At 45.5% G+C, this 57,671-nt stretch carries 45 protein-coding genes and 2 pseudogenes (1 of these 47 running past the window's edge); 16 read left to right on the forward strand and 31 right to left on the reverse strand.

Annotated features, from left to right (window positions below; genetic code table 11):
- Positions 1–302: 302 nt before the first annotated feature.
- From PN466_RS16920 to PN466_RS16950, 7 genes are all read right to left on the reverse strand, one after another.
- A complete protein-coding gene (locus tag PN466_RS16920) occupies positions 303–1,451 on the reverse strand; it encodes a hypothetical protein (RefSeq protein ID WP_271941356.1) in 1,149 nt (382 codons plus the stop codon).
- Between the two features lie 101 nt (positions 1,452–1,552).
- Entirely contained in the window at positions 1,553–2,449 is an 897-nt protein-coding gene (rarD, locus tag PN466_RS16925; protein ID WP_271941359.1) for an EamA family transporter RarD, read from the reverse strand.
- Positions 2,450–4,687 carry a Na-K-Cl cotransporter gene (locus tag PN466_RS16930; RefSeq protein WP_271941361.1) on the reverse strand — a complete coding sequence of 746 codons (2,238 nt, stop codon included), beginning with the start codon at positions 4,685–4,687 and terminating at the stop codon, positions 2,450–2,452. It abuts the gene before it with no gap.
- Between the two features lie 93 nt (positions 4,688–4,780).
- Positions 4,781–5,956 (reverse strand): homocysteine biosynthesis protein, encoded by a 1,176-nt coding sequence (locus PN466_RS16935; protein ID WP_271941364.1) that lies wholly within the window; start codon positions 5,954–5,956, stop codon positions 4,781–4,783.
- 3 nt (positions 5,957–5,959) lie between these two features.
- Positions 5,960–6,127, reverse strand: a complete 168-nt coding sequence (locus PN466_RS16940) for a hypothetical protein (protein WP_271941367.1) — start codon at positions 6,125–6,127, stop codon at positions 5,960–5,962.
- Positions 6,128–6,192: 65 nt separating this feature from the next.
- Positions 6,193–6,327 carry a hypothetical protein gene (locus PN466_RS16945; RefSeq protein WP_271941369.1) on the reverse strand — a complete coding sequence of 45 codons (135 nt, stop codon included), beginning with the start codon at positions 6,325–6,327 and terminating at the stop codon, positions 6,193–6,195.
- A gap of 40 nt (positions 6,328–6,367) precedes the next feature.
- Entirely contained in the window at positions 6,368–12,520 is a 6,153-nt protein-coding gene (locus PN466_RS16950) for a CHAT domain-containing protein (protein WP_271941370.1), read from the reverse strand.
- Between the two features lie 251 nt (positions 12,521–12,771).
- On the opposite strand from PN466_RS16950, the gene PN466_RS16955 reads away from it, so the two are divergent.
- Genes PN466_RS16955 through argH form a run of 3 tightly spaced genes read left to right on the forward strand, consistent with a single transcriptional unit; the run spans position 12,772 to position 15,858 of the window.
- Positions 12,772–14,214, forward strand: coding sequence for a PP2C family protein-serine/threonine phosphatase (locus tag PN466_RS16955; RefSeq protein ID WP_271941373.1), 1,443 nt, complete (start codon positions 12,772–12,774; stop codon positions 14,212–14,214).
- Positions 14,215–14,240: 26 nt separating this feature from the next.
- Positions 14,241–14,441, forward strand: coding sequence for a hypothetical protein (locus PN466_RS16960; protein ID WP_271941376.1), 201 nt, complete (start codon positions 14,241–14,243; stop codon positions 14,439–14,441).
- Positions 14,442–14,466: 25 nt separating this feature from the next.
- Positions 14,467–15,858, forward strand: a complete 1,392-nt coding sequence (gene argH / locus PN466_RS16965; RefSeq protein WP_271941379.1) for an argininosuccinate lyase — start codon at positions 14,467–14,469, stop codon at positions 15,856–15,858.
- 103 nt (positions 15,859–15,961) lie between these two features.
- Here argH and PN466_RS16970 read toward each other — a convergent pair whose 3' ends face one another.
- Complete coding sequence (locus PN466_RS16970; protein ID WP_271941479.1) at positions 15,962–16,147, reverse strand: hypothetical protein; 186 nt, start codon at positions 16,145–16,147, stop codon at positions 15,962–15,964.
- A gap of 234 nt (positions 16,148–16,381) precedes the next feature.
- On the opposite strand from PN466_RS16970, the gene PN466_RS16975 reads away from it, so the two are divergent.
- Together PN466_RS16975 and PN466_RS16980 are read left to right on the forward strand one after the other, a co-directional pair.
- Entirely contained in the window at positions 16,382–16,837 is a 456-nt protein-coding gene (locus PN466_RS16975; protein ID WP_271941382.1) for an NUDIX hydrolase, read from the forward strand.
- A gap of 150 nt (positions 16,838–16,987) precedes the next feature.
- Positions 16,988–18,235, forward strand: coding sequence for a metallophosphoesterase family protein (locus tag PN466_RS16980; protein WP_271941386.1), 1,248 nt, complete (start codon positions 16,988–16,990; stop codon positions 18,233–18,235).
- Positions 18,236–18,264: 29 nt separating this feature from the next.
- Here the strand turns inward: PN466_RS16980 and PN466_RS16985 are convergent, their stop codons facing one another.
- The 11 genes and pseudogenes from PN466_RS16985 to PN466_RS17030 all read right to left on the reverse strand — a co-directional run bounded on the left by PN466_RS16985 (position 18,265) and on the right by PN466_RS17030 (position 27,231).
- The gene (locus PN466_RS16985; protein ID WP_271941388.1) at positions 18,265–20,019 is read right to left on the reverse strand and encodes an ATP-binding protein; all 1,755 of its coding nucleotides are present in this window, start codon (positions 20,017–20,019) and stop codon (positions 18,265–18,267) included.
- A 48-nt stretch (positions 20,020–20,067) separates the two neighbouring features.
- On the reverse strand, positions 20,068–20,973 hold the full coding sequence (locus tag PN466_RS16990) for a PhnD/SsuA/transferrin family substrate-binding protein (protein WP_271941391.1): 906 nt from the start codon (positions 20,971–20,973) through the stop codon (positions 20,068–20,070).
- 87 nt (positions 20,974–21,060) lie between these two features.
- On the reverse strand, positions 21,061–21,741 hold the full coding sequence (gene bioD, locus PN466_RS16995; RefSeq protein ID WP_271941394.1) for a dethiobiotin synthase: 681 nt from the start codon (positions 21,739–21,741) through the stop codon (positions 21,061–21,063).
- Between the two features lie 8 nt (positions 21,742–21,749).
- Positions 21,750–21,946, reverse strand: a pseudogene (locus PN466_RS26410) (hypothetical protein).
- Between the two features lie 42 nt (positions 21,947–21,988).
- A complete protein-coding gene (locus PN466_RS17000) occupies positions 21,989–23,515 on the reverse strand; it encodes a site-2 protease family protein (protein WP_271941482.1) in 1,527 nt (508 codons plus the stop codon).
- 143 nt (positions 23,516–23,658) lie between these two features.
- A complete protein-coding gene (locus PN466_RS17005; protein WP_271941397.1) occupies positions 23,659–24,081 on the reverse strand; it encodes a hypothetical protein in 423 nt (140 codons plus the stop codon).
- Between the two features lie 9 nt (positions 24,082–24,090).
- On the reverse strand, positions 24,091–24,399 hold the full coding sequence (locus tag PN466_RS17010) for a hypothetical protein (RefSeq protein ID WP_271941399.1): 309 nt from the start codon (positions 24,397–24,399) through the stop codon (positions 24,091–24,093).
- Positions 24,400–24,485: 86 nt separating this feature from the next.
- On the reverse strand, positions 24,486–25,154 hold the full coding sequence (rnc, locus tag PN466_RS17015) for a ribonuclease III (protein WP_278003125.1): 669 nt from the start codon (positions 25,152–25,154) through the stop codon (positions 24,486–24,488).
- A gap of 196 nt (positions 25,155–25,350) precedes the next feature.
- Positions 25,351–25,587 (reverse strand): HNH endonuclease, encoded by a 237-nt coding sequence (locus tag PN466_RS17020; protein WP_271941404.1) that lies wholly within the window; start codon positions 25,585–25,587, stop codon positions 25,351–25,353.
- A gap of 326 nt (positions 25,588–25,913) precedes the next feature.
- Positions 25,914–26,825, reverse strand: a complete 912-nt coding sequence (gene murQ / locus PN466_RS17025; protein WP_271941406.1) for an N-acetylmuramic acid 6-phosphate etherase — start codon at positions 26,823–26,825, stop codon at positions 25,914–25,916.
- A 4-nt stretch (positions 26,826–26,829) separates the two neighbouring features.
- Positions 26,830–27,231, reverse strand: a complete 402-nt coding sequence (locus PN466_RS17030) for a DUF3110 domain-containing protein (RefSeq protein WP_271941408.1) — start codon at positions 27,229–27,231, stop codon at positions 26,830–26,832.
- Between the two features lie 203 nt (positions 27,232–27,434).
- On the opposite strand from PN466_RS17030, the gene PN466_RS17035 reads away from it, so the two are divergent.
- Positions 27,435–33,674 (forward strand): translocation/assembly module TamB domain-containing protein, encoded by a 6,240-nt coding sequence (locus PN466_RS17035; protein WP_271941411.1) that lies wholly within the window; start codon positions 27,435–27,437, stop codon positions 33,672–33,674.
- Positions 33,675–33,732: 58 nt separating this feature from the next.
- A complete protein-coding gene (locus PN466_RS17040; RefSeq protein WP_271941414.1) occupies positions 33,733–34,605 on the forward strand; it encodes a Uma2 family endonuclease in 873 nt (290 codons plus the stop codon).
- A gap of 90 nt (positions 34,606–34,695) precedes the next feature.
- Here the strand turns inward: PN466_RS17040 and PN466_RS17045 are convergent, their stop codons facing one another.
- Positions 34,696–35,514 carry an SDR family NAD(P)-dependent oxidoreductase gene (locus PN466_RS17045; RefSeq protein WP_271941417.1) on the reverse strand — a complete coding sequence of 273 codons (819 nt, stop codon included), beginning with the start codon at positions 35,512–35,514 and terminating at the stop codon, positions 34,696–34,698.
- A gap of 293 nt (positions 35,515–35,807) precedes the next feature.
- Between PN466_RS17045 and PN466_RS17050 the strand changes: the two genes are divergently transcribed.
- A complete protein-coding gene (locus PN466_RS17050) occupies positions 35,808–36,383 on the forward strand; it encodes an EF-hand domain-containing protein (protein WP_271941420.1) in 576 nt (191 codons plus the stop codon).
- A gap of 181 nt (positions 36,384–36,564) precedes the next feature.
- Here PN466_RS17050 and PN466_RS17055 read toward each other — a convergent pair whose 3' ends face one another.
- Positions 36,565–37,272, reverse strand: a complete 708-nt coding sequence (locus PN466_RS17055) for a 4'-phosphopantetheinyl transferase family protein (RefSeq protein WP_271941422.1) — start codon at positions 37,270–37,272, stop codon at positions 36,565–36,567.
- A gap of 321 nt (positions 37,273–37,593) precedes the next feature.
- On the opposite strand from PN466_RS17055, the gene PN466_RS17060 reads away from it, so the two are divergent.
- Positions 37,594–38,268, forward strand: a complete 675-nt coding sequence (locus PN466_RS17060) for a TIGR04283 family arsenosugar biosynthesis glycosyltransferase (protein ID WP_271941423.1) — start codon at positions 37,594–37,596, stop codon at positions 38,266–38,268.
- Here PN466_RS17060 and PN466_RS17065 read toward each other — a convergent pair.
- A complete protein-coding gene (locus tag PN466_RS17065; RefSeq protein ID WP_271941426.1) occupies positions 38,265–38,783 on the reverse strand; it encodes a methylmalonic aciduria and homocystinuria type D protein in 519 nt (172 codons plus the stop codon). The two genes, PN466_RS17060 and PN466_RS17065, sit on opposite strands and share 4 nt — an antisense overlap.
- Before the next feature lie 276 nt (positions 38,784–39,059).
- On the reverse strand, positions 39,060–40,433 hold the full coding sequence (locus PN466_RS17070; protein ID WP_271941429.1) for a dolichyl-phosphate-mannose--protein mannosyltransferase: 1,374 nt from the start codon (positions 40,431–40,433) through the stop codon (positions 39,060–39,062).
- Positions 40,434–40,640: 207 nt separating this feature from the next.
- On the opposite strand from PN466_RS17070, the gene PN466_RS17075 reads away from it, so the two are divergent.
- From PN466_RS17075 to PN466_RS17095, 5 genes and pseudogenes are all read left to right on the forward strand, one after another.
- Complete coding sequence (locus PN466_RS17075; protein ID WP_271941432.1) at positions 40,641–40,886, forward strand: hypothetical protein; 246 nt, start codon at positions 40,641–40,643, stop codon at positions 40,884–40,886.
- Positions 40,887–41,174: 288 nt separating this feature from the next.
- Positions 41,175–43,832 (forward strand): DUF3536 domain-containing protein, encoded by a 2,658-nt coding sequence (locus tag PN466_RS17080; protein WP_390890025.1) that lies wholly within the window; start codon positions 41,175–41,177, stop codon positions 43,830–43,832.
- 38 nt (positions 43,833–43,870) lie between these two features.
- A complete protein-coding gene (locus tag PN466_RS17085) occupies positions 43,871–44,893 on the forward strand; it encodes a hypothetical protein (RefSeq protein WP_271941434.1) in 1,023 nt (340 codons plus the stop codon).
- 9 nt (positions 44,894–44,902) lie between these two features.
- Positions 44,903–45,490 (forward strand): annotated as a pseudogene (locus tag PN466_RS17090) (Uma2 family endonuclease).
- 127 nt (positions 45,491–45,617) lie between these two features.
- Complete coding sequence (locus PN466_RS17095; protein WP_271941435.1) at positions 45,618–46,496, forward strand: IS982 family transposase; 879 nt, start codon at positions 45,618–45,620, stop codon at positions 46,494–46,496.
- A 229-nt stretch (positions 46,497–46,725) separates the two neighbouring features.
- Here PN466_RS17095 and ftsY read toward each other — a convergent pair whose 3' ends face one another.
- The 7 genes from ftsY to hpsJ-B form a co-directional block, all read right to left on the reverse strand.
- The gene (gene ftsY / locus PN466_RS17100; protein WP_271941436.1) at positions 46,726–48,276 is read right to left on the reverse strand and encodes a signal recognition particle-docking protein FtsY; all 1,551 of its coding nucleotides are present in this window, start codon (positions 48,274–48,276) and stop codon (positions 46,726–46,728) included.
- A gap of 198 nt (positions 48,277–48,474) precedes the next feature.
- Positions 48,475–49,875 carry an oxygen-independent coproporphyrinogen III oxidase gene (hemN, locus tag PN466_RS17105; protein WP_271941439.1) on the reverse strand — a complete coding sequence of 467 codons (1,401 nt, stop codon included), beginning with the start codon at positions 49,873–49,875 and terminating at the stop codon, positions 48,475–48,477.
- An 83-nt stretch (positions 49,876–49,958) separates the two neighbouring features.
- A complete protein-coding gene (locus PN466_RS17110) occupies positions 49,959–50,714 on the reverse strand; it encodes a biliverdin-producing heme oxygenase (protein WP_271941442.1) in 756 nt (251 codons plus the stop codon).
- 304 nt (positions 50,715–51,018) lie between these two features.
- Positions 51,019–51,639, reverse strand: a complete 621-nt coding sequence (gene nusB / locus PN466_RS17115; RefSeq protein WP_271941445.1) for a transcription antitermination factor NusB — start codon at positions 51,637–51,639, stop codon at positions 51,019–51,021.
- A gap of 33 nt (positions 51,640–51,672) precedes the next feature.
- Positions 51,673–52,437, reverse strand: coding sequence for a DUF502 domain-containing protein (locus tag PN466_RS17120; RefSeq protein ID WP_271941448.1), 765 nt, complete (start codon positions 52,435–52,437; stop codon positions 51,673–51,675).
- Positions 52,438–52,787: 350 nt separating this feature from the next.
- A complete protein-coding gene (locus tag PN466_RS17125) occupies positions 52,788–53,687 on the reverse strand; it encodes a glycosyltransferase family 2 protein (RefSeq protein WP_271941487.1) in 900 nt (299 codons plus the stop codon).
- A 292-nt stretch (positions 53,688–53,979) separates the two neighbouring features.
- Positions 53,980–54,777, reverse strand: coding sequence for a hormogonium polysaccharide biosynthesis protein HpsJ (gene hpsJ-B, locus PN466_RS17130; RefSeq protein WP_271941451.1), 798 nt, complete (start codon positions 54,775–54,777; stop codon positions 53,980–53,982).
- A gap of 275 nt (positions 54,778–55,052) precedes the next feature.
- Here hpsJ-B and PN466_RS17135 point away from each other — a divergent pair, with 275 nt between their 5' ends.
- Positions 55,053–55,706 carry a tetratricopeptide repeat protein gene (locus PN466_RS17135; protein WP_271941453.1) on the forward strand — a complete coding sequence of 218 codons (654 nt, stop codon included), beginning with the start codon at positions 55,053–55,055 and terminating at the stop codon, positions 55,704–55,706.
- 79 nt (positions 55,707–55,785) lie between these two features.
- Here PN466_RS17135 and PN466_RS17140 read toward each other — a convergent pair whose 3' ends face one another.
- Positions 55,786–57,372: a cation:proton antiporter gene (locus PN466_RS17140; protein ID WP_271941457.1), complete on the reverse strand. Its 1,587-nt coding sequence runs from the start codon at positions 57,370–57,372 to the stop codon at positions 55,786–55,788.
- A gap of 236 nt (positions 57,373–57,608) precedes the next feature.
- On the opposite strand from PN466_RS17140, the gene PN466_RS17145 reads away from it, so the two are divergent.
- Positions 57,609–57,671, forward strand: partial view of a PIN domain-containing protein gene (locus PN466_RS17145; RefSeq protein ID WP_271941460.1) — the 5' portion only. Its footprint extends 306 nt past the window's final position; the window shows 63 of its 369 coding nt (coding positions 1–63); it begins with the start codon at positions 57,609–57,611; the stop codon falls past the right edge of the window.

Below are 57,671 nucleotides of genomic sequence, written 5' to 3' on the forward strand. Positions count from 1 at the left end.
CTGGGCCCTCTTTTGCTTGATGGTAGGCTACGCCCAGGGACTCTCTACTCTGGTGGGGGACTATCTTAAGGAGTCGGGGCATTGCTTTGCTTGGACACTCTTCATTTATATCGTAACTTATTCATCGGACTTGATATCACCGATTGAGAGTTATGCTAACAACTACCAAATTCCCCTAAGTCTTACGGGGCAAGTATTCTCGTTTATCAACAGATTCTTGATACTGAAAACCTTGCTCCGTAAGACTTTCAGTATAAGTGAACTTCAAATTAGCATAATATGTCCTGAAGAACCCAGAAGTGCTATAACTGATGTAACACTAATCTCTGAATAATTTGCGTTACTTCCGTTGCCATCCGAGCATCCAATTCTACAGCTTCACGATCGCCATCTCCTAAATCCTTCCCGGCGCGTAACGTCATCGTCAAAGACTTCAATTGACCTCGGTATTCAAATTGTACAAAACAGCTATACGTCAGTTCCGTACGATCGCGGTAAGAACTGCGCCCAAATCCCATTTTAGAGAGAATCACTGGATTCTGAATCTGTATGCCTAATTTGGCGATCGCCACATCCACATAACGGGCACAATCTCGTCCTAAACAAGGCACTAATAGGGCAAGCTGAGAATCCCCCAATCCAGGGATACGAGCGGATGAAGATAAATGATGATGCCAACCCACCATCGATAAAATTCGGGTGAGAACATAAGCTGGGATTGAATTTTCTCCAGGTTGAGTTGCACGAGATTTCACTTCATCCGCAGCCGAGAGCAAGACTTCCCCATTGCGAGTAATTTTTGGCTGGGCAGTAAAGGGTTCTTCTCCATATAATCCTTGAAAATCCAAACCCTCTTGTCCACTGAGTTCTTTCACCCAAGTTTCCAGATCGGCATAGGTTTGGAAACACTTAAATGCCGCTGCGATCGCATTAGAACTGCCGCAGGTTTCAGCATAGTTCACTAGATCGTTAATCGCACCCACCAAGGGATACACCGTCTCTGAATCTCCAATTTGTGCCCCTTCCAACTCTCCTGTTATCTGAGTTAGGGCATTAATCACCTGCAAAAACTTGGTTGCACTCCAAAACTCCACTTTCTCTAGCGCATTCCTCCCCAACCATTGGGCTTTAAATGCACCACCTGCCGATCCACCAATACAAATGCAAGCATTCTTAATATCCGGGTGCAGAAAATCTAAGCGTCTCTCATTAATTTTAGGTCTTTCCTTAAGTGGAGAATAATTTTTACACCCAGCATAGTATAAACTAGGGCATTGTTTCAGGCGATCGCCATAGCTTGAAACATCGCTCCGATAGGGAGAGCGCTCGATGGTGCGATCGAGAAATGCCATTTTCCAACTGTTATATCCCGCTTCCTCCTGAAAAAATTCAGCGTAGAGGCGATCGGGAGAAACCGATAGAGGTAGAGAGTTACGAGTCAAAAATGGCATAAACACACCCAAAATCTAGTCAAAACAGATCTGACTTTCATCATACCTGAAATTTCCTCCGGTTCGATCGATTCCACCTTCAGGATTATTTTTTTGAAAATTCAACACTTTTGATTTGGATTGAGGGATATCAGAGAATTACTTGAATAAATGGCCAGAGCGATCCAAATCAAACTAAAAGAGATCAAGTGAGTTCGAGTAAAGGGTTCTTGATAGAGAAACACCGCTAAAATTAATTGAATCGTTGGTTCGATATATTGCAGAAATCCCAAGGTTGAGAGGTTTATTCGTTTCACTGCTAGGTTAAACCAGAGTAAAGGTAAAGGAGCCACTAACCCACAACTAAATAATAGGAAGGTCAGGGGTAAACTGAGTCCAAAGTTACCCGAGCCGGTTTTTGCCCAATGCATGACTAGAGCGAGAGCAATGGGAGCTATCAGTAGGCTTTCAACAGCTAATCCAGGTATGGGTTGGATCGTAGAAAGTTTACGGACGAGACCGTATAATCCGAAGGAAAGGGCTAGACCAATGGCAATCCATGGGATTTGGCCTTGTTCCCAAATCAGATATCCCACGCCTATCATCACTAGGATAACGGCAATCCATTGGCCAATATTAAGCTTCTCTCGCAAAAACACAAAGCCAAGGAAAATACTGAACAGAGGATTAATGAAATAGCCTAAACTCGCTTCTAAAACACGATCGCTATTGACCCCATAGATATAAATGCCCCCATTGAGGGAGGTTAAGCCCGCTGTAGCCAGTAGAATAGCTAATGTTTTCGGCGATCGCCACAACCGCTTCACCTCAGTGAGTTGTTGCTGCATGGCTGACACGACCAATAGCAGCAGAGAAGACCAAATCATCCGATGACAGATGATTTCCATCTCTGGCAGCGCCTCAAAGAGCTTCCAATATAGGGGAATAAGCCCCCAAGTGCCATAGGCTAAAACAGCATAGAAAATGCCGATATTCAACTTGATTAAGACCCTTTGCATTTAAGTTTCAGTCAACACCTCTTCAAAATCGAAATCGGGAGCTGCTAACACATACACTAATGTGGGTAGATTCGCCGTTTTATCATGCAAGGTTTCATAATATTGGGGGTATTGGTGGGCTGGAATTAAATCCGGTTTAGCCAGTCCCAAGAAAATTAAATCGGCATTTTGGGAACTTTCGTGCAGAATATCTTCAAATAAACGTCCTTGGGAAACAATCACTTCGGCGATCGCCCCCAAACGCAATTGACCGATAAATTGTTCCAAATTTAACCGTGCTGATTCCGCCGCCGCTTCATCGGTAACGATAATTTTGACAAAAATTTGTGCCTGATGCCAATCGATATCAGTGCGCAGCAGATAAGCCAATAACAGCATTAACCCCCCATTGGCTTGCATTCCTCGCCACCAAATATCAATCCTGCGGTGCTTCCCAAACCCTCGCTCTGGGTTTTCCCGAAACACCAGGATACTCCGTTTGGCTTGGTGTAATTGGGCAATCATCTCACAATATTGATCTCGTCGTTGAGGGGATTCACTATCCCCCAACAACACCGTATTCGGAACCAAAGGCCCTAACCCATAGCTTTCCACCAAGCGTACCGCCCCTTCAAAAGGATCGGGGGCTGTAATCACTCGTACCAATGCTTGCACGCCTCGTTTTTCCACATATTCGCGGATCATCACTTGCAATTCTGCCTGCTGAGACAGATCCCGCGAACCTTCTGGAAGCACACTAGAAATGGTAATTAATCCTCGGTTATGGGTGAGAGCATCAGCAATCTCAATCAGAGGCCAGCGCTTGCGCGGAATACCCGATAGCACCAATAAATGGGGCCGCCAATTTTTCGGGTCTTCAGCATGATCGAGTTGGAGCAGTCCCTCCCGGAGAATAGCCATCCAAATCCCTCGCCGAGTATCTCCCCAAGTGGCTTCAAGTTCCTGTCGTTGCAACCAAATGAAAATCGCCAGAACGATAATGGCGGCAACCACAGTAGCCATGGCATCAATTAAGAACATGACCGCTAAACAGCCGATCGCCCCTAAAATGGACAGATACCAGGGCACTTTAAAGGCAGGGCGATAGGAGGGACTTTGTAAAAAGCCTTCTATACCTGCGGCAACATTGAGAACCATATAAGTGGTAAGGAAAAACATGGTCAGAATGGGAGCAATCAGATCCAGTTCTCCCAAAGAGACCAAGGCAACTGCCACACCTAACGTAACAATTGTCCCGATACGCGGTTCATCCTCTCGACCGCTTCCGCTTCCCAAAAAGCTCAACCAGTCTGGAAGAACTCCATCTCTGGCTAAGGCTTGTAATACCCTAGGGGCCCCTAAAATACTTCCCAAGGCACTTGATAGGGTGGCTCCCCAAACCCCCAATAAGATCGCCGGCCCCCACCAGGACATCTGTTGCATAATCAGAGGCTCGGCAATCAAACTGCCCGCATCCGATCGCATGGCCAGAATTACCGGCAAAATCATATAGATCACATATCCCGTGCCTACCGCTGCTAGAGTGCCATCAGGGATCGAGCGTATTGGGTTTTTCAAGTCTCCTGACATGCTCACCCCAGACATGATTCCAGTAACTGCAGGAAAGAAGACGGCAAACTCTGCCCAAAAGGATGTGCTATTTTCTGGGGGCGATCCCACCCATCCCATCGGGGTAACATCAGGAAGAGCTGAACCCCAGGCAAAAGAAGTGAGTGATAATAGGATTGCCCCCATAATAAAATACTGAGCTTTAATGGCAACACTGGCGGAAGTGAGGGCGACAATTCCTACCAAAATTGTCGTGATAATGCCCACATAGAGCTGGTTAAGAGCGGGAAAGGTTGCGGCGACACTTTCGGCAAAACCGATGGTATAGAGGGCTATAGAAAGGCTTTGAGCAAAATATAAGGGAATACCGACAGCTCCTCCGGTTTCAATGCCCAAGGAGCGACTAATCATATAGTATGCACCGCCTGTGCGAACAACGCGATCGGTGGCAATGGCAGAGATCGATAGGGCTGTGAGGAAGGTAATAGCAGTAGAGAGGGTAACGATCGCCAATGTGGGAATCAGTCCCACACTACCCACTACCCGTCCAAACCGCAAATACATGATCACCCCTAGGATGGTTAAGATCGAAGGGGTATAGACTCCACCAAAGGTTCCTAAGCCCGTTTTTACTGGCTCGTCTGATGCAGATATTTGGGATACTTCAGCACTTGAGCTGTTTTTTTTCATAAAGGGAATAGGGAATAGGGAATAGGAAATAGGGAACAGCCAATCTCTGCGTCTCCCCATCCCCCCATCTTACCGATCTCCGCGTCCTGGCCATTAATTCGTCGATTCTAAAATCCGGTCTTGGGGGAGGAAGGAGCGATCGCGAGAAATGGCTGCTACCGGTTCAGTGAGGGTAAACTCACCACTATCAATCCAGTTTTTCAGGGCGATCGCCACTTGGCGAGCTCGGTAGAGGCTGGCTAAGGGAGCGGTACGCACGGGGGTTCCTTCGATGGTAATTTTACCACTTTTGAGTTGGGCATAACTAACCAAGCCAAACGTGGGGCGGTTGCGTCGGGGAATGGAAAAATCAACAATGGGAGCCACCAGATCTTTATCCTGCACAGCACAGCATTGTACGACTTCTTCATTCAGAACAGGTAGGGGAACGCCTACCCCTAACATCAAGGAAGGGCCATAGTTTTTAAAGTAACAGCCTCTCACCCATTCTCGGCTCATTTGTTTCGCATCTCCAACGAGGGCAAGGGTGGCAGCCGGGCCGATGGGGGTACGATTAGGAAGACGCTTTTGTAGGGGAAAGTGTTGGGTTCCCTCCCAGGTAATATAACCGATCGCCCCGCCGATAAAAATCCGTGTCCCAATGCCAATCCAGCTTAAGTCAGGGTCATTGAACAGGGGAGAAAGGGCCCCAGCATTGGCGTATACCGCGTTACCGAGGCGGGGCAGCAGGGGCCCTAGGTAGGTATAGAGGGGGCGATCGCCACCATTGACTCCAACAATAAAGTTCTGGTATAAATTGCGAGGATTATAGAGATAAAACTGGTTAATGCTCTCTTTACTAATATTGGTCTCAAAGGATTCTCTGGGGTAGCAATCTGTACTTTGACCCAGGGCCCGTAGATGTAAGGATTTGCCCGCAATCAAGTCTTCAATTGCCTGGCCTCCCCCCCGATCTTTGAGGGTTTCGCCTTCTCGTGTTTCTGCGATCTGCGTGGCTCCTAAATAAAGATCTACGGCTCCAAACCCAGAGTAGGCAGGGACTCCATCAATCCAGCATTGACGGATTTTGATCGGTGGATCGGTTTGCCCGAGGTTGAGCATTGCTCCGGAAGATTCCATGGGTTCAAAGGTTCCCGTGGCGATCACATCGACCTGTTTGGCGACTTCAGAAACCGTGCTTTCAGCAACTCTAGCTTTCAGTTCTTCTACGGTAACCACCACGGCTTCTTGGCGGCGAATTTTATGATTGATTTCAGCAACGGTACGCATGGGTTAAGAGATATCCAGAGTAACGATCGAGGGTGGATACTGGGTCGATAGGGGAGGTGCAGGAACCATTCCCCCTCGAAAATCAAGCAGTTGTACTAGAATCAGATAGGCGATCGCCAAAAGTAACGAAATGGCTCCGGTCAAAATAGCCACAAATTTAGAGCGGTTCATGGTGAGAGAGTAAGGTTTATAGAGTTGGAGTGGGTTTCTGCTAGATGGACAGGGAAGTCCAATATCTAGGAAACCCAAGAATTATAGCGCTTCGTACGGGTAATGGGTAATGGGGATGGGGCGATCGCTATTTTAACTTTACTGCTATCTGGCTCATGACGATCGCTCATTGCAAAGGTCGCGCCAAAGGCAAATATCATGTTTTAGTTTTCTCATAGCAATAGCAGCAACTCTCTCCAATTACCAGGGCGTACCAATCATGGTGAACGCAGCCCAATAATAAGGATGGGAAAAAGATACACTTCCCTGAGCCAAATCCTTCGGCAAGGTAATCCCCCCTTGTCCTCTTGTTCCCCGCAACTGTCGCCCATCCAAACTCACTTCACCTTGCAACATCGCCAACTGCACTCGACGCAGCGCCTCAGCACGAGTCGGTGCAGATTCTAGCTGGTCATAAAACTTACTCATTAGAGCCAACGTCCCCAAATCACTACTATACCAAAGACTGGCCAAAGCCGACTTCGCTCCAGACATCACGGCCAGCCCTGCAAACCCCAACTCCGCGTCCTGACTTCCTAAGGCCGTTCGACAAGCGCTCAATGTCAACAATTCCACACGAGGATCGCCCCAGTCTAAGTCTCTCATATCCGGTAGTTGTATCTGCGACTCCCATAGCTGAATAAATGAATTATCTGAAGCGCCATCTTGGAAATCCGCATGAGTTGCCAAATGAACAATCGGAAATTGTCCCGTCTGATGTTCTGCCTTTAAATTCTCCAACGTAAACTCTTGATTGAGAAAAGCATCTTCTCCTCCAATCTCCTGCAACTCTACGGGAACTGCGGGTAAAGGAGGCATCTCAGAAAACTCCGAAGCCCCCATTGCCAAAACCTCTGCCCCCTGCAAATTCCGATACTCTGGCAGCGTCAAACTAAAACTAGGCACCAAACCCAAGCTATACTTCTCGATTAAAAAATCTTCCCCATCATGCAAAACCGCCATAGGTAGAGACCTGAGTCCTGCATCTGGAATCATCACCAGCGTATCAATTCCTTGCTCTTCTAACGTCGATTCGAGTGGCTCAATCAGCAATTCATGTAACTTCTGTGCTGGACTTAAATAACTTGTTGTTCGCAACTTAAACTGATTGGTCACTTCCTGACGCAACTCATTGACGAGCGCCATCACCTGTTCCCGTTTTACCTCCGGAAAATCGACGTGAATGGGGTTCTCGTTGGCTGTAACTAAAATCAACTGTAATGCATCTTCCGGATGGGGCAGACAAGCAGGGGATTGCTCGACACCTTCTGCCTCCACAGCCGTGGGAACTGGACAAACCAGTGCCGCATTCTCGCGCAACTGCCGACGACCAAATGCCACATAAATCAACCCCGTTTTCACTGAGATCTCTTGACGGGCTTCCTCTAACCCATTCTGAATTTCCCGCAACTGCAAAATCCGGGTATTATCCTCTAAGCCCAAATATATTTCATATTCACGGGTAAATTGATCTTCTAAAGCAGCGATCGCCCGATCTAAGCTGACTTGATCGGCAGAAATGGCGATCGCCTGCCCCCTATTCTCCCGTCCCAGTAACACCGCATTGACTGAATTCCCCACACCATTATCACTATTCTCTGAACTTCCCTCCTCAAAGCCTACTACTGGCAACTGGGGTATAGAAGGAGTCTGAGCGCTACCCCCACTCCCATCATTACCATTGCCACTACCATTGCCACTACCATTGCCACTCTCTCCACTGTCTCCATCAGAAGTAGAGGGAGCAGGCGTAGGAAACTCTGAAATAGAAGGACGCTCTGTCGGAATCAAAGGATTAGGAACCGTTGGAGGGGATACAGGAGAGATCGGTACACTTGGCTCAACAGTTGGCTCTCCAACGGGATTATTAATTGGCTCAACTGTTGTTGGAGGGGTAACCGTTGTCGGTGTTGTGCCATCATCAGTCACAACCTGTATAGTTCCCAACGTAAAGGAATCGGGCAATTCTCGATTCGATAGGGTAAACGTTCCCGTTGTAATCACTCCTTGAGTCCCATTGACTCCACCATTGCCTATCACAAAGGGTTGTCTCGGTGCATTCAACGTACCTCCCTGATGGCGAATTTCAATCGTTCCCCCACCCAATCCCCCTGCGGTGGAAATACTGGCGTTCTGGCCATTTTGGTCAACAAACGTTCCCGTTGCCTGGAAAAATGACCCTGTAGACTCCGTAAACACATTGCCCCCAGTTCCTGCTGTGCCCCCCTGAGCATTAATAAAGCCAACTTGCACATTACCAATGGGGTCAAGAAATACAGAACCTCCATCTCCCGTAGTCGCGCTCGAATCAATATTACCGGTGGTAATTGAGACTTGTGCTTGGACATTAATACCACCTCCTGCCGTGTCTCCAGTAGCAGTCAGATTACCGGTTGTAATGCTACCTGTAGAACTCGTTAGAGAAAGATTAGCGCCACTTCCAGTAGCTGATGTGTCCAGATTTCCGGTTTGAATATTCCCTTGAGTACTGGTTAAACTGAGAGCTTGGCCCCTGGTGCGGATGTCTTCTGTCGTCAAATCATTAACAGTGGTAACCGATACATCACTCTCACCAGTAGTAATGTTGCCTTGAACACTCAAGCTATTCAAAGGGTCAGTTTCACCAATATTACCATTGAGGGCGGTCGCGCCCGTGCCTAATTCTAAGGTTAATGCAGCATTGCCCTCAATTCCCCTGTCAATCCTGAGGTTACCCTCTCCTGTTCCTGTACTCAGCAGCACATCTGCACCCAGATTGACTGCACCACTGAGGTTGATATCATTATTGGCAGTGGTAATATCTGCATTCAAGTTGATTTGAGCCGCATTCAAGGTAATCGAGGCGTTATCGTTCCCTGTCAGTGTGCCATTGATGGTTTGACTTGCTCCAGTCAGAAGGGTAACAGGGTCTTGAAACGTTAAACTCCCCTCAGTCACTACTGTTCCAGATAACGTATTGCGTCCAACGGCGATCGCCTGAAATCCATCTTGCCAATTTTGAATATCTTCACTGCTTATTTCTAACGTATTGGAGTCATTCGTATCTGTTCCTCCCAGTCGAATATTTTGGCTCTCTGTAAAGGGTTCTAGGGTTAAATTTCCAGTTCCAGCTAGGGAACCGTCAAAACTCATATCATCCGCCATCAAAGTAAGGTCACCGAGGGGAACAGAATTACCGACTGCACCAAAAAATCTTAGACTTCCTGTACCCGTTTGTACAGTCAAATTTTGCGCTCCTACTGTTGTCCCATTAACCGTATTATCAAAAGTCAGATTACTATTATTCGTGCGCAAAGTAACGTTACTTCCTAAAATAACGGAATCGTTATAAGCCTGCTCTCCTGTAGTACTAATCTCTCCATTAATCCGAGTGGTTCCCCCTGCATTAGTCCTGATTTGAGTGGCGTTAACCGTATCATTAATTTCAGTCAAACCTGTACTATCAAGAATGAAGTTAGCCAAGGGATTTTTGCTGCCAATATCACCATTAAAGGTGATATTCCCTGTCCCTGCATCTAACTTTAAATCTTGGGTAAAATCTTGGCTTCCCTCAATAGTCTGCTCAAAGGTGATATCTCCATTATCACTCTCTAAAGTCAGGTTATTATTCACTTGTACCGAACCGTTATAGGTTTGCACTCCAGTAGTCATTACATTGCCATTCAGGATAGTATTTCCATTCAGGGTTAAACTATTTAAGGGGTTCATACGCCTACCAACCGTAGCAGAAAAAGTAATATTGTCGCTATTGGCTGTTAAATCGTGAGTGCCCTCAATAGTATTGTTTAAATTAATCGATTCTCCATTACTTTCTAAGGTAATATCATTGACTAAAGTCAAAGGTGGATCGATCGCTATATCTCCATTAGAAGTCAAATTAGCGCCTAAATTGAGGCGCTGACTCCCTTGAATATTTAATTGGCCGGCGCTTTGAATACCACTAATCCCTAAAACTGTACTCACGGTATTTAGAGGTGGAGCAATTAAGATATCGCCAGTATCAAGAAAGATATCGCCAGAACGACTAATTGCAGCAAATTCACTGCCTTTAATATACAGGGGGTCAGTTGCTGTACCAATGGCGTTGGCATCTAAAAGAACGTTCCCATCAAAGATCGCTGAATTAACAGGGGAGCGATCTAAGATATTTCCCGTGGCAATAAATTGACCGGTTTGATTGGGACTTAAAGTTAAGGTGTTGAAAAATTCTAGAGTTTCTCCTTTGAGAACAAGCGTATATTGTCGAGCAGGAGCAGAATTGCTGCTATTGTTGAGATCTAAGGCTGCAATACTAATCGTGCCGGTATTTTCAATGGTGACCGTTCCTGAACTCTCAATCTGTTGGGCAATTTCTACTTCATTCAAACTAAACTGTCCGGGAATATCTGGACCGAGAAAAATAGTAGCATTTTGATTTTGAGGTCGGATCAGTAAATCACCTGTGCCGGAAATTTTATTGTTAATAGAGGGTAAATCAGAAATAAGGCTGATGTTACCGGTGCCAGAACTAATAGGAGCTTGAACATTTAAGGCAACCAGATCTGTAGTAGCTGCCTCAATATTAATATCTCCTCCTCCAGAGTCAATACCCACTTCAATGTTGATTCCATTTCCCGATCCTACGCTGGTTCCTGTGAGATTAATTTCTCCACCACCAGAGTTGAGAGATGCCGTTAGACTAATACCATTACCACTACTTTCTCCAGTCATGTTAATATCACCACCTTGCGTGGTAATGGGCGCATTGACAGTGACGGATCGGCTCTGACCTTGGAAGTTTAAATTAAGGGAGTCCGGAGTAGTGAGATTACTGTCAAAAATTGGCCGATTGATAAATATTCCACCTTCTGCATTTAAGGTTAAGGAACTATTGCCAATGTCATCAAAATCCAAGTCAGTGGATAAGGTGATATCACCCTGTTGACTGCCTCCAATTCCTGTGGTAATTTCAACGTTTGAGCTGTTTTTTAAGGCATCTCTAACTAAGTCAACTCCTAATTGTGCGGTATCTCCTGTGGCGGAAAAGGGATTGCTGCTGTTAATCTCGATATTGCCCGCTCCTGCAACAATCTCCACATTATAGGGATCGATTAACCAGGTTCCGCCCTCTCCAAAGGGGGCGGAAGTATCTGGGGTTTGGGTAATGTCTAAATATTGTAGTCCACTGGTTTCAATGAAACCTCCGTTGCCGGACAGTTGCCCCCCTCTGGCGCTTAAGGTTCCATATATTCTGGCGGTTTCTTCGGCAAAGGCTATGATGTCCCCACCATTTCCTGCTTCTAAGGCATCTGCGGAGATAATAGAATTTGGGTTGATAAAGGTGCGCGATGCATTGGGTAAAATGCCTTGTCCTTGTCTATCTCCACCGATAAAAATTCTGCCCCCTCCGTTGCTTCCAGAGGCGTTTATGTTGGCATCAATAACGCCTATTTGTTCTCCTAAGAGATGGATTTCTCCACCTTGCTTGGCAAAAACATCTAGGTTCCCTGATGTGATGTTGAGTCCACTTTGGGAGGGTAAATTTATGTTACTTCTGGTTAATTCAACCTGTCCGTTTTGATTGACTTTAATTTGGCTGGCATGACTGAGAAAACCACCGGTAATTAATTCGGGTAATGAAGAAGGTTGGATGTTTCTTTCTTCGGTTGTGGGAGTTTCGGATAAAGGCAGATCTAGGGTGAGTAAATGACCGTGTTGGGAAATGCGGACAACTTGTTGACCGGGAATGGCGGCAATGGTAATTTTTCCTCCAGGTGCTTCTAGGGTTCCGAGGTTAATGACGGTTCCACCTAAGAGGGTGAGTTGTTGTTGAGAATTAAGGGTTAACTTTCCTTCGTTGATAATTACGCCGGGATTATGGTAGGGAAATTGAAATTCACTGGGTGTACCGATTAAGTCAGCGTAGTTATTCTCTCCTTGATGATTAAACCAGGTATCTCTGCCGAATCCGATCGCCGTGGCAGTCGTCGCAGTGAAGTCTGCGGGGACGTTGAGCTGGGCATTCGGACCGAAAATGATGCCCGCAGGGTTCATCAGGTAGAGGTTAGCATTAGTGCCAACGACTTGTAGGAGTCCGTTAATTAGGGAGGCTTCACCCCCAACCACACGACCGAGAATATTTTGAATGTGGGGCCTAGCGATGAAGTTGGCGACTTCTCCAGGGTTTAAACCGAGTTGTTGAAAACTGTGGAAAAGATTGGAACCCGCTTGAGTTCCACCTGTAATGTTATATTGATTGCCGATCGCATTAACTTGGGTTCCGGTTTCGTCTCCTGCTGGGGCGATCGAGGTTTGAGCATAGGTCGGTAATGCACAGGACAGGCAGACACAGAGGGAAGCAATGGATTTCCACATGATGAGGTTAGCCTAAGAGTATAGCTCTTCCCCATGATAGCTCTGGGATTTTTGAATCTCTGAAGTTTATCCGGTTTTCCCTATTCTCTATTCTTTTATTCCCTATTCCCCATTCCCTGCTCATAGATTAAGATGAACGAGGATCGGCCACAATTGACCGGATTAGAGTATCCTGAATACCCAAAGATGCTGACCGAACTCTTGAGATAGCCTGTATTCCTCCCTTGTCTACACTCTTGCCACCCGAGCAAATGAGCGCTGTGCCAATTCCCCAACCTTCCCCCCAACCCACCGGCAATTCAACTCCCCAATTGCCCACCAGCACCCCCAAACCTGTGAGTGAGGATCAAACCCCAGTCCATGCTCTGAAGGAATTGGTGGCCCGTCTGAGGCGAGAGCAAAATAAAATTCAAGATCTGTTAATGTCTTTGGGGTTTGCCCTGCGCAGTTTTAACAACCTCAATCAATTTCTAGAGTTAATTCCCTTGATGGCAGCACGGGTAACGGATGCAGATGGGGGCGCTTTGGTTTTATTTCAAGCCAATGGCAAATTGAAACTTGAACAAATGCATTGTCATGACTCCCATCAATGTCAAGATATTCGCCAAGCCCTAGAAACGGTTAATACTCAACTGAGTGGTCGCCATGGCAGATCGCTGAATATGGAAGAGATGACGGTTTTGCTCGATCGCGAAGTGAATCATTATCTCGGTTCCCATACCCAATTATTTGGTACAGCCGTAATTGTGCGCAAAACGGAACGGGGGAGATTATATGTATTTAGTCGCAACTCTGACTATACCTGGACGGAAACTCGCGAGAAATTACTGCGTTTAATCGCCGATCAAACGGCCGTGGCGATTGAAAATGATGAGCTGTCGGCAGAGCTACGCAAAAAAGAACGACTGGATCGGGAATTAGAAATTGGTGCAGAAATCCAAAATCAACTCTTACCCCATACCTATCCCCAAATTGAAGGACTTAAACTGGCCGCTCGCTGTCAAAATGCTAACCGAGTTGGAGGAGATTACTATGATTTTATCTCCATCCATCCCCCAGAATGGTTAAAACGTTCTGGCACTCAGGCTCAACCGTCGAGGCGCTGGTGTATTACGGTAGGGGATGTCATGGGAAAAGGGGTTCCGGCTGGTTTAATCATGACGATGTTGCGGGGAATGCTGAGGGCGGAAGTACTCAATGGGCATTCTCCTTCGCGAATCCTTCAACATCTCAATCATGCGATGTACCAGGATTTAGACCAAGCGAACCGCTTTGTGACCCTGTTTTATTCTGAGTACGATCCTTCGACCCAGGTTTTATCTTATAGCAATGCGGCCCATAATCCGCCTTTGCTCTGGCAAGCCTCGAATCAGTTGATCCAACGTTTAGATACGATGGGGATGCTGATTGGTTTGGATCTCAACTCAGAATATGAAGATGCACAATCTCAACTGTATCCAGGGGACATTATTCTCTACTATACAGATGGGTTTACAGATGCATCCAATCGTAAGGGCGATCGCTTTGATGAAGAAAACCTGATTGAAGCCTTCCAATTGGCCTGTCAGCATTACGCCAATCCCCAAGCTATTCTAGATTACCTGTTCGATCGGGTGAATGAGTTTATGGGGCCGGGGAATGACCATCGAGATGATATGACCCTTGTGGTGATGCAAGTTGACCCTCATAGATAATCAGTGGTTCATTAGAAAGGTGAGTTATGACTTTAGGTTCTAAGTTTAGTCTGTATGGTGTTGGTGGTTTCTTCAGTGTTGTTTTAGCTCAACAGACTGATGCCGATCTGATGGCAAATGTCAAGACGGCTTTTGCTAATTTTATTGAAAGTGGACAGGTTTGGGCGTTTATCTTAGGGATTATTTTGGGCTATATCATTCGCCAAATTACTACCTATGGTGGTTAGGGTTCGTTAACGAGGAAACACGACTATGACTGAGAAAAAAACCTGGAGCGATCGCTTTGAGAGTGCTTTACATCCGGCGATCGCCCGTTTTAATGCGAGTATCGGATTTGATATTGAGCTAATTGAATATGATATCGCCGGTTCCATCGCTCACGCCCAAATGTTGGCCCACACGGGGATTATTTCTGCATCGGAAGGGGAGCAACTGGTGGAAGGTTTGCAACAGGTTTTGCAGGAGTATCAACGGGGAGAATTTCAACCGACTGTTGATGCGGAAGATGTGCATTTTGCGGTGGAACGACGGCTAACAGAAATTACGGGAGATGTAGGCAAGAAACTGCATACCGCTCGCAGCCGCAATGACCAAGTGGGAACAGATACGCGGCTCTATCTGCGCGATCGAATTGGTAAAATTAAAACGCAATTACGGGAATTTCAGCGGGTTTTAATTGATTTAGCCGAGCAGAATATTGAGACTCTCATCCCCGGTTATACCCATCTACAACGGGCCCAACCCTTGAGTTTAGCTCACCATTTGTTAGCTTATGTGGAAATGAGCCAACGGGACTGGGAGCGGTTAACGGATGTGGCGAAACGGGTGAATATCTCTCCCTTGGGTTCTGGAGCGTTAGCGGGAACCACGTTTCCTATCGATCGCCACTATAGCGCTAAGTTATTGGGATTTGAGCGCGTGTATAACAATAGTTTAGATGGAGTGAGCGATCGCGATTTTGCCATTGAATTTGCCTGTAGCGCCAGCTTAATTATGGTGCATTTATCCCGGTTAGCGGAAGAGGTCATTCTCTGGTCTTCCGAAGAATTTCGCTTCGTCACCCTCAAAGATAGCTGCGCCACCGGTTCGAGCATTATGCCCCAAAAGAAAAACCCCGATGTTCCCGAACTGGTGCGGGGTAAAACCGGACGCGTCTTTGGTCATCTACAAGGGTTACTGGTGTTAATGAAGGGGTTGCCCTTAGCCTATAATAAAGACTTACAGGATGACAAAGAAGCCCTCTTTGATACCGTCAAAACCGTGCAAGCTTGCCTAGAAGCAATGACCATTTTAATGGCAGAAGGCTTAGAATTCCGTCCTTCCCGTCTCCAAGAAGCTGTTGAGTCTGACTTCTCTAATGCCACCGATGTAGCGGATTATCTGGCAGCTAAGGGGGTTCCCTTCCGAGAAGCTTATAACTTAGTGGGGAAAGTCGTGAAAACCAGTCTAGGGGCTGGAAAACTACTCAAAGACCTGAGTTTAGACGAATGGAAAGCCTTACATGAAGCCTTTGAAGCCGATATTTATGAGGCGATCTCTCCCCGTCAAGTCGTAGCCGCCCGCAATAGCTATGGGGGGACAGGGTTTGAACAGGTTCAGCAAGCCCTAGATATGGCTCGGTCTCGCTTAAACTCCGATACTTAGACCATTTCTTTTCAGGATTGCTAGTTATCCGGATCGAGGTTAATCCTTAATAGACAAGGGGCTAGAGGCCCCTTGTTCAATGCATCTTCAAATAGAAATGGTATCAGCTCCCATCAGAGGTTGCTTCAACTTCATTCTCTTCCTTTTCCTTCTCCTCTTTCTCATTTTGGAGACTATCCATCGGAGAACGTCTGCTGGTATAGCCCCGATGAGTCCGTTTACGGAACTTACGAGCGTATGCTAGGTTTCTTTGAGCCTTTTCTTTTTTCGGATTACGGCGTTTCGCCATGTTCACCTCATTGGAAATCACTGATGGCACAGAAGAGTCATTATAAACCTTCTGTGGACACATCAGCAAGTTCCATTAGCCCTTAGATTCAAGCCTCGACGTTGACAAACGAACAGGGTAAGATGATCAAACCTCTTGTTCAGTCCCTAACAGGGCAAAGTATTGCCTGTGAAGTACACGATTAAATTTTCTCTCACCATCTCCCTATTCCCTAATTCCCTTGATTGATTTCCTATGAGCCGTCTGTGGCAAATTTTTCAAACTGTTCTTGGACTCATTTTCCGCCATCCCTTGGTAGGAACGAGTGTTGTGCCGATTCTGCCCGATGGACGTGTCGTCTTAGTGCAGCGCAAGGATGATGATTCCTGGGGCTTACCCGGAGGATTAGTCGATTGGGGAGAAACGATTGAGCAAGCAGCAGTGCGAGAAGTGGCGGAAGAAACTGGCTTAACAGTAGTGAGTATTAGGCGATTAGTCGGAGTATATTCTGCACCCGATCGCGATCCGCGCATCCATTCCGTTTGTATTATGGTGGAAGCACAAGTAGAAGGGGAGATTAGCATTCAAGATACCTTGGAAATTCAAACTGTCCAAGCTTACGACTGGTCGAATTTACCCGAAGGTAACCTTTCCCACGATCATCGCCAACAAATTGACGATTATCTCCAAGGAAAAACAACCCTCGCTTAAGGTGAAGGGGGAACTAATCCAAACTCTTGAGAGAGTGTCTATTACTTACAGCACAAAGTGCTGTTATAGAGTACACTGTTGAACCCCCAAAGCTATGTACCACAATCCTATTCCCTAGCGCAAAGCGATACATACGATATTTGATTAATTATGGCTCGATTTTTACACTTGTCGGATGTTCATTTGGGATTCGATCGCTATGATAATGCAGAGCGAACTAAGGATTTCTTCTTTGCCTTTAAGGATGCCCTAGAGAAATATGCGATCGCCGAATCGGTCGATTTTGTCATCATTGCGGGAGATTTGTTTGAACATCGCCAGATTCTCCCGGCGACCCTGAACCAGGCACAGATTGGTTTAGAATTGCTGCAAAAGGCAAATATTCCGGTTTTGGCGATCGAAGGCAATCATGATAATCTCCCCTATGGGACGCGCACCAGTTGGCTACGCTATTTAGCTGATAGTGAACTGCTTATTTTACTCGAACCCAATGCTGAACAAGCTTACGATCTGTGGACTCCGGAAACACGACAGGGAGGCTATATCGATCTGCCTTGTGATGTGAGAGTGATTGGATCTCGCTGGTATGGTGCATCCGCTCCGAAAGCTATTCTTCAGTTAGCAGACTCGATTCAACACTTGCCCGATCCTCCAACTTATCAGATCATGTTATTCCACCATGGTTTAGAAGGACAAATTTCTCGCTATTCGGGAGCGCTGAAATATGATGAGTTAAGACCTCTTAAAGAGGCTGGAATTGATTATTTAGCCTTGGGTCATATCCATAAACAGTATACGGCTGAAGGATGGATTTTTAATCCGGGTTCAACGGAAGCCAATAGTATTGCAGAGGGACAGGATCAAAACCCAAGAGGGGTATATTTAGTTGCTCTTGAGAAGGGTGAAATACAGGCACAGTTAAAGCGAGACTATTATCAACGGCCGATTGTGCGACTTAAGCTAAAAGTCAATAAGCGGCAAACACAAGAGGAAGTCGAAGAAGCAGCCGAGAAAAAAGTAAGTGAGGAAATATACAGAATAAAGGAGGCGATCGTTGAATTGCGAATTGAGGGACAATTAGGATTTAATCGGTTAGATATTAACGTCCGCAAATTACGGCAAAGATTGCATGAACAAAGTCAAGCGCTCATTTTCTTGCTCAAATATGAAGTCACCGGAACTGAGTATGAAAGTCCTTTCCCCAAAGGTGGAGAACCTCCGCAACGAGAGGAAATTGAACAACAAGTTTTTGAAGATTTACTCAGTGCCAATACTCGTTATCAGCCTCAAGCGGAACCTTTGTCAAAAGGATTAAGAGTGTTAAAACAACAAGTGTTGGACAGCGAGCATCCATCAGTTCTTTATCGGTTTGTGGAACAACTTTTGACCGATGAATGATGATTATCAAGGCGTATTCTACTGCTGATTTAAGCCTGGACTAACTCAATGGGAAGCGTGATTTCAAACGTTGTTCCTTTGCCAATTTCAGAAAAGACTTCGATTTTCCCCTGATGTTTCTCGATAATGCGATAAGAAATGGCTAAACCCAAACCCGTTCCTTTGCCAATTGGCTTGGTTGTAAAAAACGGGTTAAAGATCTTATTGCGAATTTCTTCCGGGATTCCCGGACCATTATCTTGAATCTTAACCTGAATTCTATCTGGATTGATTTTATCCGTTGAAATTGTGATCTGTTTAGGCTCGACTTCACTACTTAACAAAGCATCAATTGCATTCACGATTAAATTTAAAAATACTTGGTTGAGTTGGGATGGATAACAAGTAATATCCGGTAATTCTCCATAAGCTGTAATGATTTCAACTCCTAATTTAAGTTTGTTACCAAGAATAATCAACGTACTATCTAAACCTTCATGAAGGTTAACATCTTTTACTTCTGATTCATCTAAACGGGAAAAGTTTCTTAAAGAGGAGACGATATTTTTAATTCGGCAGGTTCCCATCCGCATGGAGTCCAAGATTTTGGAAAAATCAGATTGGATGTACTCAAAATCAATTTCTTCCATCTTTTCTGTAATTTCTGTCCTAACATCTGGATAAAGTTCCTGGTAAAGACTCAGTAAATCTAAAAAGTTATCTAGGTATTCTTGGGCATGGCTAATATTGCCATAAATAAAACTAACGGGATTATTAATTTCATGGGCTATTCCGGCAACCATTTCGCCCAAACTTGACATTTTTTCCGTTTGAATCAGTTGAGTTTGAGTGTCTTTTAAGGCATCTAATGTTTCCTTTAACTCATGAGTTCTCTCTTCAACTCTGTTTTCCAAAAAGGATTGCGCTTCTGAAAGTTCATAGAGCTGTTTTTTGACTTTTTGAATGAGTTGATTGAAGGCATTCGCTAAGATCCCAACTTCATCATTAGTCAGGACGGGGGCTTCGAGATCGTAATTAGAGTCAGCCGTCACTTTTTGGGCAGTCTGGGTTACTAATTCAATGGGCCTAGCAATTTTTCTTCCGGTATAAAAAGCTAAGACAAATGCCATGGAAGTAGAAACCGTTAGACTAACAAAAATGACAACTTTGCGGATTTTTTTTGCCTGCTTAGTTTGCAAGGATGCCTTTTCTTGATCATCCTCCGAAATTTGTAAAAGTTTGTTGAGTTGATTGCTTAATCTCTCAAATTGAATGTCAATTTCTTGACTCTCTTTCTCCAGAACAGCTAGCAAAACTTGTTGTTGAGCATTGCCTCGTTTGTCTGGTGATAATCTCAGAGGATCGACTTGAGGTAGGATTTCCGCAAAGCGCTCGGCATAATTATCTATGACTATCTGGGCTTGTTCGCAAAAGCGATCGATAGATTGGGCTGCACTTCCTGAAAGATCTCCTAATTGATTTAGTTCCCTTACTAAGCCTTCTATGTAATCAATATCTTCTTCAAATTGCTGTATCTTGTAACTGAACCATAGGGCTTCTTCTACTGTACTAATGAGTTTATAGGGGTGGGCTTGAATTTTGAAGATGTAAGTTTCTAGGTCGTGCAGTAGCTCTTCTTGTTGAATGGCTTTGGTCAAACTTTTCTGTGCTTGTTCTTCATAATAATCGCCAATTAAAAATCCGATAAATGTTCCAGAAATGGAGATACTCACTACTAGGAGGTTGGTGTAACCAATTTTTTTGAAGATACTGGAAACTTGCCAGTGGGTAAGCCACTGTTTCATGGGTAATTACTCCATGCTTGCTGGACTGGACTCATGAGGGACAATGGGCTATTGAGCTGGTGAAAGTAACTCTTCTTCACCAATCGCCTTATATCCCTCCCGAATCAGGTCGTAATCTTCGTCTTTAGCGGGAACCATTTGTGACTGGGCGTATTTTTTGTTTGCTGGGGAAACCACAATCGCGTCAATTAATTTCCTTTCATTTTCAACAATCTGGGCTTGCAGTTCTGCGATACACTCTGCATCTAGGGATGGATTCGCAACAATCAGATCGTTTGGCAAGGGTTTGCCCTGGGAAATTCGGATAAATTCTGATGCTTGAAGATTATATTTTTCTAGGGCACGCTGATAGTGATGGTTGCCATCTGACCAAGCGTCTAGCTTGCCTTCCTTGAGTACGACTAAGCCGCGATCGCTACCAATAATTTCTACGTTAAAATCTTGATTGGGTTTTAAACCCATATCAGCTAACATTTTCAGAGCGCCTAAGTGACTTGCGGTTGAACCCTCTTCTCGAATGCCAACGGTTTTTCCTTTGAGCTGTTGCAAATTCTCAATCCCGCTGTTCGCATTGGTAGCAATGACTGTATAATAGTCAGGACGGGTAATTCCTACTAAGGGAATCGCATCAGCATTGGCTTTTAAAAGGACATATTCAGAAGGACCTGCTAGAGCCAGATCGATACGCTCAAAGAGTAATGCAGGGACAGCAGTGACGCGGTCATTCATAGGAAAGAGATCAATAGAAATTCCCAAAGCTTCCCCCAAAACAGTTTGAAATTCACCAAAGTCTTTTTTTAGCTCTTCTTCTCCGAAAATATCGGTAACTGCTAAGGTGAGTCGCTCCGGACAAGCGGCGATCGCTTCCCGGTTGCTGTTTGTAGACTCTATCTCCTGGGAACCACAAGAGATTAAGAAAAGTAAAGGTAAAACCAGTAATCTTTGCAGTTTCATGGGTTATGTCATTCCAATAATTGTTAGAGAATTTTAACCCAAAAGTGAAATTAGATAATAATTAGCTGGCTTGATTTTTTTTAACTTTTAATAGATGAAAAAACGCTCTAGATCGAGACGGGATGCGGCTTGAGTCAATTGGCTTACATCTCTGGGATTCTCTAAATAAGGAAGTGTACCTAGAATTGGCATTTGAGTGAGGGACTCGATAAGGGAAATGGGGGCCCATTGTTCCTGTTGGGTAGGAGTACAGGGATGGGTGCAGTTAAGAACGAATCCGATCAGGGGTACGCGATATTGACGAGCGAGGGCTACATTGGCAACCGTTTGGGAAATCGCCCCCAACTTAACTGGAACGACTAGCACCGTCGGTAGTTTCCAGTCCCTAGCTAAGTCGGCAATGACCAATTCATGGGTAATAGGCGAACCCAAACCCCCCAAACCTTCCACCATGACCAACTCCTTGCTCTTCTGAAGGCTAGTAAACGCCTGCCATATAGGGGCAAGGTCAATCGTCTTATTCTCAACTTCTGCGGCAATGGGAGGGGCAACTGGAGTTTCCAGATAGAGGGGGGTAATGGATTCTGGGGACTGGTTGAGAGTAAATAAATCCAGGTAGAGTTCCAGGTCTCCCACTCCAGATTGAATGGGTTTCATCACTCCTAGAGGGCGATCTTTGTAATAGATTTGCCAATAGGCGATCAGGGCTGTAGTTAAAACACTTTTGCCCGTATCCGTATCCGTTCCTGCGATCAGTAAACTTTTCATGAGTTAAGTTAGTTAGAAGTTAGGAATACTACAGAAATCAATAGTTTCTTTATTGCATTGAGGGAGGTTTGACTTGCTTGTAGCCAAAACTCGGTCTCATCGCCAGGTAAAACTGTCACCAGCACCCTGCCCCTTCTGGTAGTTCTGTTGACTCCAATAGCTCAATCTTTCCTTGCCGAACTGTAGCCCAAAGTGTTTTTAGTATAATCAACTTTTAATCCTATGATTAAATCCCCCCATCTCCCTATCACCCAATCCCTAAACGCCCGGCTAAACTAGGAGTCAAGGGCATGAGGGTGGCAATCATCAAAAATAGAGCTAAAAGAGCCAAAGCAGCGCGAGCATCATTGGGTTCTGTAATTTCATTTAGGCTAGGTCGTTCTAGATCCCGTTGTAGGACTAAAATGACGATCGCCCAATACAAGGCTAATGGAGTTACAAATGAGGCAAATCCCAACACAATTAACGTGGCAACGGTGGTAATTCCGGCGATTTTGCGTCCGTAAATTGCTTGTACCATGCGCCCCCCATCCAATTGACCCGCAGGCATGAGGTTAATGGCACTGAGAACTAAACCTAACCATCCTATTAGGGTTAAGGGATGCACATCAACAAGGGAATTTTGCAATACATCCCCTAAAATTCCCCGGGCTAAGGTTCCCACTAAAACTGAACCTTGGAAAAATTGGGAGGGAATTTGAAACAGACTACCGGGATGGGATAAGGATAAACCCAGAATTAACAGAAATAGGGATAACAAGCCCCCTGCTGCTGGCCCGGCCAAGGCAATATCAAACAGGACACTGCGGTTGGGTAAGATGGACTCAAACCGAGTAATAGCGCCAAAGGAACCGACTTGCCAGGTGGGGAGGAAAAAGGGCAAACTGAGGCGAATTTGGTATTTTTTAGCGATCCAGCGATGGCCCAACTCATGGGCTAATAGTATCACCCACAGACCGAGGGCGATCGGCAGAGCTTCGGGCCATTTTGACCATTCACTAAACCAGTCAAACCCTTGAAAAATACCGCCTGCTTCCATACTGGTGGCGAGGGTAGCGAGTCCTAAACTTACGGCTAAAGCCTTTTGACCCAGGGTGAGGGGTTTGGGGTCTTGGTTTTGGGGGAGTACGATCGCAATGGGCTTATTATCTGGACCCATAACTAAGAATAACCGATAGCGATCGCCCAGGCGCTCCTTTAACCGTTCCGAAAGCTTATCATACGACCGATCCGGGTCCCCTCGTAAATTCCCCTTAAAAATTGCCCCTTCTTGATAGGGCAGAGTTTCCGTGAGAAAGTAGGTATCGATACCAAAAATTTCCTTAATCTGGTTCAAATCTTCTGCTGGAATACCAATCGGTTCTGAAGAGACGACTGAAGGCATGTCCCCGGTCTGAGCAGCAAATGCTTGGTCATTGAGTGGAGTCGAAGGATTTTCCTCCCCCGGTCGTTGAGCGGAGCCGAAGCGCAAGCGCTCTGCCACCTTTTGACGCAACAGCTCATCTTGTCCCGATACTCGTAACTGTCGGCCCAGAAAAATATAAATTGCAGTTGAACCGACCAGTAGAAACAAAATTCCCGCCAGGTTGAGATAAATTCCCAGGGAAAACAGCCCAAAAAACAACAACCAGGGAACCATCAGCACCACAGACTGCAACCAAGCCAAGATTCCCAACTTACCATAGGGACGAGCGCGTTGAAATCCCCAAAACAAGATGCCCAGGGCAACGAGTAAGATTACGAATGTAAGGGAATTGTTGGACACAGCAGACATCATAGAGGAATTGCCAATGAGACACAATGCTACGCCTTAGAGCTAGAGAGCCAAGGCATAGGCCAATTTAATTATACCAGGAGACAGGGGCTAATTAATCATTAACAATTAACTCTCTATTTTCTCGATAGTCGCTTTTAACATTAGGTTAAGAGGATCGGTTCTATTTGGCGATCGCACTCAGCATTCTCAGAAATAGCAACAACAGGAGAATCGAGATCGAGACACCAATTTTCATCGATAATATTTAACTGAGCATCTAAAACAAGAGTCAGTTCGCCAATTTCTTCATCTTCTGAATTATTATATGGGGTGAGTAAAAATTCCAACTTAATCCACGGACAAGCCTTCTCGTTGACCTGGTTAATACCAATAGCACTATTCACCAGAGTAATGGTTGGTGAGTCAAGCAATGTAACCCGATCGTAAAATCGATTTTCACTATTCCAATAACCTTGGATATTATAGTTACAGGATTCTAGATGTTGTTGAGCAATTCTGCACGGTTCAATTTCATCTAGAAGTTGGGATAAGTTATTCCAAACAGTATCATTAGTGATAGTCATAGCAATGTTTTAATGACTGGTTCTCATGCCAGGGAAATGTAGCATATCTTCGATAAAGTATCCATGAAACCGGTAATCTCCGCCTTGTCCTAAGACTTTTGATTTCAGGTCAAAATCCGGTAATTCCGAAGGAACGAGACCAATGCTACCATTGGCGGGAACTCTATCATGTTCAATGGCTTTCAGATGTTTACTCTGTCCATCATAGCGTTGAGCGAGGCGGATTTGCTTTTTTGCAAACGAGACAAAGAGTCCTTCCGCAGTTTCGTAGATAATATCAGGGATAACATCTGTCCAATTGCTGGGTAAGGGTTCCATACATCTTTTGCGCGATCGCTCCTCTATTTACTCTAATTTTACTCCCGCCTAACCAAAACTGATGTTTGCGTAAGTCTAAAGTTAGATTAGATAATCCCCTTTTCTTTCAACTTACCTAGGGCATAAGAAGCCGCTTCTTTTTCTGCATCTTTTTTGCTTCTTCCTTTGCCTTTACCCCAGGCTTTATCACTAATAAAAACTGTAGACATGAATTCTGGAGCATGATCCATACCGCCTATTTTTTCCGTTACATATTTGGGAGGATTTTTTGCTCCCCTCGCTTGGACTAATTCCTGTAATCTATTTTTTGAGTCGATGTTGGAACGAGCCACCATTTGCTCTTGAGGGACAGAATCAAACAGTTCTTCTATGACAGAGCGCACTTTTTCTATATTTTGAGCGCAATCTAAATAGTAAGCCCCAACAATCGCTTCAAAGGTACTGCTGAGTAAATTTGGATTTTGATATCCCCCTTCTTTGATTAACCCTTGACTTAGACGCATTCTCAAGTCTAGACCAACTTCAACTGCAAATCTAGCCAATTGTTTTTGATCGACTAAAGCAGAACGCCGTCTGGTCATTTCATCTTCTCCCATTTCCGGATAGCGCTGATAGAGATATTGACCACTGATAAAGGTCAAAATGGCATCACCAAGAAATTCTAAACGTTCATTGTGTCCTATGGCTCCAGGATTTTCATTAACATATGAACGATGGGTTAAGGCACGATGGAGAAGTTTTTCATTTTTAAACATCAAAAGTTTGTGAAAGTAACTAGCATCTTCTGCTAGTGATTTTTGCTTTTTTCTTTGTTTTAAATTTATCTCTTGATGGTCTATATCCAAAGTCATAGATATGGAGTATTTTATGATTGATTGCAATCCTCTATTATACTGTATACTTAATTAAAGTTGTAGGGGCAGGTTTTAACCCTCCCCCTACAACAATAGACTACCTCACTTTTTTCCTAAAAGATGGGGGAGGAAAAAGGCTATGTCCTCGTTGATTATTGCAGGAAAAACAGGTAATACGCAGATTTTCTAAAGAGTTAGAACCTCCATGTTTTTTAGGAATCAGGTGATCGAGGGTGATTTCTTCGGGGGATAGAATGCATTCACACCAATAACACCGAGTGCCAAACTGTTCAATGAGTTTGGCTCTTTTATTATGTTTTTGTTTGGAATTCATGGTTTACTATTCCAATAACTACAGTTGGAATATCGCGTACAAGCAAAAGCGACGCTTAAGTGAATAAGCGACTGTTTTCTTGATTACACCTTAGTAAACGTCTCAAACTTACTACCTCCGAGCCTCAAACCAGCGCAGATCCAGTCTGCTGAACTACCAGTTATCTGAAGGGCTAATTCCTGATTCAGATACATGCTAGGCCAGAATACTGGACTTGCGCTAACTTGAGAATCGGAGGTACTACCCATGAGACGGACACTTATGGATACTCCTAACCTTGATTGTTGCACCAAACAATCTTTAATGTCAAGAGTCTCAACTCAATTCTACTTATAGGTAGAATTGGCAGCCAAAGCCGATCGCAGATTTCCTTGGTTTTGATCCAGATAATTCTGAGCAATTTGAGCATCCACTCCTGTCCAAGCCATCAGTAGAGCGACCTTAACCCGTTGTCCGCTCTCTTCTAAAAGTTGCTCGCATTGCGATCGCCCCAACTCCGTTAAATCCTCTAAAATACGTAGAGCGCGATCGCGTAACTTCGTATTCGTCACCGCCACATCCACCATCCGGTTACCATACACCTTCCCCAACTTCACCATCACCCCAGTAGACAAAATATTCAGGGCCATTTTCGTTGCCGTTCCCGCCTTCAGGCGCGTGGAACCAGCCAAAACTTCCGGCCCCACTAATAAGCGAATATCCACATCCACCGCGATCGAAACCTGCTCAACAGGCACGCAAGCCATAAAAATCGTCGTTGCCCCCTGTGCTTTTGCCCCCTGCAACGCCCCCTGAACATAGGGCGTTGTCCCTCCAGCCGTAATTCCCACGACCACATCCTTCGAGGTCACCTGATACTGCTCAATGACCTGCACCCCATCCTCAAATCTATCCTCTAAGCCCTCAGAACTGCGTACCAGGGCAGCCTCACCCCCGGCTAAAATCCCCTGTACCATCTTAGGGTCAGAACAGAATGTAGGCGGACATTCCGCCGCATCCAGCACCCCTAAACGGCCGCTCGTTCCTGCGCCTACATAAAACAACCGTCCCCCATTTTGAAGAGCTAACGCCGTGCGATCAATGGCTTCTGCCAACTGTTCCTTTGCCTGCGAACAAGCTACCACCGTTTGGGCATCTTCCTGATTAAACAGCTCCACCAACTGCACGGTTCCCAATTGGTCTAACGTTAAACTTTGGGGATTAATTTGCTCCGTTAACAGATGACCTCGATTTTCCATGGTCTTATAACAATCCTTCCAAACTTCGGCGAATGCGATCGAGTTCTTCCGAACTCATTTCTAACTCTGACTCTTCAGCGCTCGGTACGTCAGACTCTTCCTCACTCCAATCTAAAGAATCCACATTACTTTCTGGAGGAATGACCAATTTCCCCTCAGTCACCCACTCAAAATCTAGATCTGCCTCTTCGCAAAATGCCTTAATCTCATCTTCATCGATCGCCTCTACACTAGGAGGAGGGAAATCCTGAGCCTCTAGCTGCAAAGCAAACCGAGTGGCATCATCCTCCATTTCAAAGATTAAAACCTTATTGCGCACTTGCCTAGGATCGGGGTGGGGAACCTTAATAGTATGAATTCCCTCATTTTCCGTGCCTACATTAAACAACAGGACATAAACTCGCATAAGCTACTAGAAGTTAACGCTCCCAAATTCGATTATTTTCCCTTATTTTATAGCAGTTAGGGGATGGGGGGATAGGGAGATGGGGAGACACGGAGACGCGGGGACGCGGGGAAATTGCCTTTTGACTTTTGCCTATTCCCCATTCCCGCGATTCCCGTGGCATCATCAGAACAAGGTGTGAGTATTCAGAACGGTGTGAGGACATGACAACCCCTAACGATCCCAATCAACTACCAGAATCGGATCTTGAGCTTATAGATACTGAAGATCAAGAGGAGCAATGGGAAGACGCGGACGAGCCGGGAAAATGGCGACGGTGGGCTGGATGGGGTTTAGGTGGTGTGGTGCTATTGTTGGTGGCGGGAGGAGCCTATGGTTGGCATTGGGTACATACAGGATTAGGCCCCATGGTGGCTGAAGCGTTGAGTAAAACCCTCAAGCGTCCCCTAGACATTGGCCCTGTGCAGCGAGTCTCTTTCAATAGTATCCGCTTTGGCCCTTCTGGATTGCCTGCCACTGCAACCGATCCCGATCGCGCTACGGTAGAAGCAGTTGAGGTTAAGTTTAATCCCATTGATGTGATTGACAATGAGATTAATCTGGATCTGACCTTAATTAATCCCCAAGTTCATTTAGAAGAAGATGCAGAGCATAAATGGCTGAATCTGGATCTTGCCCAGGAAGAGCCGAAAGAAGGGCAATTTAAGATTAATGTGATTAAGGCTGGGGTACAAAATGCCACTGTGGTTTTGGTTCCCTGGAAAGGAGAAGGGGTAAGTTTTGAACAGAGTGTAACGTTTAAGCCGATTCGCGCCACTGCTGAGTTTTTTGACGAGTATAATCGGATTAGCTTTGATGCAACTGTAGCTCAAGATCAAAGTCCCGGAGAGGTGCAAGCGAAAGGAGAATTTTTGAACCGGGAGCAACGGGTAAGGGTACAAGTGCGATCGCAAGATCTAGACCTGATTCCCTTAACGAATTTAGTCCCTAATTTACCACCAGAAGTCGCATTAACAGGTGGTAAACTCAATGGAAATATCAACGGACGAATTAATCTGCAAGATATTCCATCCTCTTTGCTCAATGGAACGCTATTGGTGAGCGAGATCGCTGGAGAGTATACCCTTCCAGAGTCCAAACCAGATGAGACTGAGCCGGAAAAACCAGAGGACAATGACAATACAGAAAAGCCTCAATTTGACATTACCCAAGTTCCCCTTTATCTGTCCCAAGGGCAAGCGACTCTGCAATTCCAAGATCAATTGGTGTTAGTCGAAGAAGGGTCTATTCTTTATGCTGATAGCCTTCCAATATCCCTTGAAGGAGGAATCGATCTGCAACAGGGAATTCAGATCATCGCCTCGTTAGAGCCAGTTACATTTGAGACCCTTACTGAAACGATCGAGACGGAACTACCGGTACAGGCAACTGGAGAATTCCAAGTAAAAGCGAAGTTGGAAGGGCCGTTTGAGCAACCCTTACTGGTGGGATTATTTGAAACCACGAAGCCCACGCAAATCGATCGCGTCGAATTTGCAGAAATCACCAGTCAATTTGCTTACGCCAATTCCACGATCGCTATTCAAGGCTTGAAACTGGTTCCTACCCTGGGTGGCGAAATCCTGGGACGGGGAGAGTTGCAATTACCGGTGAATGAGCCTGCCCATCTAGATCCAAGTCAAGATAATGGAGGAACGGGTTCGCAAAACCCTGAGGAAGCCAATCTAGATCCAAGTCAAGACAATGGAGGAACGGGTTCACCCAATTTTCCCTCTTCCAACCCAGATCTTAGTGAACCCGCCCCTACTTCTGCACCAACAGAAAATAATGCTCCGAACTCGCAACAACCCTTTCTGGTGTTTGAAGCCCAAGGGCAAAACGTCCCCGTAGATGCGATCGCTCAACTTTACCAAGTGCCTTCGGATATTACGGTGGGAACGGTTTCGCCCCAAATTCGAGTCATAGGGCCACTAAATGATTTAGAGGCGATCGCCCAAACCAATCTCGCTGGCGGACAAGTACAAGCGGTTGCCCGTCTGGTTGGTTTAAATACAGGCACAAATCCCGTCACTGCAAACCCCGTAAATACCGATACCGTAGGGGCGGGTTCACCAACATCTCCCTCGGAAGACCAAACGACTGATGAACCCGCCCCCACACCAACACCTGGGTTGGAAGACCAAAACCTGGGTGAACCCGCCCCTACAGCAATACCTGGAATTCCCAAAGTTCCCTTACAACTGCAAACCGAAATTAGGGCGGAAAACATCCAACTGGCGAACCTCTCTTCCCTTGTACCCTCTCAACTGGCTGCACCGTTTAGTGGTGGGGCGCAGATGATTGTACCTCTAGAAAACTTTAGTCTGAATCAAGTTGAGGCGATCGCCGAAGGTCAACTGAATGTGGCTGGAGGACAAGTGAATATATCCAGTCGTTTGCAGAATAACCAAATCGCCACATTGGTGCAAGCGAATACGGTGCAATTAGGTCAATTTCGCAGCGAACTGGAACAATTTGTGCCGCCCCAGCAATTTCAACTGCCCTTTGCCGAAGCTGCACCGTTTACTGGAGTGGCGGAAATCGTTGGCTCCTTAGATAACCCCAATCTGTCAGCCGTTCAAGGACGATTGCAAGGGACTCTGGATTTAGCTGGAGGTATAATTAGAGGCGGTGGTGTATTGCAGGGTGGACAGTGGGAAGCCGCCCTAGACATTAACCAAGTGCAAGCTTCCCTCTTGTCTCCTCAGTTACAGCTAGTTGCCAGGGAACAGACCTTTCTGCAATCTCCCCTGACCGCAACCGTGAATTTAAGGGGAGATGTGAATAATTTATCTCCAGAGGCAATCGTTGCAGAAGCGAAAGCTGATTTAGATATTGCTGGGGGTCGGGTCAATGCGATCGCACAGGTGCTCAATGGAGAGTGGAAAGCCTCTGTACGGGCTGATGGGGTCAACGTTGATCAGTTATCGCCCCAAGTTCCGGCTGATGTGCCCAGGTTACCCTTTAGTGGCGTAGCCAATGCACAGGGTCGGTTAGATGAGGTTTCACCCAATAGTATCTTTGCCGAGGCCCAAGGATTTGTAAATGTGGGTAATAGTGTCGTTAATGTAGAGGCGATCGCCAGGCAAGGACAATGGCAAGCGAAAATGAATGCCGAACAGGTCGAGTTAGACCAGTTGGGTTTACCCTTACCGCCTCAGTTCCAGCGCCTGACGGGAGCAGGGCAAATGATAGCCGGTGGACGGTTGGATAATTTCGATCCCACGGCAATACAAGCACAAGGGGAAGTTTTACTCTCCAAGTTACCGATTTTAGAGCAAGGGCCATTTAAGTCTCAAATAGCCTGGAATGGGCGTTCTTTAGATATTGTTGCTGCGGCAGGTTCGGTTGTTGTTCCTTCTCAGGCCTCTGTAAGGGCAGGTTCGCCCAATTTTTCATTGTCCAACCCAGATGCCCCTACTGCACCCGTGTCCGGCCTTGTAGCCGTCGGTCAAATTGTGCCCAATTTCCAAGATCTAATGGCTTCTCGGTATAATTTTACGACCGAGGTCGCCGATTTCAATTTAGCCACTCTGCCCTTTACGGTGCCTGATGCTGTCGCCGTACAAGGTCAGGTGGATTTTGCCGGACGGATTGCGGGAACGGGATTACAGCCGAATTTAGACGGGCAAATGCGGTTGAGAAATGTGGTAGTGAATCAAATTGCCTTCGATCCGGTGATTGAGGGGCCGATACAGTTTACACCGAGTCAGGGAGCCGCGATCGCCTTAAAGGGAGAATCCGATGAGATTTCGGCGGTCATTGACCCCACATTTATGCCCGAATCGTTTACCTTTAAGTTGGGAGAGGCGATCGCCACTGGACAACGAACCCCTGCTTCTGAAGGCTCGGATTTAACCCATTTTCAGGTTGATGTGGCTCAGTTCCCCCTAGAATTAGTGAACCTGATTCCCACGGCAACTCCTTTAGGGCCAATTGCGGGTACAGCGTCCGGTAATTTTAACCTCAGTTTCCCCCAAATCTTCGATCCGATGGCTATTGTTGCCCAAGGGGAAATTCAACTCGATAAACCCTCGATTGGCACGGTTGAAGCTGAGATTTTAACAGCTACATTAAACTATAGTGGCGGTCAAGGAGAATTAACCGATACTCAGTTAAAGATTGGCGAGAGTGAATATAATCTGCAAGGCGCAGTGAATCTAACCGATCTGAGCGATCCGCAATTTAACGCTGAAGTGAAAATTGCCCAAGGTAGCGTGCAAGATGTTTTGCAAGCATTACAAATTTTTGATTTAGAAGATATTGCTCAGGGTTTTTCACCGCCCACCGGAACAGCCGCAGACTTAGGCGTTTTGACCGTTGATCGGAGCCAGAGAACCGTCGAAGAGCAGTTGCGTCGCTTCTCGGAAATTCTCAAATTACAGGATTTACGACAGCAAGAGCGCGATCGCTTCCCCATTCCTACTCTAGCTCAACTGCAAGGGGGATTTGACGGCGATATTAAGATTTCCGGCTCTCTAAAACAAGGTCTTTCAGCCGATATCGATTTATTGGGCGAAAACTGGGAATGGGGCAAATATAGTTTTAATCCCATTATCGTTAAAGGAACCTTGAAAGACAATGTTCTCACGTTACTACCAGTTCGCATTAATTCCAATGAAGGATTAATCACATTTTCCGGACAAGTCGGTGGCGAACAACAATCCGGCCAGCTCAAAGTTGAAGATGTCCCTGTAGACTTAATTCAGCAATTTATCCCCGATTTACCCGTTGATTTAACCGGAAAAATCAATACGACCGCCACACTCTTAGGAGGAAGCCTACAAAATCCTCAAGTGATTGGTAACTTAGCCTTATCAGACGGCACCTTAAATGAGGCTCCTATTCAAGAAGCCACCGGTAATTTTTCTCTCGCCGATGGCCGATTACGCTTTGGGGGTAAACTCTTAGTCACTGGAGATTCTCCAGTCACGTTAACCGGCAGCATTCCTAGTCCCCTCCCCTTTGGTTCTGTCTCCCCCATTTCCCAAGACATTCAGCTAGACTTGAACCTGGAAAATGAAGGATTAGGAATCTTAAATGTTCTCACTCGTCAACAAGTGAATTGGGTCACAGGTTCAGGAAATGTCAACATTAAAGTCTCTGGAACCGTGGATAATCCGATTGCTTTAGGAGAAGCCACGATTGCTGATGCAACCCTACAATCTCAAAGTCTTTCAGAACCCATGACTAATGTCAATGGTACGGTTAAATTTAACGGAGAGAAAGTCTTTATCGAGAAGCTCACTGGAGATTTTAGTAAAGGAAAGATCGAAGTAGCTGGATTTATTCCTCTATCCGATCCTGATTTACCATTATCGGAAGAAGAAGAAAATCTCCCGCTCAAAATTCAGTTACAAGAACTTGATTTTAACTTCCAAGATATCTATAATGGGGGCGTAAATGGCAAGATTGAAATTGTTGGGGCGGCCTTGGAACCGGTCATCAAAGGGAATATTATCCTTACTCAAGGAAAGATCTTGCCCGCAGAAGCGGCGAAACTACAAAAAACGGATCGAGAAGATCTGGTGAGTTCATCGAATAGCTTAGTGCCGGTATTTGATAGCTTTGATATCGATTTAACCGATGGTATTGCCATTTTACAACCTGGCTTTGTTGATATTCGCGGCGAAGGAACACTGACGATTAATGGTCCAATTGATGATATTCGTGCTGATGGTGAGATTGATATTAACCGAGGATTTATCAATATTATTTCTACCCAATTCCGCGTAAATCGTGAGTATGAGAATAAAGCAAGGTTTATTCCCAGTCAAGGTTTAGATCCGGATCTCGATCTAGTTCTAGAAGCTTCTATTTCAGAGGTTAGAGGCAGTCGGCAACCAGAAGTCTTATTCTGGGGGCAAAATGAAATTGATGATACCCCGCCTTTGGATAACAATGATACGGAAACAGTGCGGATTCAAGCCGCAGTGACTGGGCCAGCTTCTCAGTTAGAAAATAATTTAGAATTAACCAGTTCTCCGGTACGCAGTCGTTCCGAAATTATTGCCCTCATTGGGGGCGGTTTCTTGAATACGATTGGCGGTGGTGGAAATACGACATTAGCCCTGGTGAATATTGCCGGATCGACAATTTTATCCAATCTACAAACGACTCTGGGGGAGGCTCTGGGATTAACCGAGTTACGAGTTTATCCAGTAGAAAATCGATCGCGTCGAGGGGCGATCGGTGTAGCAGGAGAAGCGACTTTAGATGTGACCCGTCAGTTTTCTACATCTTTGGGCAAAAACTTTACGTCTAGCGATCCATTTCGCCTGCGGTTCCGCTATCGTTTGAGTGAAAATTTGGTGTTGCGTGCAGCCACGGATTTAGGAGGTGAAGAGTCCGGAAGACGGAGGACAGATAGTCGGCTTCAGTTTGAGTTTCGTAAGCGGTTTTAAGTGTCCTTAAGATACAATCAGAAACAACCGAAACCTACCAGAACATGGGGAGCCAAAAATGTCAGTAGAACTCACTACCCAGACTTGCCCCGAAACTGAAACAATCCTAGATCCGGAGTGGAACCCCCCTACTCCACCTACCGACCTGATTTTTGATGATGGAGAACCCTTGGAAAGCAACCGCCACCGCATTGCCATGAACGTCCTGATCCGGTCATTGCAACAAGCTTGGAGCGAACGTAATGACTTCTATACGGGCGGCAATATGTTTGTCTACTACAGCGACCAAGAAGTGTTCAACAAAGATTTTCGCGGCCCGGATTTCTTTGCTGTTCTTGATGTCGATGGCACCAAACAACGACAGGGTTGGGTGGTGTGGCAAGAAGAGGGTCGCTATCCTGATGTGATTGTGGAATTGATGTCACCCAGTACGTCCAAAGTAGATACAGGAAAGAAAAAAGATATCTATGGACGGATTTTCCGCACTCCAGATTATTTTGTCTATGACCCCTTTAAGCCCAAGTCGTTACAAGGATGGCATTTAGACATTTCTAAGGGGTATCAGTCTTTGGTTGCCGATGAGCGAGGTTGGCTATGGTGTGAAAGTTTGGGCTTTTGGCTGGGAACTTGGTCGGGAACAATTGACCGAGAGGAAGCGGTTTGGCTGCGCTTTTACGATACTGAAGGCAATTTGGTATTGTTACCCGAAGAAGTAGCCCAACAAGAGGCTGCAACAGCCCAACAACGCCTTGAGGAAGCTGAACAAGTGGTTGAGGCTGAACGTCAACGGGCAGAGGCTGAACGCCAACGGGCAGAGGCTGAATCCCAACGGGCAGAGGCTGAATCCCAACGGGCAGAGGCTGAACGCCAGCGATCGCAACGTCTTGCTGAACGGTTGCGGGCTATGGGGTTAGATCCAGATAATCTTTAATCAACCTGAGGAAGCGATCGCCAAAGTAACAAGCAGTAGGGGCGAAAAATATGCAAGCCCCTACTTCGTTTTAAGGATTTGATATAGTCCTTAAGCAGCTCGATCGCTCTCAGAAGGCGATCGCAACGGTAAGACTCTGCGATCTGGAGCTGCTAAGGCAACCACCTTCTGCATCACTTGCGGGAAGAAGCGCCCCATCAGGGAGGCGACTTTTCCTTGCCATCCAACGACAATCTCCTCGTCGCGATCGCGTAATCCAGCAACTAGGGATTTGGCGACCATTTCGGCGCTATCGGTGGCTACCCAACGGAATTTTTCCGTATCCCGCACCATGTCGGTGTCAGTGAGAGAGGGCAGCAAGGCGACAACACGCACGCCTTTGGGGGCGAGTTCTTGGCGGAGGGCTTGGGTAAAGCCAACAAGGGCAAATTTGGTCGCGGAGTAAGTGGCGTAGCTGGGAGCGGCGACTTTACCCATGAGGCTGGAGACATTGACAATTGTCCCCTGGGAACGGGTAACCATGCGTTTGGCAATTAAGCGGGTAATACGGAAGGTTCCCAGGAGATTGACGTTGATTTCTTCTTCGATTTTACGGGGGTTTGTGGCCAGAAAGTCCCCTTGGTGGGCAACTCCAGCGTTATTGATCAGGAGGTCAATGGGGCCATAGTCGCGCCAAGCTTTGGCGATCGCCCCATCTAAGGCTTGACCATTGGTCATATCAACAGCTAGAGCAACTGATTCAACTTCGGGATACTCTTGTTGGAGTGTTTCAACCATTTGTTGCAAGCGCTGAGAATCTCGGGCAACCAGGAGTAAACGTTTCACTCCTTGGGCAGCAAGTTCTAGAGCGATCGCTCGCCCAATGCCTCGTGATGCTCCAGTGATGAGTACAACTTGTCCTTGGATCATGGATTGAACCTCCTTTATCCGACAGGGTTGACAACGCGCACAAGTGACGACGTTATGTATAGTATTGTTTCAAGAGATTGACAAGGACAGTGTGAAGTGTATCTCTATAGAAGAGTGACGGCGATCGCAGCCTCTGTGAGGGAATAAGGAATACGGAAATACAGCACTTTGCAATACATAAATAAGTTTTGTAATAAAACTTCCCTTTTAGTCGGCTATTTAGAGATTGGTTAATTTGAAGAAACAGTGAGAAATGCTATACTGCCCCAAAGTTGATTGTGGAATCAGTAAAAATGTCTCCAGAAGAGTTTTTGTCATCTACTTTTTGGGTTACCAAAATGAAGACCTACTTCAAGGTCATGGATACTAACCAAAATGGTTTTTTATCGCGCTCTGAATATGAGGAGATTGCGAATCGGTTGATACAAAATCAAAATGATCGGTCGAAAGACGAAGAAATTCTTGCGGTATTTCGCTCCCTGTTTGACAATTTTGTTGCTGGAGGAAATCCGGTCGATCCTCAAACTCAGATTGGCTACGAAAAATTCCTCACCAATGCTGCGAAGGCAGTCTCATCGATGCAATCGTCCCGTGAAGCAGGCAGGCGAAAAAACGAAGTGTTCTTTGATTTCGTCGATACAGATGGCTCTGGAGAGATATCTCGTGAAGAATATCGAAGGTATTTGGCCGTATACTCTGGGGGAGAGAACACCGACACTGCCGATCGCGCTTTCGACAGCATCGACGTTGATAGCAATGGTTGGATCACCCGCACCGAGTTTATTGAAGGTCATATGCACTACTGGTTTGAAGCCACTAGCGATCCAAGCTATTCTCCGCTTCCCTATGGGCCATTGGTAGATTCATAATCACTCTTATAGTTGATTCAATTAACACTCAGACACTCTTAGAGTGTCTACAATAACGGTAGATGTAGGGGCGAAAAATATGCAAGCCCCTACAAAAATGTCTCACTGTTATTTGAATTGACTATAGGTCACTGTCCGAGATGCTAACGAATTTGCCTCATTACAGCAAGCGATCGCTCTATCAATTTTTAATGTTTAATTGATCTAGAATCACCTGTTTTTGTACCACCTGCCAGCGATCTCCCTGAACGGACACCGCCGCTACAGTACCGGAGGGAGTAGTTAACGGATATAATGACCAGGCGCGATCGCTAACTTTTGCCCCAGTTTCTGTTAATTCAATTTCGGCTTGTTCGAGTCCTGCTAATCCTTCGCCAATGGCTTTTAAGTAGGCTTCTTTGTACGTCCAATAGCGAAAAAAGGTATAGGGTTGCTCAGAAATAGGAGTATTTTGAATATGTCGATATTCTGAAGGTAAAAAGAAGCGCCTGGCTAAGGAGTCTAAATCATTCAGAGGGCGAATGGCTTCGATATCTACGCCAATAGACGAATTGGGAGAAACTCCATACAGAGCATAGTTTTGGGAGTGAGAAATATTGAACTTTAAGTCAGATTTGGGAAGGGCTAAGTCCGGTTTACCTCGTTGAGAATAGTTAAACTCAATGCCTGAAGGATGGCAGTTTAAATACTGAGCTAACAAATAGCGGAGAATGCCCCGCGCCAGGATAAAATACTGTCGATGCTCATCAAAATGGAAGCGCTGCGATCGCTCCCTTTCATCTAGAGACAGAACAGACGTAAATTGTGTTAACTGGGGCATAAACTGATTTAAGTCAGCCTGCCATAGGTGAAGGTGGCGATCGCATAATATCATGTCTATAGATACCATTTTATGCTCCTCATCCCCCTTCTCCCTTGGGAAATGCAATAGGAGAGTGCAAAATCTGGACAATTTAGAAATGAATTCAAAATACTATAGCAGTGAAAGAGTTGATTAGGACAGTAAAGTTATGGTTTGAGGCAAGAGGCAAGAGGCAATGGAAAATGTCCTAACTCTCCTTTTCTCTGCTATATATGTAGCACAAGAAGGTGTCTTATGAATCTCCAGAAGTGTTAAATGTTGATATAAAACTTTTTTCCTCACAGCAGTAATTGGGTTTTTACTGCCCTATTTGTTTACCATGTCTCCAGAGAATTAATGAATGTGAGTATGATTTCAGTGATTATTCCAGTTCTGAATGAAGTGGATCAAATTTTGTCTACTGTGGCTAGGGTTCAGCTAGGAAAAGAGGTGGAGATTATTGTGGTGGATGGAGGATCTACAGATGGGACGGTGGAATGCTTAAAGCAGGAGGGAATTAAGGTTATTCAAACGACTCCGGGACGGGGACATCAAATGAATGAGGGGGCGAGAAATGCTAGGGGAGAATATTTATTATTTTTACATGGAGATACTCGTTTACCCAGGAAGTATGACCAATGGGTACGGGATATTTTGCTGCAACCGAGGGTGGTTGCAGGGGCGTTCGAGTTGCGGATAGGTTCAGAAAACTGGGGTTATCGTATGGTCGAATGGGGGGTGAAGTGGCGATCGCACCTTTGCCAACTTCCTTACGGAGATCAAGCGATTTTTTTATCCCGTGCTAGGTTTGAGCAGGCGGGTGGATTCCCAGAGTTACCGATTTTAGAAGATTGGCACTTAATTCAATCGTTGAAACCGTTGGGAAAAATTGCGATCGCACCCCTCCCCGTCGTTACGTCTGCTCGACGTTGGCAAAGATTAGGCATCTGGCGCACTACTGCGATCAATCAAGGGATATTGATGGCTAATTTTTTGGGCGTGGATCTGCATCGAATTGCCCGTTGGTATCGAAAAATCCGTTAACCATGATCGAGGAGATTAGAGTGGAGAGCGGTGAGGATTTCTGGTATGGGAGCAGCAGAGATCATCACACTGGGATAGACTGCGGTTCCCCAAAGGGGGTGAATAATGGTAGCACAGTCTCCATTTTTCTCGATGGGATATCCTAGTGCAGCATGAACCGCAGGCACATCTTTGTGGGAAAGGGTTCCAGGGGAGGATCTGCGGGGATATCCGGTGCGCGGATCGAATGCATCGGTGGGATAATCGCGATCGCCTAACCAGTTAGCGACTAAGTCCGACCATCGGATAAAATTGTCCAAGAGGATGTTTTTTTCGGCTTCAACTTCTGGAGAGATTTCAGTTAAAGGCATCTGTGTTTGTTGCAGGAAAATAATTACCGAGACGGAATCATTTTGCCAGTTGGGTAGTAACTCCTGAAGATGTTCCTGCACATAATCACTTGGGGGATGAATGGAGATTTCCACCGTGAAGGTTTGGTTATTCCGTTTTACCGTTAGGGTTTCAGAAGGATTCATGGGGAAGTATTACATGAGGGAGAGTCAGACAAATCCTCCTCAATCTCTCTTGGGAAGGGGGACTTTTTCTGCTCTACTTTCCAAGGGGGGTTCAGGAGACAAAAGTCTACCATATATAGTTGATTCAAGTAACATTGAGACTCTCTTAGAGTGTCTATAAGGATGGTATATGTAGAGGCGAAAAATATGCAAGCCCCTACAAAAATGTCTCACTGTTATTTGAATTGACTATAACATCGAAAACTGCTGTAAACTCAAGAGGATTCATCCTTAATTCTAAATCCAAGTGTTAAACCACATGCGTAGACGAAAGCCTTGGGGAGAGAGAGGTAGACCAAGGTAGATGGGAAGCCAAAAGAGAAAGGCGATCGCCATCACCCCTAAAATACCGATCGCTAAAACCTGAAATTTTCGCTGAGAATGATACAGCCATCGCTCTAGAATAACACTGAGGGCTAAAATGGAAAAAATGAGAGCGCCCATGTAATGATAGAGAAATAAACATCGACTGACGATGCTCCAGGGGAGCCAGTTGGTCATATAGTTGATGCCTAGATAGAGGGAGAGATTGAAGAGGGGCGGGGATGAGTCGCGTTGTAAAAAACACAAAGATAAGAGAGCGATCGCTGCGGTTGAACTCCACCACAACAATGGATTTCCGAAGGCATGAACATCGAAAATCATTTGCCCATCATTAATGGTTTGATAATAATAGGCAACCGGACGAATTAAAAACGGCCAACTGAACCAAGACGAGCAATACGGGTGAACTTCCTCACCGCCACCAATACGGTTATGATAGCCAATAATTTCCCCTTGCATCTGCCAGAAGCTATAATCGGGATTCAGGTTAAGATGGGGAATCCAAACTAGGGCATAGGTGACATAGGGTACAATTAGCCCATAAAGGGGAATAGTCCAGAGTCTTAACTTTGTTGCGCTATCGTACCAGGAAAAATTAGCGATCGCGCCCTCCCTATTTTCCCACTTCTCCCACAGCTTAATCACTAAAATTACTCCCCAAAATCCGAGCCAAAACCCCAATCCATTCCACTTCACCGCAGCAGATAACCCAAAGCTTATCCCCGATAAAATCAGCCCTAGCGTGCGCCATCGAGGAGCGGTTTGCAATCCCCATAATCCGAAACCCTGTCCCAGCAATCCAAACAGCACTAAATAAATGTTGATCAAAGCATAGCGAGATTCAACTAAAAACAATCCTTCTATCGTCATTAATCCAGCCGATAGAAGGGCATAACTTTTGCGGTGAGTTAACTGATAACTGAGCCACGCAACCACCAAAGGAATCAACGATCCGGTAAACGCATTAAACCAGCGATAACTAAACGGGGAGCGTAAAGAACCGGTTAAATCATTAGTGACGGATGAATCGCCTAAAGACAAGCGATCGGCTAGTCCCATCCCCACGGCAATCAGATACTTTCCCAGGGGAGGATGGGCATCAAATAACTGGGTTTTATCTAAATAATTCTGGGCAAATTTTGCAAAGTAGACCTCATCAAAAACCAGAGTATTGAACCGACTTAAGCCCCAAAACCGCAATCCTAAAGCAATAATCCAGAGCAGCAATAAACCGCAGCTAAACCAGGGAAACGTTGACCAAAAAGTAGCATAATTAGATCTGGACATGGATGCAGGTCTATTAAAAGTTGAAATAATTCATAGGTTCTTTAATTTTAACAAATCTGGATCGCCAAGAGTGAGATTGTCACATGGACTAGCAGTTGTGCTACCATTTCTCTATGGTGTTGCGCTTAACCATTGGCTCTAAGTACTTTGCCTCTCAAGGATCGATTAGTTGCAATCTTAAGCAAAAATGGTATTCAGGTAGAAAAAATGAACTCCTCATTGAACCGAGATGAACTTATTGAGTTGGTTAGAAAAATTATGGATTTTGAAGGTACAGAAAAAGAAGTAGATGAATATATTGATATTCTTGAAAAAAATGTGCCCGATCCCCAAGTGACTGGTTATATTTTTTGGCCAAGTCGTTATACTTCTCCACCTAGGGAATTGAGTGCAGAAGAGGTCGTAGATAGAGCGTTATCCTATCAACCCATTATACTGCCTTCTGCAAAATAACGTTTTAGGTTGGAAAATGATTGCGATCGCACGAGTTAAGAATATCTTTATGTTTATTCATCCTTAAATTTGTCCCTCTGAGATACACTATAAATGGCTCATTTTCATATTCGCTTGCGAAAACGATGATACAAAAGTAAATATTTCGATCGACGTTACAATTTATAAACAACTGAGCCATCAATAAGTTTTTAATTAACACTTATATTGCTTCATGTCCTGTTGGAGGTCTTGTCAACTGTGGTGTCTATTTCTCAATTCCTAACAGACGGAACCGTCTTCCCCAATATACAACCGATCCCTGAAGTTTCTTTGCCGAAAAAAGAAGGGGATCAAGTTAATCTTGGAGTCTGTGTCACGATTCACGGTCACTTCTATCAACCGCCGCGTGAAAATCCTTATCTGAATGAGATTGAGCGCCAACCGAGTGCTGCCCCTTGCCACAATTGGAATGAGCGGATCTATCATGAATGCTATCGTCCCAATGCCTTTGCTAGAGTTCTGAATGACCAGGGCGAGATCATTGGGATTATCAATAATTTTGAGTATCTGAGCTTCAATATTGGGCCGACTTTAATGGCTTGGTTAGAGCGTTATGATACCCAAGTTTATCAACGGATTATTGAAGCCGATAGCAAAAGTTGTCAGCGATTAGGCGGTCATGGCAATGCGATCGCCCAAGTGTACAACCACACGATCATGCCCCTGGCCAATGAACGGGATAAATACACCCAAATTCGCTGGGGAAAAGCGGACTTCAAATCCCGGTTTGGCCGGGATCCCGAAGGCATGTGGTTAGCGGAAACAGCGATCGATTATCCAACCGTTGCAGCCCTCATAAACGAGGGCATTAAATTTACTATTCTGGCTCCCTCCCAAGCCCAAACCTGTCGCCCGATCGCCACCGAAGACAACCCCGATCCCGAATGGTACGATGTGGAAGACTCCAGCATCGATCCCACCCGGCCCTATCGCTGTTTTATCGCCGACGGTCGCTATCTGGATATCTTCTTTTACGATGGTCCCATCTCCAGCGATATGGGCTTTAGCGATGCCCTGAGTAGCTCTTACGACCTGAGCGAGCGCCTGGCCCATGCCATCCATGGAGATCAACGTCCCAACCAACTGATTTCCGTTGCCACTGATGGAGAAACCTTTGGTCACCACAAAGGGGGAACTGAAAAAACCCTGGCCTATGCCTTCTTACGGGAGTTTCCCGACCGAGGATGGCAAATTACCAACTTTAGCCACTATCTCAGCCAACATCCCCCGACTTGGGAGGTGCAACTCAAACCCGTCACTGCTTGGAGTTGTTCCCATGGGGTAGGCAGATGGCAAGAAGATTGCGGTTGTGGCAGTGGGGGCGGATGGCATCAAAAATGGCGCAGACCCCTACGAGATTCCCTCAACTACTTGCGAGATCAGTTGGTAGAGATTTATGAAACCCAGGGCTATGAAATGTTCCAAGACCCTTGGAAGGCGCGAGATGAGTATGTTGAAATCATTAATAACCGCAGTTGGGATACAGTCGATCGCTTTTTGAATCGTCATCAAACCCATCCCCTAGAACCGAGCGAACAGATCGAAGCCTTGCGCTTACTGGAAATGCAACGCCATGCTCTGTTGATGTTCACCAGTTGCGGTTGGTTCTTTGAAGAAATTTCCCGCCCCGAAGGAACCCAAATTCTCCGATATGCCAGTCGGGCGATCGAGTTAGCCAGGGAAGTAACGGGTCAGGATTTAGAAACGGCGTTTGTCGATCAATTAGCCCAAGCTCCCAGTAATGTGGACATTTTTCAAACGGGAGCCGGGGTTTATGACAAAAATGTGATGACTGCGCAAGTCAGCTTAGAACAAGTGGTGGCCCATTTTGCGATTGGTTCTCTGTTTAATAGCTATCCCACCTCCCATAAGGGTTTATCTATAACGAGGGAACAGTCGAGTCCATTGGACAAAGATTTTTCTTTATATTGCTATGGGGTCGAACAACAGGATTATCAGCTTCAGCGCATGGGTTCCCTAACTTTAGCGGTAGGTGAAATTAACCTTACTTCTGAAGTGACGAGGGAAGGGGGACATTTTGTGTTTGCTCTCTTGCATTTAGGAGGATGGGATTTCCATTGTTGCGTTCAGCCGTTCTCTAACCGCCGATCCTATTTATCGATTAAAGAAACGCTCTTTCATGCTCTGCAACAGGCGAGTGCTGCTAATGTGATTTTAGGGATGGCGGAGTGGTTTGGCGACCAGACCTTTAGTTTAGACGATCTATTTGCAGAAGACCGCCTGCGGATCATGACTCTTCTGACCCAGGAAACCTTAACCCGCGTGGATCAGTTGTATACCCAAGTGTATCGGGATAATTACGGCGTGTTAAGGGCATTTCATCGAGACAATATGCCCCCACCAGCGGAGCTACAGGTGGCAGCGAATATGGCCCTGTCCCAGCGCTGTTTTAGCCTGTTGAATGCTCTGAAACCCGATAATTTTGCTTCACCCGAAGGATTGAGTGTGCTGCTAGAGTTAGAGGCGATCGCCAAAGAAGCTGAATCTCTCCATTGCCATCTGACTATTCCCGATGGTCAAGAAATCCTAGAGCGCTTAACCTTACTGGGATTTTGGGAAGTTCTGGAAAATAATGATCCTGCCAGCTTAAATCATCATCTGGAGCGACTAGAACGATTGATCGACCTCTCCTGTCGTTTGCAGGTAGGATTATGCTTAACTCGCTGTCAAGAGCTATACTTTAGTTATCTGCATAATAAGATTATTCCTCGCTGTTTTGGTATTTCGACTTCAGCCTTAAATGGCTCGGAGGAGGAAGACCCGTTAGAGAGCGAGGATACCTCATCGCAGATGACCTTAGATTTGCCTCAAAGCCGTCGCCTGCTGCGTCTGGGCCAAACCCTAGCCATTGATGTTAGCGTTTGGTTAGAACGCTTAGAGTAATGCCCTAACCCCTTGAGGAACTCAAAGGAGAGTCGATCATGAAACGTTCCCGTCGCCGAACCCAAACTGCATCTACCCCCAAATGGGCCCCGTTATCGAGAATAAAATGGAGACGTGGGGGATTGTGGTGGGTATTTATTCCCCTATCGGGGGCGATCGCCATTTTCTGGAAACCGATCGCCAATCCAGACACCCTCAATCAGATGGGAACGAATATTTCTACCAATGTTCAGACTTTCCTGAGTCCCCTTACCCCTTATATCAATGATCTGAAAGAGACTCTTGAAAGAGCGCAAACCATAGATCCCGTGCAACCCTCTTTAGCTCAACCCGAAGAAAATGGAGACACCGGATCGCCATCATCGACTCAATCGGATCTGTTAAGCGACTCAGAACTGCAACAGATCATTGCGGCTCTATCCCTAGAGGAAATCGGCGAAGAAATTAACACACTCTCCTCGCCTTCTTTATCCGCTCCCGTTTCCTTGGACTTCTCCCCATCTGGGAACAAGGAGAAAAAAAGTCCTCTGTCTGCTTCCCATCCTCTGGTTTCTTCGGTTCCCTATTGGAGTCAAAAACCTGCTCAACCTGAACCCGAAGAAATTCTCTCTGTCTCTCCAACATTTAGCTCTTCTCTCACCCCAACCACCGGGGAAATTGTCGAATCAGTGACTCAGAACTTACCTACTGATGGTTCCAGAGTTTTCGGGTCAAACTTAACCTCAACCCGTCAACTGCCCAAAACTACGTTGCCAAACAACACGCCACAAACAACACTCAATGGCAATTCCAGTTCAGGAAACCTACCCTCGTCCTCCGTCTCAGAAACTCGCAGTTTTGGCTATAGTCGCTTATCTCCTTTTGTTGATACCTCTCCTGAATCAACTCCCTCTAATCCTTTCACCCCTCAAACTCAATTCACTGCTCCCGCTGGCTCCATTCGTCCCAGGGGATATGGTTTGATTCAACCGACGACTCCATCTTTAACTGTACCGAACCCTCAAAGGCGATCGCTCTATCCCGTCCCCAACTCCAATCCCTATGAGATCAATCCCAATTAGAGGCTGAATATGGAAACCCCCATTATTTCTTTACCTCCTCAACTAGCTCTCAAAATCAATTTAACAGAGGAGCAATTTTGGCAATTGTGCCACGAAAACGACAATTTGCAATTTGAGAAAACGGCCCAGGGAGAGTTAATTGTAATGCCCCCAACTGGAGGAAATACCAGCGAACGCAATGCCGATTTAACTTTTCAATTGCAAGCTTGGAATCGGCAAACTCAACTGGGTAAGGTCTTTGATTCTAGGGGCTGTTTTCAACTGCCCAATGGAGCCAATCGCGCTCCCGATTCTTCTTGGGTAAAACTAGAGCGCTGGGATGCTTTAACGGAGAAAGAACAAGATCGATTTGTGCCCTTATGCCCCGATTTTGTGGTCGAGCTGATGTCTCCTAGCGATACCTTATCGCAAACTCAAGCGAAACTGATCGAGTAGATAGACAATGGAGCGCAGTTAGGTTGGTTAATTAATCGCAAACAGCGACAAGTAGAAGTGTATCGCCCTCAGCAAGAAGTCGAAATCTTGAACAATCCCCAAATGGTATCCGGAGAGTTGATTTTACCGGGTTTTATCCTAGATTTATCCACAATTTGGTAATGTGGCGATTTTTCTTAACGTCAGTTTTGGTTAAGCAGGCGATCGGGGCGGCGATCGGGGTGCGATGGCTCCGGAGGAGCTTTGGGAGTAGGCTAAAAGTGCTAACTAGAAACCTCTCCATTGCTCCATGCTTAGTCTAGAAGAACTTTTTTGTCATGTCGATGACTTCTGCCAAACGTTTGAACCTCTGTGGAATACCCATCTCCTATCAGCCGGTCTTAAAACCCGAAATCGCTTATCTGGTCTAAGTTTAAGCGAACGCATGACAATTATTATCGCTTTTCATCAAATGGGCTATCGAACCTTTAAAGACTTCTACCAAAAACTGGTTCAACCTTACTGGAAAAAGGATTTCCCCGGTTGGGTAAGCTATTGCCGTTTTGTACAGTTACTCCCTTCATCTCTCCTACCTCTGTGTGCTTACCTGAAATACTGCTTTGGCTCTTCTACTGGTATCAGTTTTATCGATTCCACTAAGCTCAAAGTCTGTCACAATCGACGCATTTCTCAACATCGCACTTTTTCGGGTCAAGCAGCACGAGGACGTACCTCTGTAGACTGGTTTTTTGGCTTCAAACTACATTTGGTAGTTAACGATCTCGGAGAATTACTCAATATCACCCTTACACCGGGTAATATTGATGACCGAAAACCAGTTCCCAAACTGGTTCAGGGCTTGACGGGTAAGCTTTTTGGCGACAAAGGCTACATTTCCCGGAAACTGACTGACCAACTTTGGCAAGCTACTGGTTTACAACTGATTACCCCCTTGAAGAAAAAGATGAAGAATCGGCTTATGCCCTTATGGGATAAGGTTTTACTCCGTCACCGAAGTATCATTGAGACAATCATCGATCAACTCAAAAATATTTCTCAGATCGAACCTACCCGTCATCGTAGTCCTGTTAGCTTTCTCATTAATCTCTTGGCTGGATTAATTGCCTATTGTCATCAACCCAAAAAGCCTTCCCTCAACTTAGAGTCTCTCTTGTCAACGATCGCTTAACCAAAACTGACGTTTTCTTACAGCGCTTCGCGCGGCAGAAGGGTAATAGGTAATGGGAAAACCCTTTTTTAAGCTATAGTGCCCATTTTTCAGACTTTTCATGCGAAGGTGCACTTAAGGAAAATCTCAATTTGAAGCCTTAGAAACTCAGCCATACCCGCTATTTCCTATTTCCTATTTCCTAGTGCAAAGCGCTATAAAAATGCCGCGAAAAACATCCTGCGGAATGTCAACCACTAATTAATGCTTCCACAAATTCATAACTGGAAAATGGGCGTAAATCTTCAATTCCTTCTCCTGCACCAATAAAGCGAATAGGTAAACCGAGTTGTTGGGAAACCGCTAAGGCAACGCCTCCTTTGGCTGTACCATCTAATTTAGTTAAGACAACCCCACTAAGCTGGGCAACTTCGGCAAACACTTGGGCTTGACGTAAGCCATTTTGACCTAGGGTAGCGTCTAAAACTAAGAGTGATTCTACTTTGGCATCAGGTGCTTTCTTATCGATGATGCGGCGTATTTTGCTCAGTTCGTCCATTAAGTTTTTCTTGTTTTGCAATCGTCCAGCAGTATCGACCAGTAACAGGTCTACATTTCTCGATTGTGCGGCAGTAATTGCATCATAAACAACCGCTGCTGGATCAGTGTTTTTACCTGGATTAGCAATAACATCTGTTCCAGTGCGCTCTCCCCAAACTTTGACTTGTTCTACGGCAGCAGCGCGGAAGGTGTCGGCTGCCCCAATTAAACATTGATAGTCAGATTTATTAGCTAAGTGTGCTAATTTACCAATAGTTGTGGTTTTGCCTACGCCATTGACTCCGGTTAACATCCAAATATTGAGGACATCTTGTTCCGGGGCAAAAGTAGTATCGTAGGCTTTGCCACCAGGATAGTCCAAAATATCACAGAGGAGTTGTTTTAAGTAGGCGATCGCCTGTTCTGGGGGTAAACTTTCTTCGCGCAGTTTAGCTTGTAATTGTTCAATAATGCGATCGGTGGCCTCAACGCCTACATCTGCCTGTAATAACAACGATTCAACTTCTAAAATTGCATCTTCATTGAGAGGCCCTTGACCCACAACTGCCTTCAATTGGTTAATTAATCCGCGCCGAGTTTTCCCGAGTCCCTGACGCAGTTGTTGTAACCAATTAATCTCTTCTAAGGACACTTCATCCGGCCGTCTGCCTTGTTTAGCAAGAACCTCAGCCGACCACAGGAAATCTTCATCCAATTCTTGAGGGGCTGGAGAACGACGTTTTTCTTCTGGTTCTGGCGCTTCGACTGCCTTTTCTTTCAGTTCTTCTAACCGCGCTCCCCGCTCTGCTTTAGCTCGTTCTAGGAAGGATACAGGTGCTGGAGTGGGTTCGGGTTCACTTTCAACAACAGGTTCGGGTTCGGGTTCAGTTTCCATAACCGGTTCCGGTTCACTCTCAGATGGTGGTTCCGGTTCACTTTCTGTTGCACTCTCAACAACAGGTTCCGTTTCTGAAGGTTCAACAACAGTTTCTGGGACAACAGCAGGTTCCGTTTCTTCAGGGGTAACGTCTGCTTCAAGTTCCTCTGCTTTCTCTTCTACTTCAGAAGAGGGTTCTACTTCTTGTTGTTCTTGTTGTTGAATATTTTGATAAGCAGCCTTAGCCCACGCCAGATAATCTACAGCCTCTTCCGTTTGTTCTGGTTCAGCTTGCTCCTGTTGCTCTGGTTGCGGTTCAGGTGCAGGGGAAGGAGCCGGAGACTCAGAGCGATTAAACTGGCGGCGAAACCAATTAAAGACCATAGGATTATGTGCAGGTTGTAGGACTAAGGGACTATTGCGATCGCAATCACCAGTGTATCATTGGGCATTCACCAAAAGTACAGTTTGGCGATCGCCCCCTGTACAGCGCTTTACGTTGCGATCCGGCAATAGGGGGACTGAACCCTTAGACCCTAAGCCATACAACCTATTGCCTAGCGCGAAGCGGATTATCGATTTTTAAATTGCCCTAGAAAAACTGGTAATTTGCCGTTTTCTGGTACGAGCATCAAAGATAGAGGCAATATTTCTGATTAGCAATCGACCGGTCGGTGTCACCTCAATTTTCTCACCATTGAACCAAATTAATCCATCTGCTTCCAGGACACGCAGTTCAGCAATTTCTCTGGCAAAATATTCATCGAATTCTAGATCGAAGTGCAAGTGATATTTTTCCTCGATCGCATGTTGGCAAACCTGAAATTGGCACATGAACTCCATAATGACTGCCCTGCGGATGATGTCGTCGCGATCGAGGCTAACGCCTCTTTCAATGGGTAGAATACCGGCATCAATAGCTTGATAGTAGTCTGGCAACTGCTTATGATTCTGAATATAGACATCGTGGAGCATACTAATGGAAGTCATCCCAAAAGAAAATAAATCTGACTCCGGTTTTGTTGTGTACCCCTGAAAGTTCCTGTGTAGGACTCCGGCTTGTTGAGCGATCGTTAATTCATCATCAGGCTTGGCAAAATGATCCATGCCAATAAACACATAGCCTCCCTCCGTTAATTCTTCAATGGTCATTTTAAAGATATCGAGTTTTTCCGATGGCTCTGGTAGAGCATCTACAGGTATTTTTTTCTGAACTGGTTTCATCCAAGGAACATAGGCAAAATTGAAGATCGCAATCCGATCGGGATCGAGTTTTAGGGTCTTCTCAATGGTATCCTTAAAAGTTTCTAGAGTTTGAAACGGCAGGCCATAAATCAGATCGACATTCACACTCTCAAAGCCGGCTTCTCGAATCCAACTCATCACATCAAAGAGCATGGACTCTGGTTGTACGCGATTGATGGCGGCTTGAACTTCAGGATTAAAATCCTGAATGCCAAAGCTAATTCGATTAAATCCTAAGTTTTTTAAGAACAAGATCGCATTGCGATCGATGTATCGAGGATTGATTTCTAGAGAAACTTCTGCATCTTCACTAAAACTAAAATGTTGCTGAAACTGATTCCATAAAAATTCAATTTGATTGAGATTTAAATAGTTGGGAGTTCCTCCTCCCCAGTGGAGCTGATTAACTTTTCTTTCTCGATCGATGAGGGAAGCAACCTGTTCAATATTGCGGGCAACATAGTCCAAATAAGGATCGACTTTCTTTTGGCTCTTGGTAATGATGGTATTGCAGCCACAAAAATAACAGGGACTTTGGCAAAAAGGAATATGACAGTAGAGGGAAATCGGTGTTTTTTTATGGTTCCCCACGGCGATACCCGTTCTAAAATCTAGATCGCCAACATTGGGTTTTAATTCTGTAGCGGGAGGATAACTGGTATATCGAGGTAGAGGTTTATCGTATTTTTTGAGTAAATTTGAGTCGAATTTTACGGTTGTTTGTGGCAGAAGTTGCATCGCTTTACCTTAATAATTTTGTGATTTGAGTTTCATTAGGAGCAGGAGAAGCATAATTGATTAAAGCCACCCCTGCTCAATACTTATTCAGCGGCGGAGACTAACTCCACTGAACTGGTGCCGGGCGCTCTTTCTGTACTTCCGGGCTTATCTTGCCGGGTGAGTAAATCGAAGGTATGATCGCCGATCGCTGCTTTTACGGCTGGTTCGAGTTCATGGACAACATTGCGGTTGAGTCGAAACGCAATGTTGGCTTCATCAACAATTTTTTGAGCTAGGGCATCATTAACCGGGAGTGAATTCAAAGCATCGCGGTACTTAGCCTTGAATGCCTTTCTGGCCTCGACGGTGGGAATTTGGTCGAATTCATGGAGTCCAGTCCCCTTATCTGGAGGCAATTCTAAAGCTGAACGAACAATATTTCTTAAAGCCTGACCGCCAGAGAGATCTCCCATATAGCGAACGTAACAATGGGCAACCAGAAGTGCCGGTTCGGTATTAGCTACTTCATGGATGCGGTCAACATAATTTTTGCCTTCGGGTGAAGGTTGGATTTGTTCTTTCCAGTCTTCCCCATAGTAATAGGCTAAGTCTTCCTCTAATTTCCCTTTGCGCTCTAGTTCGGGGAAATAAATGGGAGCGATCGCTTGATGGTCTTTGTGGCGCTGTACTTCTTCTTCGAGGGCACTGTAGAGGAAATACAAATCTGCGGTTAACAGGCGGAAAGGCTCTCTTTCCACAATCCCTTTGAGAAAACATTTCATAAAGGCTGTGTTTTCAGCCATGGTATGGGATTGTTTGGTTCCTTCCCGAAGTTGGCTTGCCAAATTGTTACTCATCTTTGCTATCTCGTAAAAGTCAACTACTTTTTTGGTTTAATTTCAATAGTTCAATTACTGTATAGCGATATATAATTTTGAGCAACTAAAGCGTATTAAAACTTAACAAATCGCCATCGAGTAGTATCGCAGAGAATCAGTGGGTTAGGACAGTTTGGTTATGGTTTGAGGCAATAGGCAAGAGAAAATGTCCTAACTCTTCCTTTCTCTGCTATAGAGGCGAAAAATTTTCCGCCTCTATAGACACCATCGTTGTTGATCGAGCATTCTGTACCAACCTCAACTGAAGTGACTTTACCTATACCTACTTAGACTGCTCTTCCTTGAGTAACGTCACCACCCGACGCAACACCCCATTAATAAACCGATATTCCTGATCCCCACTGTAGCGTTTGGCTAACTTCACCGCTTCATCAATGGCTATCCGTTCATCCAGGTTAACGTACAAAATTTCTGCTACTGCAATTCTGAGAATATCGCGATCGATACGAGCAATGCGCTCTAACTGCCAATTGACCATCGCCTTAGATAAAATAGAGTCCAATTCCTGGTGATTTTGAACGACCCGACTCACTAACTCTAAAGCATAATCTTGAACAACCGTTTGTTCTTGATAATAATGAACTTTCTCGGGAAACGTCATTGCATCGCCCAATTGATTAATAGCCATTTGGGTCAGTTCAACCGCCTCTTTGAGCATCGCTCTAGAGCTGGCAATATTGGGGGCCACCGTTTCGCTATTCAACAGGCGATCATTTCCTCTCTCCAACTGAGCCGATGCCATCTCTAAAGACTCTGATGCTTCCGTTTGCAACGTCTTCACTGCGGCTAAGATCATCGATTCAAGGTTTTCGGGAGTCTTTCGCTTAGAAAACTGGGAAAGACTCAGCAAGGCAAGTTCACGAGCAATTTGGCGCGGTTGCATAATTTTTAAAAGCCGAAGATTGGCCCTCTAACACTACTCAACTTTAGAAGATTCCTCAAGAGTCAGAGAAACCGTTAGGCCAAGTTTTTCAGCAGGATTCTCAGTCAATTGAGACTTCTTCCGATCCTCTAGTGTATATCCTGATTGCTCATCCGCTGGCGGAAGTAGTGCCATTGTGGGGTTAACGATACCGGCTGAGACGACCACCTTAAAGGCATCTTCAATGGAGATTGCTAAATTAATCACGTCTTTCTCTGGAACGATCGCATACCATCCAGTGGTAGGATTTGGTGTAGTGGGAATAAATACATTAATCATCGGCTCTGGAAACTTGGAGCGTAAATCTGAACTCACCGGACCAGTAACAAATCCCATTGACCATAGTCCCTCACGAGGATATTCGACTAACACGACTCGCCGAAACTTATCCTTAGAATCTCTGAGTAGGGTTTCCAACAATTGCTTTAAGGTTTTATAAACCGAACCAGCCAAAGGAATCGCCTGTACAATTCGCTCCCCCACATCCAACAACCAGCGGCCGACGATATTCCGAGCCATCAAACCAATGACCAGGATACTGAGTAAGGGAACGGCAAGTCCGACGACTAGATTGAGAAGAGAGACCAAAATCGGATGTAGTCCATCAAAGGGGTTCACCTGTTTAGGAATCTGGGTGAGGACATTGACCACCCAACTGGCGATGGTAATAGTTAGCCAGATGGTGGTTGCCAATGGGATCACCACCAGCAAACCAGCAATCAAATCATTCTTCAAATCTTGCTTCAAGCGTTGGAACACAAAGATTCTCTACTCAGGGAACAGGGAACAGGGAATAGGGAATAGGGATGATCCCCACTATTGGCTATCTTAAAACACTTTGTCGGCGATCTGTGGAATCGGTCATGGGTAATCGGTAATCGGCGATCCGTAAATAGGGCTTTGTTTGTAGTAAGCACGAAGAGTGCTTAAAAGCCTAGCTGGAGAGGGCGAAAGCCCTCACTACAAACCAAATCTAATGCATTAAATTAGATTTCCTTCGTTGTAGGGCTTTAGCCCTCTGAACATTTTATTGCTCAAGCCCTACAACCAATTGCAGCTAATGCACTATTTTAGGTGAAACCATCCACTACCCACTTAACGACCCATGACTATTGCCTATTGCCTATTGCCTCCTCTTGTGAATTCTGGGCAGAATTCTCCTGTGGCTTTAAGGTCTGTGGATCTAACTCAGGGACGGGTAAATATTGCATTTCCCAGGTTTTCAATAAAATCAGATATTCATAAAAGGCTTGTAGAGTACACCAAGCCAAACCGGGCGAACCATCCCAACATCCCCCTAAAATGAAATACATATAGAAAAATCGTACAACTGGGCGAAAGGGTAGACGCAAGGAGAGATCTTTAAGCGCTCGTCGTCTAGCGACTTCGGTTTTCCCAAAGACTAACTCAGCCCAGTTGACCTTCCCTTTTTCCAGTTGACGGATGGTTTCGGCGGCTTCATCGGTCGAATAGCGATTATGCTTTTCGAGCCACCGACTGAGACCTTTACTACAGGTATAGTGAGGATAGGTTTCTTTGAGAAATCCTGTGGGGCCATCACACACTTCTCGTTCAGTATGGCCATAATCGCTAAACCAAACTCGATCGGGACACAAGAGTCGCAATTGATACCGGGGATACTGAGTACTGTAGCGAATCCAACGATTCATGAACATCACTCGTTCTGCCACATAGTAACCCACTTTGTCGGCTGATTTAACCGTCTCTAAGCACTCGTTAAATAACTCAGGGGTCATGCGCTCGTCTGCTTCTAGGATATATATCCAAGGATGTTTAGCAGGGACTTCTTGGAGCATCCAAGTGCGTTGACGGCCATGGCTTTCAAATTTATGCTCAACAACGCGAACGGGATAACGTTGGGCAATTTCGACAGTGCGATCTCTACTGAACGAATCTACCACAATTACATCATCCGACACTAGAGCAGATTCAATACAAGGGCCAATATCCAGTTCTTCGTTATAGGTGAGAATATAAATTGAGAACATTTTCAAGTCAATCAGAGCTAAAACTTCAGGAGCAGGTCGCTTCACCTCCACGCATAGCGGAAGACTATGGGTGGAGCACTGCGACAGATCTCGGTAAGGTCAAAAAGCGATCGCTCCCTCATGTGGGATTCTAGTGGACTGAAACAGCTCAAATCGGGCATTATGATTCTGATGGTATGGGTGAAATTTTCCCCATCCTCTCGCTCTTAACGCCCTTCCCCATCTTCATCTCATGCTACGCTTACACTGAAACGGTACACTAGGTTTGGCGATCGCTCAAAACAGAAGGATCTTACCGACGGCGCTTCTTGCGTCCTCCACCTCCGAGTTGTACACCGGTCAAACCAATGCCCAAATACCCAACGGCTAATAAGGCTCCATTCATCGATTGAGACATCGATTTTACCGTAGTCACTTGGGCCCTTTCTTCCCGTTGCATCTTTTCTTCCTCGATTTGAGTTCTTGCCCGTTCGGGGAGAGCAGTTACCTGTTGATCGATGAAGTTATCAATTGCACTCGGATCATCCCTGAACTGTTGGAGTAATTCAGCTTGTCCTTCTGGTGCTTGCTCTATAGCTTGTTGAAATTGCTCCTCATTACTAATTAAAGTATTAATCTGAGTCCTAAACTGTTCTCGACGTTGATCTAATCCCGCCTGAAATTGGGGATTGTCCAATTGATCTTGCAATTGTTGTTCAGCTTGTTGGGCTTGTGCTTCCAAATTTCTCAGGGCACGGTTACGACTGCGCACAGTATCAACGCTATGTAGGGGAACCACTAAGAGATAAACAATGCCTAAAATCAGAGAGACTAAGACGGCTGCTGACCGCAACATCCCCTGTTTAGAGCCGCTTGTCCCTTCTGAATCTTTGATCCAAATTCCCCCTAAGAGTAGGGCAACTCCAACCAAGGGAATTACTCCTCGGTCAATTAACTGACTGGTAAAATTGAGTCTCCATTGAGGACTCAGAAGGTTAGGAGGAATAGCGATAATCAGAATATCAATAATAAACGAGACAATCATCACTAAGCCCACCAGTTGCAGTGACCGGGAGGCTAAGGGAGAAATAGGGTTGCTACTTGCTTTCATATGAAATGGTTACGTTTTACGATCAGAATATTGAGAGACCCTTGAAAATGCCCTGAAGTCGTTGGCCGAAGATGACCAGAACCAGGATAACATCGAAAACCGATGAACTGGTATAGTGCTGCGTGCTAGGCAAAAGGCAAAAGATAATGGGGGCTAGTTAAAGCAAAAACAGTTGACTCATTCCTGAATTACCCATTACCAGCGCAAAGCGCTATATATTACAGTTTAAGCGATCGCTCTTGTATGAATTATCCTCAGATGGCTTCAGGTGTCTCATGATTTCTAGTTTCACTCCTATTTTGGCAAACGTCTATGTTCCGATCACTCTCTTAATCTTGGGATTGGGGTTCTGGGGACAGCCAAGTCTTGCACACCTCTCTTCCCCCTTGTTGATCACTCAAGAGGAAATCCCTAATGATGAAGAGGAAACCCCTAGTGATGCCCTTGATGAGGCTCAAAAGTATAATCAACAAGGGATTGAGTTGATGAAATTGGGGGACTATTCCGAAGCGGTGGAAGCCTTTCAACAGGCATTGGAAATTTATCCCAATTCGGAGAAAATTTATTCTAATTTAGGCATTGCCCTAGGTCATGATAGCCGATTTGACGAAGCCGTGGTTGCTTTTCAGGGGGCCCTGGAGATTAATCCCCAGAATTGGGAGACCTATAATAATTTGGGGATTGCCCTAGGCTCTCAGGAAAAGTACGATCAGGCGATCGCAGCTTTTGAGGAGGCGATTGTCCTCAATCCAGATGCTCCCATGTCCTACCATAATTCTGCCGTAGCCTATATCAAACAAGAGAAATGGGAAGAGGCGATGACCTCCCTTGAGGCTGCCCAGGAGCGCTATGCAGATTTGGGGCAAACGGAGGTGGTTGAGTTAATCGATCAGGTTTTATCCGATTTGCAAGAGAAAATTGGGGAGTAGGCAGGAGGGACAGTCGGCAGTAGGCAGTTAGCTATCTTCTCCGTGTCCCCGCGTCCCCCCATTCCTCATTCCTCATTCCCTATTCCCTATTCCCTATTCCATCCCCCTTATCTTGGAAAACATCGACCAGGTAGGGGGAAAGTTCCTGATTGAGTTGTCCCGCTTTGATAAACTCGGCATAGGTATCTGCTTCGATCGCCAAAAGTTCCTCCCGCAATTGTTCAATAGCATATTCTCTCGTTTGGGGATGTTGTTGGCGCAGTTCTTGAATGTTCCGCTCTAACTGCTCTAACTCTCCTTGCACAAGTGCAGCTTGATAGCGATAGTATTCTGGCTCAATTTCCGGCCGTTGTTTGCCGGATGTTAATGTTTCCATGACTCGATTCAGTGCTACTCGGCGAGCCACGGCTTCTAAATATTGCCGTTTTAGGGGTTCATCACCGAGGAGGTTTAAGCCTTGTAAGAGGGGTTTGATGGTTAAGCCTTGAACTAAGAGGGTAAAAAGAACCACACCAAAGACAGTTGCGCTGATTTGATCCCGTCCTTCTAGGGCAATGGGTAAACTGAGGGCTAGGGCGATAGAAACGGAGCCACGCAACCCTCCCCACCAGAGTACGGTTTGTTCTTTCCAATTAATATCGACTTCAGTTATCCAATTACTCAATGTGCCTAAGCCATAAATGGAGATCGCCCGCGTAACAATCATGGCAGCGATGGTAATGAGAATCTCATCTAAATTTTCCATCAGACTAGAGAATTGCATCTGATCTCCAATCAAGAGGAAAACAATGGAGTTCACAAAAAAGGCTAAAAATTCCCAAAATTCACTGACAATGACGCGGGTGCGGGGATTCATGCCAATACGGGAGCCAAAGTTACCTAAAATTAAGCCTACAGTAACCACGCCAATGACCCCCGATCCGCCGGCTTCTTCAATTAAAATGTAGGTTCCATAGGCGGAAATCAGGGTTAAGGATTGTTCGACTAAGGGTAAATCAAAGCGCTGGGTAAGATAGGAAATGCCAAAGCCAATTAGCCCACCAATACCCAATCCTAAACCGACAAAGACGGCAAAATGAACAATACTTGCTTGCCAGTTAAATTCTTCTATGCCTAGGGGAATACCGACAAGCAAACTAAAAGCCACTACCGCCACCCCATCATTAAACAGGCTTTCCCCTTCCATCACTACACTCAAGCGTTTGGGAGCGCCTAATTCCCGGAATAGAGCAACCACAGAAACGGGATCGGTTGCCGAGAGACTTGCACCTAAAAGCAGAGCCGTGGCTAGGGGTAAACCGGTGAGTTGATTGACTCCCAAACCAATTCCCACCACGGAAATAGCTACGCCGAGGATGGCAAAGAGGCTAATGGGAACAATATTTTTTTTCAGCCCTGACCATTTTAGATTCCAAGCGGCTTCAAAGAGCAGGGGAGGGAGGAAAATGGAGAGGATCAGCTCAGGGGAGAGATTAACCAACCGCACATCGACGAGAGCCAGTCCAAGTCCAACAATTACCAGCAGAAGGGTGTAGGGGATCTGGCGAAACCAAGGAACGATTTGGGGTAAGGTGGCAACGCTGAGGGAAACGGAGAGGACAAGGAGAAATTGCTGGAGGTTAGCGGCGATCGCTCCCTGTTCTTCTGCTACAGTCGCTATCAGCATGGTCAGTTACTCCAAATGCTCTGGCTCAAGTCAGGGTTATTGTATCCGACCCTTGGGGAGTTTGCTAGGGTCAATCCGTTTGTACCGACTTTTTCCAATGCTTAGATAGTTTTCGAGTCAGGTGTACTTTTTAGCTGGAGTAAGGGTTATGGGGAAGAAGCCCGTAGTACAAACCCTTAATGTATCATAGTGAACGTAATGTGTGTGAGATTACAGCTTTTTCTTATATGAGTCAAATGAAAGATTTATTTCCGAGTTATTGCCCTAGCCAGAAAGAATTCAAGGAAATCTGGCAATCA

The organism is Roseofilum reptotaenium CS-1145 (assembly GCF_028330985.1).
In the GTDB taxonomy this organism is placed as follows: Bacteria; Cyanobacteriota; Cyanobacteriia; order Cyanobacteriales; family Desertifilaceae; genus Roseofilum; species Roseofilum reptotaenium.

What these genes read in the sequence shown, in the direction of transcription:
- PN466_RS16930 (WP_271941361.1), bottom strand. Translation starts at nt 4,687, where the DNA reads ATGAAAAAAAACAGCTCAAGTGCTGAAGTATCCCAAATATCTGCATCA.
- PN466_RS17055 (WP_271941422.1), bottom strand. Translation starts at nt 37,272, where the DNA reads ATGGTATCTATAGACATGATATTATGCGATCGCCACCTTCACCTATGG.
- PN466_RS17075 (WP_271941432.1), top strand. Translation starts at nt 40,641, where the DNA reads ATGAACTCCTCATTGAACCGAGATGAACTTATTGAGTTGGTTAGAAAA.
- PN466_RS16955 (WP_271941373.1), top strand. Translation starts at nt 12,772, where the DNA reads ATGAGCGCTGTGCCAATTCCCCAACCTTCCCCCCAACCCACCGGCAAT.
- PN466_RS16980 (WP_271941386.1), top strand. Translation starts at nt 16,988, where the DNA reads ATGGCTCGATTTTTACACTTGTCGGATGTTCATTTGGGATTCGATCGC.
- PN466_RS17005 (WP_271941397.1), bottom strand. Translation starts at nt 24,081, where the DNA reads ATGACTATCACTAATGATACTGTTTGGAATAACTTATCCCAACTTCTA.
- murQ (WP_271941406.1), bottom strand. Translation starts at nt 26,825, where the DNA reads ATGGAAAATCGAGGTCATCTGTTAACGGAGCAAATTAATCCCCAAAGT.
- PN466_RS17095 (WP_271941435.1), top strand. Translation starts at nt 45,618, where the DNA reads ATGCTTAGTCTAGAAGAACTTTTTTGTCATGTCGATGACTTCTGCCAA.
- PN466_RS17035 (WP_271941411.1), top strand. Translation starts at nt 27,435, where the DNA reads ATGACAACCCCTAACGATCCCAATCAACTACCAGAATCGGATCTTGAG.
- PN466_RS17050 (WP_271941420.1), top strand. Translation starts at nt 35,808, where the DNA reads ATGTCTCCAGAAGAGTTTTTGTCATCTACTTTTTGGGTTACCAAAATG.
- PN466_RS16990 (WP_271941391.1), bottom strand. Translation starts at nt 20,973, where the DNA reads ATGAAACTGCAAAGATTACTGGTTTTACCTTTACTTTTCTTAATCTCT.
- PN466_RS17045 (WP_271941417.1), bottom strand. Translation starts at nt 35,514, where the DNA reads ATGATCCAAGGACAAGTTGTACTCATCACTGGAGCATCACGAGGCATT.
- PN466_RS17000 (WP_271941482.1), bottom strand. Translation starts at nt 23,515, where the DNA reads ATGTCTGCTGTGTCCAACAATTCCCTTACATTCGTAATCTTACTCGTT.
- PN466_RS17070 (WP_271941429.1), bottom strand. Translation starts at nt 40,433, where the DNA reads ATGTCCAGATCTAATTATGCTACTTTTTGGTCAACGTTTCCCTGGTTT.
- PN466_RS17125 (WP_271941487.1), bottom strand. Translation starts at nt 53,687, where the DNA reads ATGTTCTCAATTTATATTCTCACCTATAACGAAGAACTGGATATTGGC.
- PN466_RS17020 (WP_271941404.1), bottom strand. Translation starts at nt 25,587, where the DNA reads ATGAATTCCAAACAAAAACATAATAAAAGAGCCAAACTCATTGAACAG.
- ftsY (WP_271941436.1), bottom strand. Translation starts at nt 48,276, where the DNA reads ATGGTCTTTAATTGGTTTCGCCGCCAGTTTAATCGCTCTGAGTCTCCG.
- PN466_RS17030 (WP_271941408.1), bottom strand. Translation starts at nt 27,231, where the DNA reads ATGCGAGTTTATGTCCTGTTGTTTAATGTAGGCACGGAAAATGAGGGA.
- PN466_RS16985 (WP_271941388.1), bottom strand. Translation starts at nt 20,019, where the DNA reads ATGAAACAGTGGCTTACCCACTGGCAAGTTTCCAGTATCTTCAAAAAA.
- PN466_RS17060 (WP_271941423.1), top strand. Translation starts at nt 37,594, where the DNA reads ATGATTTCAGTGATTATTCCAGTTCTGAATGAAGTGGATCAAATTTTG.
- PN466_RS17010 (WP_271941399.1), bottom strand. Translation starts at nt 24,399, where the DNA reads ATGGAACCCTTACCCAGCAATTGGACAGATGTTATCCCTGATATTATC.
- PN466_RS16975 (WP_271941382.1), top strand. Translation starts at nt 16,382, where the DNA reads ATGAGCCGTCTGTGGCAAATTTTTCAAACTGTTCTTGGACTCATTTTC.
- hpsJ-B (WP_271941451.1), bottom strand. Translation starts at nt 54,777, where the DNA reads ATGAAAGCAAGTAGCAACCCTATTTCTCCCTTAGCCTCCCGGTCACTG.
- nusB (WP_271941445.1), bottom strand. Translation starts at nt 51,639, where the DNA reads ATGCAACCGCGCCAAATTGCTCGTGAACTTGCCTTGCTGAGTCTTTCC.
- PN466_RS17110 (WP_271941442.1), bottom strand. Translation starts at nt 50,714, where the DNA reads ATGAGTAACAATTTGGCAAGCCAACTTCGGGAAGGAACCAAACAATCC.
- rarD (WP_271941359.1), bottom strand. Translation starts at nt 2,449, where the DNA reads ATGCAAAGGGTCTTAATCAAGTTGAATATCGGCATTTTCTATGCTGTT.
- hemN (WP_271941439.1), bottom strand. Translation starts at nt 49,875, where the DNA reads ATGCAACTTCTGCCACAAACAACCGTAAAATTCGACTCAAATTTACTC.
- PN466_RS17140 (WP_271941457.1), bottom strand. Translation starts at nt 57,372, where the DNA reads ATGCTGATAGCGACTGTAGCAGAAGAACAGGGAGCGATCGCCGCTAAC.
- PN466_RS17135 (WP_271941453.1), top strand. Translation starts at nt 55,053, where the DNA reads ATGATTTCTAGTTTCACTCCTATTTTGGCAAACGTCTATGTTCCGATC.
- PN466_RS17040 (WP_271941414.1), top strand. Translation starts at nt 33,733, where the DNA reads ATGTCAGTAGAACTCACTACCCAGACTTGCCCCGAAACTGAAACAATC.
- PN466_RS17085 (WP_271941434.1), top strand. Translation starts at nt 43,871, where the DNA reads ATGAAACGTTCCCGTCGCCGAACCCAAACTGCATCTACCCCCAAATGG.
- PN466_RS16960 (WP_271941376.1), top strand. Translation starts at nt 14,241, where the DNA reads ATGACTTTAGGTTCTAAGTTTAGTCTGTATGGTGTTGGTGGTTTCTTC.
- PN466_RS16970 (WP_271941479.1), bottom strand. Translation starts at nt 16,147, where the DNA reads ATGGCGAAACGCCGTAATCCGAAAAAAGAAAAGGCTCAAAGAAACCTA.
- PN466_RS17065 (WP_271941426.1), bottom strand. Translation starts at nt 38,783, where the DNA reads ATGAATCCTTCTGAAACCCTAACGGTAAAACGGAATAACCAAACCTTC.
- PN466_RS16945 (WP_271941369.1), bottom strand. Translation starts at nt 6,327, where the DNA reads ATGATATTTGCCTTTGGCGCGACCTTTGCAATGAGCGATCGTCATGAG.
- argH (WP_271941379.1), top strand. Translation starts at nt 14,467, where the DNA reads ATGACTGAGAAAAAAACCTGGAGCGATCGCTTTGAGAGTGCTTTACAT.
- PN466_RS16950 (WP_271941370.1), bottom strand. Translation starts at nt 12,520, where the DNA reads ATGTGGAAATCCATTGCTTCCCTCTGTGTCTGCCTGTCCTGTGCATTA.
- PN466_RS16940 (WP_271941367.1), bottom strand. Translation starts at nt 6,127, where the DNA reads ATGAACCGCTCTAAATTTGTGGCTATTTTGACCGGAGCCATTTCGTTA.
- rnc (WP_278003125.1), bottom strand. Translation starts at nt 25,154, where the DNA reads ATGTTTAAAAATGAAAAACTTCTCCATCGTGCCTTAACCCATCGTTCA.
- bioD (WP_271941394.1), bottom strand. Translation starts at nt 21,741, where the DNA reads ATGAAAAGTTTACTGATCGCAGGAACGGATACGGATACGGGCAAAAGT.
- PN466_RS16935 (WP_271941364.1), bottom strand. Translation starts at nt 5,956, where the DNA reads ATGCGTACCGTTGCTGAAATCAATCATAAAATTCGCCGCCAAGAAGCC.
- PN466_RS16920 (WP_271941356.1), bottom strand. Translation starts at nt 1,451, where the DNA reads ATGCCATTTTTGACTCGTAACTCTCTACCTCTATCGGTTTCTCCCGAT.